Origin of the sequence: Streptomyces sp. NPDC087215 (genome assembly GCF_044744885.1) — a bacterium.
In the GTDB taxonomy this organism is placed as follows: Bacteria; Actinomycetota; Actinomycetes; order Streptomycetales; family Streptomycetaceae; genus Streptomyces.
The window spans coordinates 151,702-208,723 of the sequence record NZ_JBIUZD010000011.1 but is presented as its reverse complement, the minus strand read 5'-3'; the positions used below and the strand labels follow the sequence as shown (position 1 = coordinate 208,723).

The window sequence follows — 57,022 nt, the reverse complement described above, 5'->3', positions numbered from 1 at the left end:
ACGCTGTACCCGGACACGGAGATCCTGCTGATCGGTCTGAGCGAGCCGGAGGCGCAGATCCACGCGCCGAACGAGTCGGTCTCGCCGGAGGAGCTGGAGCGCCTCTCGGTGGCCGAGGCGCACTTCCTGGTCAACTACGCCCGTTCGAAGCAGGTCTGACGGGCGGCGGCCGGTTCAGCGTTCGGCGAAGCTCGCCGAGAGCGTAGAGCCATGGGGCGGACCCGCGCGGCCGCGTAGGTTCGCCCCATGGAACCGATTCGGGTCACTTCGCGGCTGCACCTCCTCGACCATTCCATCGGACAGTCCTACCTGTGGCGGGACGGGGACGAGCTGACTCTCGTCGACGCGGGCTGGGCCGGTACGGCGGACCGCACGGCGGAGGCGATACGGCGGGCGGGCGGCGACCCGGACCGGCTGCGGCGGATCGTGCTCACCCACTGCCACCGGGACCATGTGGGCGCGGCGGAGGAACTGGCGGACCGGTACGGCGCCGAGATCCTCGCCCACCGGCTCGACGCGCCGGTGGTCCGGGGCGAGGCCCCCGTACCGGAACCGGATCTGCTGGACTGGGAGGTCCCGTTGTTCCGGCACGGTCTGACCGTGCCGGAGGCGCCGCCGACCCGGGTCGACCGGGAGGTCGAGGACGGGGAGGAGCTGGGGTTCGGCGACGGGGCGGTGGTGGTCCACACGCCGGGGCACACACCCGGTTCGATCGCCGTCCATCTGCCCCGCCACGGTGTGCTGTTCACCGGGGACACGGTGGCGTCGGTGGAGGGGGTGATGTTCGGGGTGTTCCATGTGGACCGGGCGCTGGCCGTGGAGTCGATGCGGACCCTCGCCGGGCTGGAGCCCTCGGTCCTGTGCTGCGGCCACGGCGCTCCGGTGACGGAGGACACGGCCGCCCTGCTGAAGGCGGCCGTCAAGTAGCTCCCGGCGGGACGGTGGCCGGATGCGCCCCCGGTGGGGCGTGGTCCGGGCGGGGCGTGGCCCCCGGCCGGTCTGCCGGACGGCCGCGCGAACGCGGTGCGAGGCGGACGGCCGCGTGGACGGGGCGGGAACGGCGGCACCTCCGGCCGACCACGCTGACGAGGCAGGGGCTGCGGCCCCTCCGGCCGACCACGCTGACAGGGCGGGGAACGACGGCCCCTCGGACCGGCCGCTCAGCCGTCCTGGGGGGCGGGCGGTCAGCCGACGGGGACGCCCGCCTCCAGGTTGAGGACCGTGCCGCGTTCGCGGGCGCGCAGGGCCCAGTGGAGCCGGCGGTAGCGGACGGGCGGCAGGAGGTGGGCGGCCTCCTCCTCGGTGACGAAGCGCCAGTCGCGCAGTTCGGCGCCGGGGAGGCGGAGGCGCGCGGTGTCGGCCGGGCCGAGCCGTCCGCCGTCGAAGAGGAGGCGCAGCCCGCCGTGGCCCGGCGGCTCGGGCCGTTCCCAGTCGACGAGCAGCAGCCGGGGCACGGTGTCGAGTTCGATGCCTATCTCCTCGGCGACCTCGCGCACGCCCGCGCGTGCCGGTGCCTCGCCGGACTCGACGACGCCGCCGGGGAACTCCCAGCCGGGCTTGTACGTCGGGTCGACGAGCAGGAAGCGGTCCTGGTCGTCGAAGAGGAGGACCCCGGCGGCGAGGGTCTCCCGGGTGGGCTCGGGGGTCTGGACGATCCCGCAGGGGGCGGCGAGGCCGCTGCGGACGGCGTCGGCGACGGACCGGGCGGCCTCGGGCGGGGTCAGTTCCGAGGTGTCGACGGCGTGGGCGTCGGCGGCGAGCCAGCCGAGGGCCGCGCGGTGGGACGCGATACGGCCGTGGCACCAGGCACGGACGCGGGCGTCGGTGTCGGGGTCGCCGTAGTCGGCCCGCCCGTCGATCCGCGCCCGCAGGATCGTTTCCTCCGGGAAGAGGTGGATATGGCGCACATCGATGCGGCGGGCGGCGAGCCCGCCGAAGATCTCGTCCCGGTACTCCTGGCGCAGCAGGGTCATCGGCACGACCAGGACACCACCGGTCTCGGCGAGCAGGGCGGCGGCCGTGTCCACCACCAGGCGCCGCCAGATCGGCAGGTCCTGGTAGTCCTCGACCTCCGCGAGCCGTTTGGCCGACAGGAGGGCCCGCAGGCTCCCGCCGGTGGTCTCGGGGTCGTACAGCGTGCTGTTCGGGATCAGCTCGACCAGTTCGCGTGCGGTGGTGGTCTTTCCCGCGCCGAACGCGCCGTTGAGCCAGACGATCACGATTCCCCCTCTTCGACGGCCCCCTGTGGCTTGCCCGCAACACCCTGCCACGGAAACCCGCGAACACTTGTCCGGGGGCACGCCCGCGCGTGGTGAGGTGCCTCCGGTCGCTCACCGGGGCGGGTCGCCGACGCCCGGCGCTCACCCCCGCGAGGGGGATCGGTCCCGCCACGGTGTCCGCTCCCGCACCGACGCGGGCCGTCGGCCCCGGTGCTCACCGCCGGGCCGACGACGCTCCCACCCCGGCCGCCCGCCTTCCGGGCGCCCGCTTCCCGGGCGCCCGCTTCCGGGCCGCGGGGACTTCCGGGCCGCTCACCTCCAGACCGACGGGGTTCCCGCCCCCGGACCGCCGCTCGCGCTCCCCCCGGTGGCCGTCCCCGGCCCGTCGGCCCCCGTCCGGCCCGTGGCCGTCCCCGCTCCGGCGGCCGCCGCCGCGCCCAGCAGGCCCGCGTCGGTGCCGGTGACGGCGGGGACGACCGTCAGGTCCCGGACGAAGGACAGGGTGGCGTAGTCGGCGAGGCTGCGGCGGAGAGGGGCGAAGAGGACCTCGCCCGCGCGCGCGACCCCGCCCCCGACGACCGCGATGTCGATCTCGACGAGGGTGGCCGTGGCGGCGATGCCCGCCGCCAGGGCCTGGGCCGCCCGCGCGAAGGAGGCGACCGCGACCGGGTCACCGGCCCGCGCGGAGGCGGCCACCGCCGCCGCGGAGACATCGCCGTCCCGGCCCGGCCGCCAGCCGTTCTCCAGGGCCCGGCGGGCCAGGTGGGGGCCGCTGGCGACCCGCTCCACACAGCCGCGTCCTCCGCAGGCGCAGGGCTCGCCGTCCAGGTCCACCACGATGTGACCGATGTGACCGGCGTTGCCCGTGGGGCCGGGGTGGAGCCGTCCGCCGAGGACGAGACCGCCGCCGACGCCCGTGGAGACGACCAGGCACAGCGCGTTGTCGTGGCCCCGGGCCGCGCCGAGCCAGTGCTCGGCGGCGGTCATGGCCACGCCGTCCCCGACCAGGGTGACGGGCCGCCCGTCCGTCGCCCGCCGCACCCGGTCCACCAGCGGATAGTCCCGCCAGCCGGGCACGTTGACCGGACTGACCGTTCCCCGGTGCGCGTCCACGGGCCCCGCGCTGCCGATGCCGACGGCACCGGCGGAGTCCCACAGCGGCGAACCGGAGAGCTCCGTCAGCACCTCCTCGACCGCGCGCATCACCGTTCCCCCGTCCTCGCGCGCGGGCGTGGGCCGCCGCGCCCGGACCCGGATGCGGCCCTCGGTGTCGACCAGAGCACCGGCGATCTTGGTGCCGCCGATGTCGAGGGCGACGACGAGGCCGCCGGTGGAGCCCGTGACGGAATCGGTCTGCATGGGCGCGGGGTCTCCAGTCGACGGCGGACGGAAGCGGGACGCTCTTCCGTATCAGTCTCTCCCGCCGTGACAACGTTGTCCAGGTTCTATGCTTCGGTCGGAGACGGACAACTCGGAGAAACGACACGGGGAGATGACACGGGAGACGGCCTGGCGTCCCGCCCGGGAGGCCGCACGTCCCCGGCCCCCACGACGGAGGAATCGCGCACGTGGCCGACACCGCCCGCCGCCCCGACCACCGCTACGGCACCCGGCCCACGATGAAGGACGTCGCCGCGCGCGCGGGCGTCGGCCTGAAGACGGTGTCCCGGGTGGTGAACGGCGAACCGGGGGTGACCCAGGACACCGAGCGGCGGGTCCAGGAGGCCATCGAGATCCTCGGTTTCCGCCGCAACGACAGCGCGCGCGTCCTGCGCAAGGGCCGCACCGCGACCGTCGGCCTGGTCCTGGAGGATCTCGCCGACCCGTTCTACGGGCCGCTCAGCCGGGCGGTGGAGGAGGTCGCGCGGGCGCACGGGGCCCTGCTGATCAACGGGTCGAGCGCCGAGGACCCGGACCGGGAGCAGGAGTTGGCGCTCGCCCTGTGCGCGCGCCGGGTCGACGGCCTGATCGTGATCCCCGCCGGTGACGACCACCGCTATCTGGAACCGGAGATCAGGGCGGGCGTCGCCACCGTCTTCGTGGACCGTCCTGCGGGCCGCATCGACGCCGACGCCGTGCTCTCCGACAGCTTCGGCGGGGCCAGGGACGGCGTGGCGCATCTGATCGCCCACGGCCACCGCCGGATCGGCTTCATCGGGGACCGTCCCCGCATCCACACGGCGGCCGAGCGGCTGCGCGGCTACCGCGCGGCCATGGAGGACGCGGACCTCCCGGTCAGGGACACCTGGGTCGCGCCGGGATCCACCGACCCGGGACGGGTGCGTACGGCGGTACGGAAGATGCTGGCGGGGCCGGAGGCCGTGACGGCGGTGTTCACGGGGAACAACCGGGTCACGGTCACGGTCGTCCGGACCCTGGCCGAGCACCCCCGGCCGGTCGCCCTGGTCGGGTTCGACGACATCGAACTCGCCGATCTGCTCGGCATCACGGTCATCGCGCAGGACGCCGCCGCACTCGGCCGGACGGCGGCGGAGCGCCTGTTCCGGCGGCTGGAGGGGGCGGGCGGGACGCCGGAGCGGGTGGTCCTCGGCACGAGGCTGCTGGCCCGGGGCTCGGGCGAGATCCGGCCGCCGGACGCCTGAGGACCGGGCGGGGCCCCGGGTGGCCGAGCGGCCACCCGCCCGGCGGCGGAGCGCGTCCCCGGTACGGGTCCCCCGGGACCGGACCTCCCGGGGCGCGGGTACGTACGCGGGGCATGAGTGCGGGTACGGCTGCGCGGACCGCGCGTGAACTCGTTCAGGGTACGGGGCAGTTGGCCGGATCCTGATCATGCGCCGGATCCTGAACATGAATGGATCAGGCCGGGACGGCTTTTCGGCTACTCGGCGGAGGCGGTGAGATCGCCCCGGCGGGGTGCGGCGAAGCGGTCGAGCGCGGCGCGGTCCATGCCGGTGAGGGCGTCGACCTCGGCGGTGTCGAGGGCGCCGCAGTCGATGCCGCGCAGCAGGTAGGAGCTGAGGGCCTTGGCGGTGGCGGGCTCGTCCATGACGTCGCCGCCCGCGTGGTTGGCGTAGGCGGAGAGGCGCTCGGCTGCGGCCTCGAAGCCCTCGCGGTAGAAGGCGAAGACGGCGGCGTAGCGGGTGGGGATGTGCCCGGGGTGCATGTCCCAGCCCTGGTAGTAGGCGCGGGCGAGGGCGCGGCGGGTGAGGCCGTAGTGGAGCCGCCACGCCTCGTGGACGTGCTCGGTGCTGCCGACGGGCAGGACGTTGGTGGAGCCGTCGGAGACGCGGACGCCGGTGCCCGCGGCGGCGACCTGCATGACCGCCTTGGCGTGATCGGCGGCCGGGTGGTCGCTGGCCTGGTGGGCGGCGGAGACACCGAGGCAGGCGCTGTAGTCGAAGGTGCCGTAGTGGAGTCCGGTGGCGCGGCCCTCGGCGGCGCCGATCATACGGGCGACGGCGGCGGTGCCGTCGGCGGCGAGGATGGACTGGCTGGTCTCGATCTGGATCTCGAAGCCGAGGCGGCCCGCGTCGAGGCCGTGGGCCTTCTCGAAGGCCTCCAGGAGCCGGACGAAGGCGGAGACCTGCTCGGGGTAGGTCACCTTGGGGAGGGTGAGGACGAGGCCGTCGGGGAGGCCGCCGTGCTCCAGGAGGCCGGTGAGGAAGACGTCGGTGGTGCGGATGCCCCGGTCGCGTACGGCGGACTCCATGCACTTCATCCGGATGCCCATGTAGGGGGCGGCGGTGCCGTCGCGGTACGCCTCGGAGATCAGGCGGGCGGCGCGGGCGGCGTCCTGGTCCTCGTCGGTACCGGAGTAGCCGTCCTCGAAGTCGACGCGGAGGTCCTCGACGGGCTCGCGCCGGAGCTTGGCGACCACGCGCTCGTGGACGTCCCCGGCGAGGGCGTCGGGGAGGCCGAGGACCCGGGCGAAGGAGTCGGCGTCGGGGGCGTGCTCGTCGAGGGCGGCCAGGGCCCGGTCGCCCCAGGAGCGGACGGTCGCGGCGTCGAAGACGTCACCCGGTACGTACACGGTGTGGACGGGCTGTCGGGTGCCGGGGTCCCCGGGGTAGCGGCGGTCCAGCTCGGCGTCCACGGCGGCGAGGGAGGCGCTGATGCCCTCGCTGACCGCGCCCGCGAGGCTCGTCGACACCTTCTCCTGCTGACCCATCCCACATCCTCCTGTTTCCGCTGCACGGAATCAATAATCCGTATGGCGAAGTTAGTAGTCCGTCAGGACTCCCGTCAATGGGTGTCCGAAACGGCCGGGGGCCGCGCGGCGATGATCGCCACGCGGCCCCCGGACCGTACGGAACAGCAGGTCGGACCTGCGGAGCCGGGAAGATCAGCCCTTGCGGGCCTTGATCTCCTCGGTCAGCTGCGGGACGACGTCGAACAGGTCGCCGACGACTCCGTAGTCGACCAGCTCGAAGATCGGCGCCTCGGCGTCCTTGTTGATCGCGACGATCGTCTTCGAGGTCTGCATACCCGCGCGGTGCTGGATCGCGCCGGAGATGCCGGAGGCGATGTACAGCTGCGGCGAGACGGACTTGCCGGTCTGGCCGACCTGGCTGGAGTGCGGGTACCAGCCGGCGTCGACGGCGGCGCGGGAGGCGCCGACGGCGGCACCGAGCGAGTCGGCGAGCGCCTCGATGATCCCGAAGTTCTCGGCGCCGTTGACGCCTCGGCCGCCGGAGACCACGATCGCGGCCTCGGTCAGCTCGGGGCGGCCGGTGGACTCGCGCGGGGTGCGGGCGGTCACCTTGGTGCCGGTGGCGAGGGCGCCGAAGGAGACCGCGAGGGCCTCGACGGCACCGGCGGCCGGGGCGGCCTCGACGGGGGCCGAGTTCGGCTTGACCGTGATGACCGGGGTGCCCTTGGAGACACGGGACCTGGTGGTGAAGGAGGCGGCGAACGCGGACTGCGTCGCGACCGGGCCCTCGTCACCGGCCTCCAGGTCGATGGCGTCGGTGATGATGCCGGAGCCGATGCGGACCGCGAGGCGGGCCGCGATCTCCTTGCCCTCGGCGGAGGACGGGACGAGCACGGCGGCCGGGGAGACGGCCTCGTACGCGGCCTGGAGGGCGTCGACCTTCGGGACGACCAGGTAGTCGGCGAACTCGGGCGCGTCGGCGGTCAGGACCTTCACGGCGCCGTGCTCGGCGAGGACGGCGGCGGTGTCGGCGGCACCGGTGCCGAGGGCGACGGCGACCGGCTCGCCGATGCGGCGGGCGAGGGTCAGCAGCTCCAGGGTGGGCTTGCGGACGGCTCCGTCGACGTGGTCGACGTAGACGAGAATCTCAGCCATGGGACTTCAATCTCCTGCGAACGAAAAACGGGCGGTCTGAAGGGCTCGCACGGGCCGGGAGGGTGCCCCCGGCCCAGCTGACCGAGTCCTAGATGAACTTCTGCTCCGCGAGGAAGCCGGCGAGCTGCTTGCCGCCCTCGCCCTCGTTCTTGACGATCGTTCCGGCGGTGCGCGCCGGACGTTCGGCGGCGGAGTCGACCGCGGTCCAGGAGCCTTCCAGACCCACTTCCTCGGCCTCGATGCCGAGGTCGGACAGGTCCAGGGACTCGACCGGCTTCTTCTTGGCCGCCATGATGCCCTTGAAGGAGGGGTAGCGCGCCTCGCCGGACTGGTCGGTCACGGACACGACCGCCGGGAGGGAGGCCTCCAGTTGCTCGGAGGCGGTGTCGCCGTCACGGCGGCCGGTGACCTTGCCGTCCTCGATCCTGACCTCGGAGAGCAGGGTGACCTGCGGGACGCCCAGGCGCTCGGCGAGGACGGCCGGGAGGACGCCCATCGAGCCGTCGGTGGAGGCCATGCCCGCGATGACCACGTCGTAGCCGGTCTTCTCGATCGCCTTGGCCAGGACCAGCGAGGTGGCCATGACGTCGCTGCCGTGCAGGTCGTCGTCCTCGACGTGGACCGCCTTGTCGGCGCCCATCGAGAGCGCCTTGCGAAGCGCGTCCTTGGCGTCCTCGGGGCCGACCGTGAGCACGGTGACCTCGGCGTCGTCGGCCTCCTCGGCGATCTGCAGCGCCTGCTCGACGGCGTACTCGTCGAGCTCCGACAGCAGGCCGTCGACGTCCTCGCGGTCGACGGTCAGGTCATCGGCGAAGTGCCGGTCGCCGGTGGCGTCGGGCACGTACTTCACACAGACAACGATCCTCAAGCTCACGCCGGCTCTCCTACTGCAATCGTCACTAACTCGGCTGCCTTGTTGCTCGCAGCATAGGCGCCCGGAGGGCGGGGTCCCGGTCGGGGCGCCGGACGCCCCGACCAGAATATTACTCGCCAGTACACCCAGTTCGTGACCCATGAGCAAGCGCTCAGGCGTGTGATCTGCCCGACGCGCGGAGAGCGGCGCGCGCGGGAACTCTCAGTCGCGCAGCGCGTTGAAGCGCCCGTGGTGGTAGAGCAGCGGACGGCCCGCGCCCTCGGGGTCGCCCGCGACCGCCTGCGCGATCACGATCCGGTGGTCGCCCGCGGGCACCCGTGCCACGATCCGGCACACCAGCCAGGCGAGCACACCGTCGAGCACGGGCACGCCCTCGGGGCCGACGCTCCAGCGGGTGCCCCCGCCGAAGCGGTCCGCCCCGCTGCGCGCGAAGGTGGCGGCCAGTTCCTGTTGGTGCTCGCCGAGTATGTGCACGCCTATGTGCTCGGTCTCGGCCAGCACGGGCCAGCTGGAGGAGGAGGTGCCCACCCCGAAGGAGATCAGCGGGGGCTCGGCGGCGACGGAGTTGAGCGAGGTCGCGGTGAAACCGACCGGGCGTTCGCCGTGCGCGGTGACGACGGCGACGCCCGCCGCGTGCCTGCGGAAGACGGAACGGAGCAGATCGGGAGAGGCCGACCGGGGTGCGCCGACGGCGGGAACGGTACGGAGCTCGGGCGAAACCGTCATGGAATTGTCCTTCTGCGGGGGCGGCATGGGAGGTGTCCTGGGGTCGTCAGACACCCGGACAGCGCGCGCTCGCGTTGCGGGCCAGGTCCACATGGGTCCGGCCGTAGAGAAGGAGTTCTGGGGGCACTCCGCCAGGGTGACGATCGTTGCCGTGCGCAGTCAAGTGCGTACCGCGATGTGGGAGGAGTGTCACGGCGTCAGAGCGCCCGCCCGAGCGCGGCGATGACATCCGCCGTGCGCGGTTGTCCGGCGGCGCGCCGGACGACCCGGCCCGTCGCGTCGAGGACGAGGACGGTCGGGGTACGGGTGACCCCGAGCGCGCGGACGAGTGCCAGCCGCTCCTCGGCGTCGATCTCCACGTGTCCGACGCCGGGGACCATGGCGGCCACCTCGGCGAGGGTCTGCCGGGTGGCGCGGCACGGCTGACAGAAGGCCGTGGAGAACTGGACGAGGGTCGCCCGCTCCCCCAGGGGGGCGCCCAGCGCCTCCGGATCCAGGACCTCGGTCATCCCCTCCGCCTTCCTCTCGGTTCTCCGGCTTTCCCGCTTGCTCTCCGCTGCTCTCCGCGCGCGTACGGCCTCGCGCGGAGAGGGCCGAATGCCGGTACGGACGGCCCTCTCGCACGCGTGCGCACCCGCGCTCTCCCGTGCAGCGTCGCACGGGCCCGTTCGATTCCCGCCACGACCACCGCGAGTGACGAGAATCTCCCTGTACGAAGCCGCCTGGACTGGTCACGGCGGCCCACATGGGGCACGATCTGCCCAAAGCCGAAAACCTACGGCCGCGTAACTTCGCCGGGAGACCCTCCCCAGGCAAGACGAAGAAGAGGTTCCTCTCCGATGGCAGAACTCGTCTATCGACCGGTCGTCGGTGCCGCGCTCGCCCTGTTCAAAGCACTCGACCTGAAGATCGACATCCAGGGTTCCGAGCACATCCCGCGGACCGGCGGAGCGGTGCTGGTGAGCAACCACATCAGCTACCTCGACTTCATCTTCACGGGCCTCGCGGCCCTCCCGCAGAAGCGTCTGGTGCGCTTCATGGCGAAGGACTCCGTCTTCCGGCACAAGGTCTCGGGACCGCTGATGCGCGGCATGAAGCACATCCCGGTGGACCGGTCGCAGGGCGAGCACGCCTACCGGCACGCCCTGGAATCGCTGCGCGCCGGTGAGATCGTCGGCGTCTTCCCGGAGGCGACGATCTCCGAGTCGTTCACCCTGAAGAGCTTCAAGACGGGGGCGGCGCGCCTCGCGCAGGAGGCGGGCGTCCCGCTCGTCCCGATGGCCCTGTGGGGTACCCAGCGCGTCTGGACGAAGGGCCGCCCGAGGAACTTCCGGCGCAGCCACATCCCGGTGACGATCCGGGTCGGCGAGCCCTTGGAGGCGCCCGCCGACCAGTACGCGGGCGCCATCACCCGGCGGCTGCGCGAGCGCGTCCAGGAACTCCTGGAGGCGGCCCAGCGCGCCTACCCGGTCCGCCCGAAGGACGCGGACGACACCTGGTGGGTGCCCGCGCACCTCGGAGGTACGGCTCCGACGCCCGCGCAGGTCAAGGAAGCGGGCTGAGCCGACCGGAGCGGCCCCCGGTCACTCCGGGTCACCGACGGTGATCCGGGCGCCGGGGCTGAGCTTCTCCAGGGACTCCGCCAGTTCCCTGCCCGCCGCGACCAGTTCGTCCCGGGTCATGGGGGCCAGCGACTCCAGCAGGAAGAAGGCGTCGGTGGTGTCGTCGTCGATGCGGGTGCGGGGGCCCTGGCGCCAGTTCCAGCGGCGGCAGGTGACACCCTCCTCGTCGCGCCAGACGACCTCGCCGGGCTCGGGGTGCTCCACCGTCTCCACACCGCCCGCCACGGTGACGAAGGGCTCGTCGCCGGTGGCCCGCACCAGGCTCATGGCACCCCGGACCCGCCCCAGGTCCTCGCCGCCCACCGGGATCAGATGGGCCACGCTGACCGCGTTGTAGGCGTCGACCAGCCGGTTGATGCGGGGCAGTCCGCCGTCCGCGAGCGCGCGGCGGGCGAGCGCCTCCGCGGAGTTGCGGGTGCGGGAGGGCTTGGTGCCGAACGCGGTGTACGCGGCGCGCCAGGCGGCGACGTGCGGGTCCTGGTCGGGGCTCCGGCCGTCGAGGCGCTCGGCGAGCCGTCGCGCGGCCTCGTCGAGGAGCGCCGAACTGGCCTCGTCGCTGGGCCCGTTGACCAGTCCGCGGGCTTCGACGAGAAGATGGGTGAAGCCGGGCGCGAGGGTGCGCACCTCGTCGGAGACTGTGAGCGTGAGGGTCATGATCCGCCGTTCGCCGTGTCCGGGTGCGGGGCTCGGTGGGGAGCGTCCGCCAGAGGGGGCCGGTCGGGTGCGGCGCGCAGGACGTCGGGGCGACCGGATGCGGTTCAGTATAGAGGACCGTATGGTGCATCACGATGGACCGTCCTTGCGGTCCGTACGAGTCTCCCCCGGGACGTCCATCCCTGCGACGCGCCGCCCGCCGACGCGGTCAGAGCGATGCGAGCCAGGTCGCGGTGGCCTCGGGACGGCCGAAGCGGAGGGTGTCGAGAGGCGCGAAGCGGGGATCGCGGACGAGGCGCCCGATCTCCCGGTGGCGGGCTCCGTGCTGGGACCAGGACCACCGGGCGGGGTGCTCCGGGCTCAGCCAGTCCTTCCAGGTCTCCCTGTTGCCGCCGAAGAGGACCTCGCGGGTGAGGCTGCGCCGGAGGGACCGGCGCAGCACCCTCGGCATCACGACCCGCCGGGGGTAGTCGAGCCAGACCACGGTGTCGGCCCGGTCCCACAGCCGATCACGGACCTCGGGGCTCCCCAGCGAGTCGACGATCCAGCGGGGTCCGGCGGCCAGACCCGACACGGCCTCGGCCAGCCGGGGGTTGACGGCCCAGCCGGGGCCGTCGTAGTACAGGGCGTCCATCTCGTGATGGGGCAGGCCCAGCCGGGCGCCCAGGGTCCGGGCGAGGGTGGATTTGCCCGCGCCGGTGACGCCCACCACCAAGATCCGTTCCACGGGGCGCACCCTATCCCGTGGCCCGCACGGACCTCCGCCCCGACCGCGCGGCCCCCTCGCCGGACCCCTCACCACGCCTCCTCGCCGGGCTCCCCCGCCGGGCCCCTCGCCGAACCCAGGAGCCGGACCCAGGAGCCGAACTCAGGAGCCGGACTCAGGAGCCGGACGAGGGGCGGCGCGGGGGCGGGACCGTACCCAGCAGTTCCCACAGGGGCGTGGAACCGGCGGCCCACCGGGCGAGGAGATGACGGTCCACCAGGTGCAGCCGCTGGGAGCGGGCGAACTCGACGGCCCTGCCCGTGAAACGGCCGTTGGTGACCAGGACGACGACGTCACCGTGGTGGACGGGCCGTCCGGTCCCGTTGAGGACGTGCAGATCCGGTGTCCCGACCGCCGCACCGGCCAGTCCCGCCCTGCGGTGCTTGCACTGGATCACCCACAGACGGCCGAACGGGTCGGTCGCCTTCACATCGGCGCCGTTGTCACCGGCTCCGCCGACCCGGACCGCCCCGGGACAGCCGTCGCGGCGCATCAGGTCCCGTACGGCCTCCTCGAACTGCTGGTGGTGCAGGGCGTCGATCCGCGGCAGCTCGTAACGCAGTCCCCGCTCCCGCACCCGGTCCCGGCGGGCCGCCTCCCGCCGCCGGTGCAGCCACGCCCCACCGGCGGCGGCCAGGGCGAGGAGGAGCACTCCCGGCACCCAGGGATGCGCGGCAAGCCACCGCAGCGCTCCGGCGACCAGGCCCCACACGAGGGCCAGGGCCAGCAGGAACAGAACGGCCCGCTCCCCGCCCGACACCCCGCCCCGGCGCCGGGGCGCGGGACGGCGTCCGGACGCGGGCCGCCGACGGGGCGGACGGGCACGGGACCGGTGCGGCGCCGAGCGGCGCACGGCGGAGGACCGCCGGGGGCCCGGCCGGGCCCGGCCGCTCACGCGCCCGTCCCCGGTGCGCCCCGCGCCGGTCGACCGGTGTCCGGCACGTCGGTCGTCGTCATGGAGACCCTCTTCCCCTCGGCCCGCCCGGCCGGTCCGGGGCGGCCCCGGCCAGTGCAGCGGACCGCGCACCCCGGCCGCAGCGGGTCGGCGCACGATGGCGGAAATCCCGCCGACGCTGTCCGGTTGCCGCCCGTTCGCACAGGTCGGAGCCGTCCACGGGGTCGGAAAGGCTCCGGTCCGCGCGGTCCGGCCGCCGCGCGCCGCGCGAGGGCAGGCCGCCCGCCGCGCCGACGGCCCCGGAACGCGGAGCCGACCGAACGATCGGGCGTTACCTCATCGTAATCATTCTGTACCTAGCGGTAACAAGTCGGCGCATGGCACCTTTCCGATGCCACCGGCGCCGGAGGCACCCCCCACTTTCCGTGCCACGCACCGCAGTCGCCGTCGCGCGTCGTCGGCCGCTCCGGCGTGGCCGACCGCAGGAGTTCCGCGTGATCGGATTCCGCAAGGCAGGCAACGACAGGGCCGTCCACGGCCGGGTGCGAAGGACCGCCGGCGCCGCGACGGCGGTGATGCTCGCCGTGGGCGGGCTGCTCTCGGCGGGCGCCGGGACCTCGGCGGCCGGTCCGGGCACCGGACCCACCGCCGTGGTGTCCATGGGCGACAGCTACGTCTCCGGCGAGGCCGGACGCTGGAAGGGCAACAGCCTGACCGACAGCGGCAGCAGGAACGGCACCGACCGCGCGTGGGTCAGCGGCAGCTCGTACGACCCCGCCAAGGTGTACGGGGCGAGCGCGGGCGGCTGCGACCGCTCGGACTCGGCCGAGGTGCTCAGCGCGGGCCCCCTCGCCGACACGGCCGTGAACCTGGCCTGCTCCGGCGCGACGTCGGAGAACGTCTTCCGCGCCGCGAACGGGGGCGTGCCCCTCAAGGGCGAGGCCCCGCAGGCCGACCAGCTCGCCGCCGTCGCCGCGAGCCGCGACGTCAGGGTGATCGTGCTGTCGATCGGCGGCAACGACCTGGGCTTCGCCGACATCATCGAGGAGTGCGCCTACGACTTCGTCCTCTGGGGCTCCTACTGCTACGACGACCAGCAGTACGCCGTGGACGGGAAGATCGACGCCGTGGTCGCGGGCATCGGCAAGTCCGTCGACGAGATCCGGGCCGTGATGCGCGGGGCCGGTTACGCCGACTCCTCGTACCGGGTCGTGCTCCAGTCCTACCCCTCACCGATCCCCCGGGGCGCGGAGAACCGGTACACGCAGAGCGACTGGAGCCGGCTGAACACCGGCGGCTGTCCCTTCTGGAACCGTGACTCCGACTGGGCGAGGGACTCGCTCGTGCCGCAGCTGGCGAACCGGATCAAGGCGGTCGCCGCGGCCAAGGGCGCCCAGTTCCTGGACCTGCGCGACATGCTCCAGGGGCGCGAGGTCTGCGCGAAGTCCAGCAAGCTGGTGAGCTCCTCCGTCCCCGCCTCGGCGAGGACGAGCGAATGGGCGCGCTGGATCGACACCAACGAGACCCAGGGCCCGGTCCAGGAGTCGATGCACCCGAACCACTACGGCCAGCTCGCCCTCGGCCGCTGTCTGGCGCTGGCCGTGGCACAGCCCGCGGCCTCCGGGGTGAGCTGCCGGAACACCCCGGGGGCCGACCACACCGGCATGTACCTGACGCCGGTCCCGTAGAACGACGGGGGCGGACCGCCGCTTCGCTCCGGCGGTCCGCCCTTCTCCCCGCCGTTCGCGTGCCGGGGGTCAGCGGGCGAGTTCTTCCTTCAGCGCCTGGAGGAAGGCGTCCACGTCGTCCTCGGTGGTGTCGAAGGCGCACATCCAGCGCACGTCCCCGGCGGCCTCGTCCCAGAAGTAGAAGCGGAACCGCTCCTGGAGCCGTCGGCTCACCTCGTGCGGCAGCCGGGCGAAGACCGCGTTGGCCTGCACCGGGTAGAGGATCTCCACCCCGTCGACCTCGCGGACCCCGGCGGCGAGCCGCCGCGCCATCGCGTTGGAGTGACGGGCGTTGCGCAGCCACAGGTCCTTCGCGAGGAGGGCCTCCAGCTGGACGGAGACGAAGCGCATCTTGGACGCGAGCTGCATGGACAGCTTGCGCAGGTGCTTCATGTGGCTGACCGCGTCGGGGTTGAGGACGACGACGGCCTCGCCGAAGAGCATCCCGTTCTTCGTGCCGCCGTACGACAGGACGTCGACGCCCACCGCGTTGGTGAAGGCGCGCATCGGGACGTCGAGGGAGGCGGCGGCGTTGGCTATCCGGGCCCCGTCGAGGTGCACCTTCATGCCCTTGCCGTGGGCGTGCTCGACGATGGCGCGGATCTCGTCCACCGTGTAGACGGTGCCCAGCTCGGTGTTCTGGGTGAGGGAGACGACCTGCGGCATCGCCCGGTGCTCGTCGTCCCAGCCCCAGGCCTGCCGGTCGATCAGCTCGGGGGTGAGCTTGCCGTCCGGGGTGGGGACGGTGAGCAGCTTGAGGCCGCCCATCCGCTCCGGCGCGCCGCCCTCGTCCACGTTGATGTGGGCGGACTCGGCGCAGATGACCGCGCCCCAGCGGTCGGTGAGCGCCTGGAGGGCGGTCACGTTGGCCCCGGTGCCGTTGAAGACCGGGAAGGCCTCGGCGGTGGGGCCGAAGTGGCTGTGCATGATCCGCTGGAGGTGCTCGGTGTACTGGTCCTCGCCGTAGGCGACCTGGTGGCCGTCGTTGGCGAGGGCGATGGCGGCGAGGACCTCGGGGTGGGCACCGGCGTAGTTGTCGCTGGCGAAGCCCCGGACCGACGGGTCGTGGCGACGACGTGCGTCGGTCCTGGGGCCGAGGGCCGCGGTCACGGCTTGGGGGTCAACCACAGACGCTGTCCGTTCACTTCCTGGGCGGGCCTGTCCCACAGGCCGACGATCTCGTCGGCGAGGTCACCGACGTCGGTGAAGCCCGCGAACTTCGCGTTGGGGCGTTCGGCGCGCATGGCCTCGTGCACCAATGCCTTGATCACCAGGATCGCAGCCGCCGCCTGCGGGCCGTCGTCGCCCCCGAGCTTGCGGAAGGAGTCGGCCATGGCGAGGGTCCAGGCCTCGGCCGCCGCCTTGCCCGCGTTGTACGCGGCGTTGTTGGCCAGCGGCTTGTGCGCGCCGACCTGGCTGATCAGGGCGTAGCGGCCGCGGCCGCCGCTGCGCAGCAGTCCGTCGTGGAAGGCGAGGGAGGTGTGCTGGACGGTGCGGATGAGGAGCTTCTCCAGGAAGTCCCAGTCGGCGAGGTCCGTCTCGGTGAAGGAGGGGCTGCCGCGCCAGCCGCCGACGAGGTGGACCAGGCCGTCGACGCGGCCGAACTCCTTCTCGGTCTTGGCGGCCCAGTCGCGGGTGGCGGCCAGGTCGAGGAGGTCGACGGTGTCGCCGACGACCTTGGCTCCGCCGTGGGCGTAGCCGGCGGCGTCGACGGCCTCCGCGAGGCGCTCCGGGTCGGCGTCGGACGCGACCACCGTGGCGCCCGCCTCGGCGAGGCGCAGCAGGGTGGCGCGGCCCGCCGGGCCTGCCGCTCCGGCGACCGCGATGACGGCACCGTCGAGCGGTCCGCCGTTTCCGTCGGTGTTCATGGTCGACGTCTCCTCCGTGTTCTCGGTGCGCGCGCTCACGCGGCGGCCCGCTCGTGCCGCGGGACGTCGGCGGCGGTGATCCCCTTGGTCTCGGCGATCACGCCCTTCAGTTTCTTGGCGAGGGCCTCGAAGAACATGCTGAGCGGAAACTCGTCGGGAAGCACCTCGTCGACGAGCTTGCGCGGCGGGAGGGAGAGGTCCAGGGCGTCGGGGCCCTTGGCCCAGGTGGAGCCCGGGTGCGGGGAGAGGTAGGTGGAGACCAGCTCGTACGCCTTGAACCAGTGGACGAGCTTCGGGCGGTCGATGCCGTCGCGGTAGAGCGTCTCGATCTCGGCGCAGAGTCGGTTGGTGACCTCGGGGGCCCGCTGCCAGTCGATCTTGAGGGTGTTGTCCGTCCAGCGCACCACGTCGTTCTTGTGGAGGTACGCGAAGAGGAGCTGGCCGCCCAGACCGTCGTAGTTGCGGTTGCGGTCGCCGGAGAGCGGGAAGCGGAACATGCGGTCGAAGAGGACCGCGTACTGCACGTCACGGCCGTGCGCGTTGCCCTCGGCCTCCAGCTTCACGGCCTCCTTGAAGGCGGTGAGGTCGCAGCGGAGCTCTTCGAGGCCGTACATCCAGAACGGCTGGCGCTGCTTGATCATGAAGGGGTCGAAGGGCAGGTCGCCGTGGCTGTGGGTGCGGTCGTGGACCATGTCCCAGAGGACGAACGCCTGCTCGCAGCGGGTCTGGTCGTCGATCATCGCGGCGATGTCGGCGGGCAGCTCGATGCCGAGGATGTCGACGGCTGCTTCGGTGACCTTGCGGAAGCGGGCGGCCTCGCGGTCGCAGAAGATGCCGCCCCAGGTGAAGCGCTCGGGGGCCTCGCGGACGGCGATGGTCTCCGGGAAGAGGACGGCCGAGTTGGTGTCGTACCCGGAGGTGAAGTCCTCGAAGGTGATGCCGCAGAAGAGCGGGTTGTCGTAGCGGGTGCGCTCCAGCTCGGAGAGCCACTCGGGCCAGACCATGCGGAGCACGACGGCTTCGAGGTTGCGGTCCGGGTTGCCGTTCTGCGTGTACATCGGGAAGAGCACGAGGTGCTGGAGCCCGTCGGCGCGGTCGGCGGCCGGGTGGAAGGCGAGCAGCGAGTCCAGGAAGTCCGGGACGGTGAAGCCGCTCTCGCCCCACTTGCGCAGGTCGGCGACGAGGGCCAGGTGGTAGGCGCCGTCGTGCGGGACGAGCGGGGAGAGCCGTTCGACCGCGGTGGTGACGCGGTCGAGGGTCAGCTCGGCGAGCGCGCGGGCGGGTGCGCCCTCGCGCTCGAAGTCGATGGAACCGTCCGCGCTCTGCCAGGTGCGGATCTCCTCCACGGCATTCTTGAGCTCGGGCCAGGCGGGGTGGTCGACCACCCGGGCTGCGGTGGCTATCCCTCCACCGGTCACGTCCTGCACAAGAATTTCCGTCATGCCACTTCCTCCACAGGAGAACCTCGCGTTAAGACACCGTAACCATCGGCGGTTCTTCACCACAAGGGGGCCAAGAGAAATTATCCTGCGTGACCCCCCTGTCGGCAGAAGTTTTTCCTGTCTCGAAGGGTTGAAGCCACCCTTCCGTCGAGTGGATCAGATCAGCGTCAGATCAGCGGCTTCACCAGGAGCTCGAACTCCAGATCGTCGCGCTGGGGCACTCCGAAGCGCTCGTCGCCGTACGGGAACGGGGTCATCCGCCCGGTGCGCCGGTAGCCGCGGCGCTCGTACCAGGCGACCAGTTCCTCCCGCACGGAGATCACCGTCATGTGCATCTCCCGCACGTCCCACAGCTCGCGGACCCGGCGCTCGGCCTCCGCGATGATCAGCTTGCCCAGACCCGCGCCCTGCAGTTCCGGGCGGACGGCGAACATGCCGAAGTACGCGGCCTCGTCCCGGTGCTCCAGCTGGCAGCAGGCGACGATCTCGCCGTCGCGCTCGACGACCAGGAGCCTGCTGCCGGGCGTGGTGATCACGGCGGCCACCCCCGCCGGGTCGGTGCGCTGCCCCTGGAGGAGGTCCGCCTCCGTGGTCCAGCCGCCCCGGCTGGCGTCGCCCCGGTAGGCCGACTCGACGAGCGGGACGAGGGCCGGGACGTCGTCCACGACCGCCTCCCGGTAGGTGATCCGGCCGGTCTCCTGCGACGTGGCGGTGTCCATGTGTGCGGGGCTCCCCTCGGGCGCTGACGATCGCGGTGCGCGACCGGCCCGAGCCTAACGCGCCCCCTCCTCCCCCTTTCCGTACGCCTGTGCGCGTCCGTGCGCCCGCGTGTGTGCGGACGGCGGCGGGCATCCCTACCGGGGAGCGGGCCCGAGCCGAGGGAGGTGCGCCGTGCACGGAGCGGCCCTGTCCGGGTGGCTGATGGTCGCCCTGTGCACGGCCACGGGGGTGTACTGCCTGCTGCGGACGCGGGTGTGCGTCGGCGCGGCCCGGCGGGCGGCGGGCGGCGAGGCCGTGATGGGCTTCGGCATGGCCTCCATGGCGCTGCCCGCGGCGGTGCTCACCCGGCCGGAGTGGGGCTGGGCGGTGTACGCGGCGGTGTTCGGCGCGGCGGCCCTACACGGGCTGTCCGGACTGCTCGGGGGGCGGCACGGCGGCCACCACGCGCACCATCTGGTGGGCTCGCTCGCCATGGTCTACATGGCGCTGGCGATGGCGTCGGCAGGTCCCGGAGCGCACACGGGCCACCCGGCGGCCACGGCGGGGGGCGTCCCCCTGCTCACCGGCACCCTGCTCCTCTACTACGGGGTGTACGTGCTCCACACGGGCACCCGGCTCGTCCCGGTGGCGGCACCGGCCGACGCGGGCGTCGGCACCGGGGGCACGGGAGCCGCGACCATGGGAGCCGGGGGCGGCTGGGTCACCCGCCCGGAGCTGGCGCTGGCGTGCAGGCTCTCGATGGCGCTCGTGACGGTCGCGATGCTGCTGACGCTCTGATCGGGCCGGACCGGCGCGAGCCCGTCGAAGTACACCGAATCCCGCCGAAGTCGACCGGCGACCGCTCCGTGGCCCCACCGGCGGCGGCCCACCGGCAGCCCCCGAGCACTCCCCGACGACTCTCCGACGACTCTCCGACGACTCTCCGACGACAACGAAACCGTGGTGTACGTCACTTGGTGCCCGAGGCCGTACCCCCGACCCGTATCCCGCTCATAGGGTGACGCCCATGTGGGTCTCCCTCGTGCTGCTCCTGCTCGGCCTCCTCACCGCGCTCACCGCCCCCCGGCTCCTCGCGCGGGCCCACTGGGCCGAGCGAGAACCCGTGGTGGCCCTCTGGGTCTGGCAGTGCGTGGTCGCCGCCGTGCTGCTGAGCTTCGCGCTCTCCATGACGTTCAGCGCCTCCGCCACCTGGCAGGCCGTCCGGGGCCAGGTCTTCGCACCCGCCCCGCGCGCGGTGATCGACGCCTACGAACTCGGCACGACCGGCCCCTGGTCCGCCGTCCTCGCGGTGGGCCTGGCGGCGGGCGGGCTCTGGTCCGGGGCGATGCTCGGCCGCGAGATCGGTCACGCCCGCGCCCGGCGTCGTCGGCGCCGCTGCGAGCTGCTGGTCCGGGCGCCCCTGCTCCCGGGCGAACGGCCCGGGGCCGAGCGGCTCGTCGTCCTGGAGGGCGAGCGGGCCGACGCCTGGTGGCTGCCCGGGACGACGCCCCGGCTCGTCGTCACCACGGCGGCGCTGCGACGGCTCAAGGGCCGTCAGCTCGACGCCCTCCTGGCGCACGAGCAGGGACACGCGCGGGCCCGGCACGACTGGCTGCTGCACTGCTCGGGGGCGCTGGCCGCCGGATTCCCCGGCGTCCCCGTCTTCGCCGCCTTCCGCGAGGAGATGCACCGGCTGGTGGAACTCGCCGCCGACGACGTGGCCTCGCGCCGCTTCGGGCGCCTCACGATCGCCCTGGCCCTGGTCGAACTCAACGAGGACCGGGGGGTGTTCGGGCCGGTGCCGACCTCCGGCGCGAGCCTCCCGCAGCGGGTGAACCGACTGCTCACGGCAACGCCCCGGCTCACCGCGGGCCATCGCCTGCGGCTGACGGCCGCCGCCGCCCTGGTGCCGGTGGTCCCGGTGCTCGTGGCCTTCGTCCCGGCCCTCCGCACCCTGGGGTAGCGGCCGATGACGGCGCCCGGCCGTGCCGGGACACGCTCCACGGACCGCTCGGCGGCGCGCGGGGACCCCCCGGACGATCATCCGGAACGGAAGGTCGGGCAGGATCGGTCCATGCGTACCTCCGCCGTGGTCTCCGGAGTCCTGGCCGTCCTGCTGCTCGTGCTCGTCGCCGCGGGCTGGTCCCCGCTGCTCTCCTTCGACCGTTCGGTCGCCGACACCCTCCACCAGCACGCCGTCACCCACCCGGGGTTCACCCATCTCAACCGGATCCTCAGCGACTGGGTGTGGGACACCTGGACGATGCGCGCCCTGGCCGCCGCGACCGCCCTGTTCCTCTGGTGGCGGCGGGAGCGGCGCACGGCCCTGTGGGTGGTGGGCACGAGCCTGCTGGCCATGGGGCTCCAGCAGGGACTGAAGGCGCTGGTGGGGCGGGAGCGGCCGCAGTGGGTCGATCCGGTCGACTCGGCGCACTTCGCCGCCTTCCCGTCCGGGCACGTCATGACGGCGACGGTGACCTGCGGGCTGCTGCTCTGGGTGCTCGCGCTGTACTGGCGGGACGGGTGGCGCGGCTGGGGCACCGCCGCGGGCGTCGCCGTGGTCTCGGTCCTCGGGGTGGGGTGGACCCGGGTCTATCTGGGCGTGCACTGGCCGACGGACGTGCTGGGCGGCTGGCTGTTCGGCTGGTGCTGCGTGGCCGTGGCGATCCTGGCGTACCGCCGGGTCGAGCGGCGCGAAGGGCACCCGGGCGCCGGGGGCGGGAGGAGCACCATGGAAGGGGAGAAGTGAAGCCGCCTGTTCTGGACGATCCCCCGTGTCGCCCAGAACAGACGGCGGCTCCGTCGGCCTGTCACACGGACATGCCGACGGAATGCGCCGAGTACATTGGCCGACAGCCAGTCAACGCAGGAGTCCAGCATGTCCCCGCGTAGCCCATCGGTCAATGAAGAGCTGCGCCGCAGGTCGCGGGAGCGCATTCTCCAGGCCACGGTGGAGCTGGTGGACAGACGTGGTTACGAGGCCACGACGCTCGGCGACATCGCGGAGCGGGCCGGTATCGCGCGGGGACTGATCTCGTACTACTTCCCCGGCAAGCGCCAGTTGCTCCAGGCGGCCGTGCACCGGCTGATGCACCTCACGCTGGAGGAGGCGCTGGAGCGCGAGCCGCGCACGGAGGACGGCGAGGAGCGGATGGCCCGCGCGATCGACGCGGTCCTGGGCCTCGCGGCGGAGCGCCCGACCCTGATGCGGACCCATATGGCGGGCATCCTGCAGGCCGAGGGGTTCGTGCGGTGCGAGGAGCAGCAGCGGCTGGCGTTCCTGCTGCGGGACACCGTGACGCGGTACGGCTCGCGGGACGTGGAGACGGACTATCCGATGCTGCGCGCCCTGCTGATGGGCGCGGTGGTGGCGGTGCTGCTCCCGGGCGCGGGGATGCCCCTCGCGCGGCTGCGGTCGGAGCTGTTCCACCGCTACGGGCTCGACTGGGAGGCGGGTGTGGCGCCCGGGGGGGGGGCGCCCCGCGGCCCCCCCCCCGGGCGGGCGGGCCCCCGCCCCCCCCGGCCGGGGCGGGCCGCCCCCCCCCCCGGGCCCCCCGGGGCGGCGGGGGGGGGGGGGGCCCCCCGGCGGGGGGGGGGGGGGGGGGGGGGGGGGGGGGGGGGGGGGGGCCCCCCCGGCCCCCCCACCGCCGTTCAGTCCGTCAGCCGGCCCTCACGGGCCGGAGCGGCCGTCCCCGGCCACGGGTTCCACGGGGACGGCGGGGCCGACGGGGACGGCCGGGGAGCCGGGGTCGGCTCAGTCGTCGTAGTCGAAGTAGTCCGGCTGCGTCTGGACGTTGAGCTCGTCCATCCGGATGCGCTTCGCGGGGTCGGTACGACGGTCGGAGAGCTTCAGCACGTCGAAGCCCTTGGCGATGTCGTTGGAGTAGATGTAGCCGTTGTAGTAGTACGCGGACCACGAGCCGCCCGTCGCCATGGTGGTGGCGGAGACGGGGCCGCGCTCGAAGTAGCCGATCTCCTTCGGCCGGGACGAGTCGGTGAAGTCCCAGACGGAGACGCCGCCCTGGTACCAGGACTGGACCATGAGGTCCTTGCCCTTGACCGGGATCAGGGAGCCGTTGTGGGCGACGCAGTTCTCGGTGTCGGCCTGGTGGCGCGGGATCTTGAAGTAGCTGCGGAAGACGAGCTTGCTCTTCTTGCCCTTGCCGACGATGTCGTAGATGCCGTTGGCGCCCCGGTTCGGGCCGACCTGGGCGTTGCAGGTGGCCGCGCCGCCGCCGCCCAGCTCGTCGGTGAAGACGATCTTGTTCGCCTTCAGGTTGAAGGTCGCGGAGTGCCAGAACGCGAAGTTGACGTTGTCCTGGACCTGGTCGATCACCTTCGGACGCTCGGGGTCCTTGATGTCGAAGAGGATGCCGTCACCCATGCAGGCACCGGCGGCGAGGTCCTCCTCCGGCAGCACGGTGATGTCGTGGCAGCCGGTGGTCTTGGAGACGCCCGGGTTGGTCGGCCCGCCCGGGTTGCCGCCGCCGTCCGGGCCCGTGCCCGGGAAGAGGACGGGGAAGCTGACGATCGCGGCCTTCTGGGGGGCCTTGCGGGGCACCTTGATCACGGAGATGCCGTCGTGCGGGGGCTGGCAGTCCGGGAAGGCGGCGTTGGGCGAGTAGGAGGAGACGTAGACGTAGACGTCCTTCTTCTTCGGCACCAGCGTGTGGGTGTGCGAACCGCACGCCGTCTCGACGGCGGAGACGTACTTCGGGTTGCGGACGTCGCTGATGTCGAAGATCTTCATGCCCTCCCAGGACTCCTTCACCGACGCGGGCTGCGTGGTGCTGGAGCAGGAGTTGTCGCTCCGGGAGGAGTCCGTCGAGAGGAACAGCAGGTTCCCGGAGACGGAGATGTCGTTCTGGGAGCCGGGGCACAGGACCTGGGCGACGGTCTTCGGGGCCTTCGGGTTGCTGATGTCGAAGATCCGGAAGCCGTCGTAGTTGCCCGCGAAGGCGTACTTGCCCTGGAACGCGAGGTCCGTGTTGAGGCTCTGCAGCGCGTCCTTGGGGACGTTCGCGAGGTGCTCGATGTTGGAGCTGTGGACTATCTCGTCCACGCCGGGTATCTCGCCGCTCTGGATGGCGGCGCGGGCCTCCGCCCTCTGCTGCGAGGAGACCGTTCCCTCGACGAGGGCGTCTCCGGGGTCCGGGATGGCGGCCGCGGGCCCGGCCGTGAGCAGTGTGGCCAGCAGTCCGACCGCGGCGGATGCCACGCCCAGTCGTCTGATCCGTGCACGCGGATCACGCGTGATGGATGAGGTGCGCGGGGTTCGCAACGAAGTCACTCCGTCCTCCCTGATGCCCGTTCACTGTTGAACGGGTGTTTGACCCCGGCAGTATCTTCCCTACCATGCACATCTCAACAGATGGCAACACAGACGTAATGAAGGTTTTTGATCGGTACCCCTGAGAAAGTGCTAGGAACGGCACAGTCCCGTAAGCAGACCTGGAGGTCGTGTTGTTGATCCGCCGTCAGCGTGCCGTCGTCGCCGTGGCCCTGTCCGCCGTCGCCGTACTCGCTCTGACCGCCTGTGAGTCGGATCCCGGGAAGGGTGCGCCGCAGGCGGCTTCGTCGGACGGGAACACGGTGGTGGCGCCGGGGAAGCCCGGTGAACCGGCCCGGCGGATATCCCCGGAGGAGGCGGCGAGCCTGCTCCCGGACGAGAGCCCCAACGGCGCCGACTTCCGCTACACGCAGATGATGATCGTGCACCACCAGCAGGCCCTGACCATGACGGCGCTGGCCCCGGAGCGGGCGGCTTCGATCAAGGTGAAGAAGGTGGCCGAGCGGATCGGGGCGGCGCAGAAGCCGGAGATCGGCGCGATGGAAGCCTGGCTGAAGAACAACGGCGGTCCTCGCGAACAGGCGGGTCACGACCACGGCTCGATGCCGGGGATGGCGACCGGGGCCCAGCTGGAGAAGCTGAAGAACGCCCGGGGCAAGGCCTTCGACGAACTGTTCCTGAAGCTGATGATCACCCACCACGAGGGGGCGGTGACGATGGCGGCCGAGGTGCTGGGCCAGGGCAACAACGTCCTCGTCGAGGAGATGGCCAACGACGTGATCGCCCAGCAGAGTTCGGAGATCAACCGGATGCGGTCGATGTAGTCGTGTCGCCCGGTGTGACCGCGCGTACGGGGAGGAGAGGGCCGCGCGTCAGCCGCCGAGCAGTGTCCTGGCGGTGCGGTAGAGCACCCGGGGGCCGGTGAGCGCCCTGGGCCGTTCCAGCATGTGGAGCACCCTCATATAGGTCTCGTTGACCTCGGGGTCCGTCACGGACGCTTCGGTGATCCCGTCCGCGACCCGCCTGAGGACCGTGTAGCCGCGCGGGTAGGGCCCCGTGACGTGCGGCTGGGCGAGGTCGGCGGTCGTGGACAGTTCCCAGGCCGCGTCGACGAACACTCCGGCCGTGCGGAAGTAGCGCAGGGCGGGTTCGCCGCCGCCCGTCCCCGACCGCAGGTGCGCGTGGAGCGAGGCGGCCTGGAGCGTGGCCAGGGTGAGCCCCTGCCCGTAGACGGGGTTCACGGTGGCCAGCGCGTCGCCGATGACGACCAGACCGGCCGGGAAGCGGGTCAGGTCGCCGTACCGTCGGCGCCTGCTCTCCGCGAAGGTGAACGGTGCCGCGTCACCGAGCGGTTCGCACACCTCGGCGAGCTCGCGGAACGGGGCGACGCACCGCTTCATCCGGGCCAGGAACTCCGCCGGGTCCTTGCCGGGCTTGTGGGCGGCGTACCCGGCGAGCAGGACGGACCAGGTGTCCCCCTCGACCGCCGCCAGCGCGCCGGGCTCGATCACGGTGGGCAGGTATCCGCTCCTCGGGCCCGGCATGGAGTGGGCGATCACCGTGCCCGGAAGTTCTCCGCCACGGGCGAACCGGGCGGTGGCGTAGCCGAGGTCCACCCGCATCCGGTCCACCGGTGCGGCCTGCCAGCCCGCGCCGGTCAGCCACGCCCCGAGGCGGCTGGAGCGTCCCATGGCGTCGACGACGAGGTCGGCCGTCAGCTCCGTCTCCGGCTCGCCGTGCGCCGCGATCCGCGCGCCGAGGACACGGCGGGGCCCGAAGAGGAGCCCCCGGGCCGTGGCGCGTTCCACCCTGACGTTCCCCAGGGCGGTGACCCGGCGCCGGACGTGCCGCTCGATGAACGGGCGGGTCGCGCCGAGCATCCGGATGCCGGGGACGGGCACCTTGAGCCGGCCGTCCACGTAGAACCGGATCGCGTCGCCCTGTCCGAGGTGCGCCCCGCCGTCGGTCAGCTCCCGGGTGATGCCGGGGAACAACTTCTCCAGCTGGGCGTGCCCCATGCCGAGGAAGGCGTGCAACTGGCCCCGGTGCGGCGCGCCGGGGCCCGTGCCGTCCTCGTCGAGCGGATCGGGTTCGACGAGGACGACCTCGTCGGCGTACTCGCTCAGGACCCGGGCGGCGAGCAGTCCCGCGAAGCTTCCGCCCAGCACCACGGCACTCCGCACGTCGCTCCCCCGTCCGGGCCGGTCACGCGGCCCCGTTCGACCGGACCACGCCTCCGCGTCGGTCCGCGCCTCAGGACGGTACCGCGCGCGGGCGGCCCGGCACCGCGGATCGACCTGGATTCACCCGCGGACCACGGTGAGGACGTCGGTGATCCGCCGCATCACCGGGAGCGGGAGCGCGGGGTTGCGGATCGCGTCCCCTGCGGTCTCCGGGGCGGACAGCAGCCGGAGGAGGACGTCCCCGGGAAGGGCGGGGTGCCGGGCCGCCAGGGCGCGGACGGTGGAGTCGGGGTCCTCGGCGAGCCGGGCGGCGGCGGCCGGGAGGAGTCTCGGGTCCCGGGCCGTGTCCTGCCGGACCTCCTCGGACGGGTCGTGGCTGAACTCCTCGACGAGCGCCCCGGTGGCCTCGGGGTCGCGGAGGGCGAGCCGCCGCAGCCGGGGGTTCGGGTCCGTGGCGAAGCGGAGCAGTCCGGCGCGGGGGAAGCGGGGGTGGCTGCGGGGCCGGTCGGGGTGGGTGAGGCTGCCGGTCCACCAGTGCCAGACCTCCAGGAGCATCTCGGCGGGCGCGTCCTCGCAGGACTCAGCGAGGAACAGCCGCACGGCCCGGTGCTCGTCGCGGGCGAGCCGGGCGACGGCGTCCGGGGGGAGGCGCCGGGCGCGGGCGACGCTGCCGCGGACGTACGGGTGGGAGGAGGCGGCGAGGCGGCTCATGGCCCCGGGGTCGTCGTGCAGGGCGGCCACCCAGGGCAGGGCGTGGGGCCACCTGCCGGTGGTGTCGAGGTCGACGCGGACGGCCGCGCGCCGCTCCTCGGTGAGGTCGGGGCGCAGGGCGATCCGGTGCCGGACGTACGGGTCGGGGTCCTCGGCGAGCAGGGCGGTCCCGGCCGGGGGCAGATCGGGGTGGTCGGCGATCCGGCCGCGTACCTCCGGGTCCTCGTGGGCGGCGAGCCGCAGCGCGAGCGAGGGGTGGAGTCGGCAGCGGTCGAGGCCGGGGAAGGCGGGGCCGCCGAGGAGTCCGAGGGTGTGCTCGTCGAGGGGTTCGTCGTGGTGGCGGCGGACCAGCGCGGCGGTGCGGACCTTCCCGGCGGGGTCGGTCAGCAGGGCCTCACGGGCGGCGGGGCAGAGGTGGTCCCAGGCGGGGGCGCAGGCGGCGGCCCGTACGGCGGGGTCGGGGTCGGCGGCGAGGACGCGCAGGAGCCCGGCGCCGAGTCCGGGCAGCGGGGCGGTCTCGGCGCGGACGAGCGCCGAGGGGTCTGCGGTGAGCCGGGCCAGGGTCTCCGGGGCGAGCACCGCCCGGGAGCGGACGGCGTCCTCGACGAAGTACGACCGTACGGCGGCGGAGGGTTCGGCGCGCAGGTGGCGGTCCCACTGGGCGGGGGTGAGGGCGTGCCGGGCGTCGGAGAGGGCGTCGCGCACGCGCCGCTCGGGGTGGCCCGCGGCGGCTTCGACGACGGCCGACGGCAGATCGGCGCGCAGGAGGAAGCTCGCGTTGAAGGGGAGGAGGCGGATCAACAGGTCCTCCGGGACGGCCCGGTTGAGGCCGAGCCACTCCCAGCCGTGCACGAACGTCCCGAACTCCTCGTACACGTCCTGTTCCACCTGTTCCACGCGTCCCCCGTCCTTCCGCCGTACCGCCGTACCGCCGTACCGCCGTACCGCCGTACCGCCGTACCGCCGTACCGCCGTACCGCCGTACCGCCGTACCGCCGTACGCCATTGTGCCGTTCACGCGGGCGTCGGGCCGGGCGGGGGCGGGCCCCCGGCCATCGGGCACGGGAGGTCGGGGTCCTGACCGTGGGACAGGGACGGCTCGGGCCCCCGGCCGTCAGGCCGTGTCGTTCTCGCGGGTGGCCTGGGCCTCGGCGGCCGTCAGTACGGCGTCGAGGAGGCCGGGGAACAGGGCGTCGAGGTCCTCCCCGCGCAGGGCGTTGAGCTTGGCCGTGCCCCGGTACGTCTGCCGGATGACCCCGCCCTCGCGCAGGACCCGGAAGTGGTGGGTGGTCGTGGACTTGGTCACCGGGAGGTCGAAGTACGAGCAGCTCAGTTCGGCGGCCTCGCGTGCCATCTCGCGCACGATCCGCAGTCGCACCGGGTCCGAGAGGGCGTGCAGCACGGCTTCCAGGCGGATCTCGTCCCGCTCGGGGTGGTCGAGGGCGCGGGCGCTGGCGGCGGTCGTCATGGCGGCGGCTCCACTTCATCCGGGTACCCCCATGGTACGAGAACTCTCGTAGTTTGACAGATCTCGTACTACGATGGGTACCGTACTAGCGTCCGCAAGGCACCCCGAAACGGAGTCCGTCATGAGCGTCGCCCTGTTCGAGCCCTACACCCTGCGCTCCCTCACCGTGCCCAACCGGGTCTGGATGGCGCCCATGTGCCAGTACCTCGCCGCGACGACCGGACCCGGCACGGGGGTCGCCACGGACTGGCACTTCGCCCACTACGCCGCCCGCGCCACCGGCGGCACCGGGCTCGTTCTCGTCGAGGCGACCGCCGTCTCCCCCGAGGGCCGGATCACCCCGGCGGACCTCGGCCTGTGGAACGACGCCCAGACCGAGGGCCTGCGCCGGATCGCCTCCTTCCTCAAGGAACAGGGCACGGTCGCCGGGATCCAGATCGGACACGCGGGCCGCAAGGCGTCCACGGAACGCCCCTGGGAGGGCCGCGGACCGGTCCCCGAGGGCGGCGACGGCTGGCAGGCCGTCGCCCCCAGCCCCGTCCCGTACGCCGAGAGCCACCCCGTGCCGGCCGAACTGACCACCGCGCGCGTCCGGGAGATCACCGGACAGTTCGCGGACGCGGCCCGCCGCGCCCTCGACGCGGGCTTCCAGGTCGTCGAGGTGCACGGCGCCCACGGCTACCTCATCGGCGAGTTCCTCTCCCCGCACAGCAACCACCGCACCGACGAGTACGGCGGCTCCTTCGAGAACCGGACCCGGTTCGCCCTGGAGGTCGTCGACGCCGTCCGCGCGGTCTGGCCCGAGGAACTCCCGCTGTTCTTCCGGATCTCGGCCACCGACTGGCTGGACGAGCACGGCTGGACGGCCGACGACACCGTACGGTTCGCCGCGCTGCTCCGCGCCCACGGCGTGGACCTCCTGGACGTCTCCAGCGGCGGCAACGGCGGACCCGCCCGCATCCCCACCGGCCCCGGCTACCAGGTGCCCTTCGCCGCCCGCGTCAAGGCGGAGACCGGGCTGCCGGTGGCCGCAGTCGGCCTCATCACCGAGAGCGAGCAGGCCGAGAAGATCCTCATGAACGGCGAGGCCGACGCGGTCCTCCTCGGCCGCGAGCTGCTCCGTGACGCCTCCTGGGCCCGTCGCGCCGCCCGCGAACTCGGCGCGCAGGCCCCGGCCGCCCCACCGTCGTACGCCTGGGCGATCTGAGCGGGGAGAGGCCCTTCGCCACTGGTGGGAGGGGTGGACCGGGGTGTCCGGGGGGCCGTTGTCGGTGGCCGGGTGCAGACTGGCCGGTATCCGCGACAACGGCGTCCTGGAGGTGGCAGCCATGCCCGACGTACTCCTCACCGTGGGCACCCGCAAGGGGCTCTTCATCGGCCGCAGACACGACGGCCGCTGGGAGTTCGACGATCCGGCCTTCCCCGCGCAGGCCGTGTACTCCGTCGCCGTCGACACCCGGGGCCGCGTCCCGCGCCTCCTCGTCGGCGGGGACAGCGCCCACTGGGGCCCGTCCGTCTTCCACTCCGACGACCTCGGCCGGACCTGGACCGAACCGGCCAGACCCGCCGTCAGATTCCCCGAGGACACCGGCGCGTCCCTGGAACGGGTCTGGCAGCTCCACCCGGCACCCGCGCACTCCCCGCGCGTGGTGTACGCCGGGACGGAACCGGCCGCCCTCTTCCGGTCGGCGGACGGCGGCGAGTCCTTCGACCTGGTCCGCCCCCTCTGGGAGCACCCGACCAGGTCCCGCTGGGTGCCTGGCGGTGGCGGCGAGGCCGTGCACACCGTGGTGACCGACCCCCGCGACCCGGCGGCACTGACGGTCGCCGTGTCCACCGCCGGGGTGTTCCGCTCACGGGACGGCGGGGCCGACTGGGACCCCTCGAACGACGGGGTGTCCGCCGTGTTCCTGCCGGACCCGCACCCCGAGTTCGGCCAGTGCGTCCACAAGATCGCCCAGGACGCGGCCGACCCGGACCGGCTCTACCTGCAGAACCACTGGGGCGTCTTCCGCAGCGACGACGGCGGCGCCCACTGGTCCGACATCGGCTCCGGACTCCCCTCCGACTTCGGCTTCGCGGTCGCCGCCCACCCGCACCGCCGGGACACCGCGTACGTCTTCCCCATCACCGCCGACTCCGACCGGGTCCCGGCCGGCCGCCGGTGCCGGGTCTACCGGACCACCGACGCCGGGGCGAGCTGGCAGCCGCTCACCGAGGGGCTGCCCGGGGGCGACCACTACGGCACGGTGCTGCGGGACGCGCTGTGCACGGACGACGCGGACCCGGCGGGCGTGTACTTCGGCAACCGCAACGGCGAGGTGTACGCCAGCGCCGACGACGGCGACACCTGGCGGCTGCTCGCCGAGCACCTGCCGGACGTCCTCTGCGTCCGGGCGGCGGTCGTCTGAGCACGGAGCCCGTCCGAGCACGGGCCGGGGAACTCCGGGGCGGGCGCGCCCCGGACGGGTGGAACCTCAGGACGAGCGGAGTTCAGGACGGGCGGAGACTCAAGGCAGGCGCCAGTCCACCGGCTGCGCGCCCAGCCCCAGCAGCAGCTCGTTGGCGCGGCTGAACGGGCGGGAGCCGAAGAAGCCCCGGTCCGCCGACATCGGCGAGGGGTGCGCCGACTCGATCGCGGGCAGGTTCCCGAGGAGCGGGCGCGCGTTCCGCGCGTCACGGCCCCACAGGATCGACACCATCGGCTTGCCCCGGGCGGCGAGGGCGCGGATCGCCTGCTCGGTCACCTCTTCCCAGCCCTTGCCCCGGTGGGCGGCGGGCTTGCGCGGGGCCGTGGTCAGTGCCCTGTTGAGCAGCAGGACGCCCTGCCGGGTCCACGGGGTCAGATCGCCGTTGGACGGCCGGGGCAGTCCCAGATCCGTGTGCATCTCCCGGAAGATGTTCTCCAGGCTGCCCGGCAGGGAGCGGACCTCGGGGGCGACCGCGAAGCTCAGCCCGATGGCCATCCCCGGTGTCGGATAGGGGTCCTGACCCACGATCAGGACCCGGACGTCGTCGAAGGGCTGCTGGAAGGCCCGGAGCACGTTCTGCCCCGACGGCAGGTACGTCCGGCCCGCCGCGATCTCCCCCCTGAGGAAATCGCCCATCTCCGCCACTCGCCCCGCGACGGGGCTCAAGGCCTCCGCCCAGCCGGGCTCCACCAGTTCGTTCAAGGGTCGCGCTGCCACGGTCCGTCACTCTACCGGCCTACAGTGACACCGTGAACGAGCCCGCCGCCCCGCCGCGGCCCGCCGAAGCCCCCGGGACCACCACGCCGTTCCCGCCCTCCGCTCCCTCCGCTCCCTCCGCTCCCTCCGTTACCGCCGCGCCGGGCCCGCGTCCCGGGCCCGGCGGAGCCCCCGCGCGGCCCGGCGGTCTGGTCGTCGGGATCGACTCCGGCGGCTCCGGACTCCGTGTCGCGCTGGCCGAGGCGGCGAGCGGCACCGTCCTCGGCACCCGGGCCACCCGGGAACCGGTGCGGACCGGCCCCGGCGGGATCTCCGCCCGGCACTTCCTGGACCAGGTCCTGCCCGCCGTCGCCGCCCTCACCGAGCCCCACGGCTCCCGCCCGCTCGTCGCGGTGGCCGTCGGCGCCGCCGGGATGGCCACCCTCGGCGACGAACTGCGGGCCGCGCTGCCCGGCGCGCTCGCGGCCGCCTGGGGCGTCCGGCGGCTCGCGCTCGCGGCCGACGCGGTCACCGCGTACGCCGGAGCGCTCGGCCAGCGGCCGGGCGCGGTCGTCGCGGGCGGCACCGGCATGATCGCCCTCGGCACGGACCTGGTCACCTGGCGGCGGGCGGACGGCTGGGGACACCTGCTCGGCGACAGCGGCAGCGGCGCGTGGATCGGCCGGGCCGGTCTCGACGCGGCGATGCGCGCGTACGACGGGCGGCGGGGCGGCTCGGCCGCCCTCCTGGCCCGCGCCGAGCAGTTGTTCGGTCCGGTCGCGGGGCTGCCGGGGGCGCTCTACCCCCGGACGGACCGGCCCGCCGTGCTCGCCTCCTTCGCCCCCGAGGTGGGCCGGTGCGCCGACGACGACCCGGTGGCGGCGGACGTCCTCGCGCGGGCCGCCGGGCACATCGCCGAGGCGGCGGAGGCCGTCTGCCCCGCCGGACCGGGGGCCCTGGTCGCGCTGACGGGCGGACTGTTCAGGATGGGCGACCCGCTGCTCGTACCCCTGCGAACGGCTCTGCGGGAGCGCCTCCCGCACGCCCGGACCACGGACCCGGCCGGTGACCCGCTCGCCGGGGCGGTGACGCTCGCCACCGCGCTCGCCACCGGGGCACTGCGGCTGCCGGAGGACGGGACGCTGCTGCGCCTCTCCGGCGAGGGCACGGACTGACCGGGACGCCGCCGACGGCGCCGCGACACGCCGTCCCGACGCTGCCGATCAGGTCAGGGCGCGGGGCATTTTCGCAGGTCGGAGGCGGTGTAGCGAACTCACGTCAAGGACAGGTGGGGACATAGGGGGGCAGAAGGCGCGGGACCGTACCTCAGCCGACGGCGCACCGGGCGAAACCAGTAACATGCGGCGCCATGAGCTCCCCCAATGGGCCTGCTTCGGGCCTGCCTGTACGAATGCCTCGACCCCGTCAGTCCGGGCGGCACCGTCGCCCCGAACCCGCGGCGGCGCCCGAGGGCGCTCCCGCGCTGGTTCTCGCCGTACCCGGCGCTCCGTCCGCCGCCATACGCTCACTGGCCGAGGAGGTCGTGAGCATCGCCCGTTCCGAGCTGCCCGGCCTGGAGGCCCTGATCGGCTTCCTGGAGGGCGACGACACGGAGTACGCCTCGCTCCCGGGCGCCCTCGCGGCGGCCGAGTCGCTGCGCGTCCAGCGGTACGAGCTGGCCGTGGCCGCGGGCCGTGAGGTCACCGCCCCGACGGGTCCGGCCGCGGTGGTCGTCCCGCTGCTCGCGGGTCCGGACAGCGCGCAGACGCGGCTGGTGCGCCAGGCCGTCATGGACGCGGGCAACACCGCCGAGCTGACCGACGTCCTCGGCCCGCACCCGCTGCTGGCCGAGGCGCTGCACGTGCGTCTCTCCGAGGCGGGGCTCGCCCGCGCCGACCGTGCCCGGCTCTTCACGGTCGCCACGGCCGCCGACGGCATCATCCTCGCCACCGTGGGCGGCGAGGAGGCCGTGCAGGCCGCCGGGATCACCGGGATGCTGCTCGCCGCGCGGCTCGCCGTCCCGGTGATGGCCGCCGCGCTCGACCAGGAGGGTTCGATCGCCTCGGTCGCCGACCAGCTGCGGGCCTCCGGTTCCTCTCAGCTGGCGCTGGCCCCGTACCTGATCGGCCCGGAGCTGGCCGACGGTCTGCTGGACGAGGCCTCGAAGGAGGCCGGTTGCGCCTCCGCCGAGGCGCTGGGCGCCTACCCGGCGATCGGCAAGCTGGTGCTCTCGCAGTACTCGGCCACGCTGGGCATCCCGCCGCAGCAGCCGCAGGGGGCCGCCGCCCACTGAGGCGCGGTACGTGAAGGGGCCCGCACCGGGCGTCGTCCGGTGCGGGCCCCTTCGCGTACGCCCGCCGGGGCCCGGCCGCCTCCGCGCGGGCCGAGGGGCTCCCGGCCCTCCTCGTGAGCCGTCAGCCGAGGACGACGCAGGAGGCCGCCGGGGCCTCGATCGAGCCCGCCCGCGCGGGGACGCCCGTCTCGGGGTCGAGGGTGAACCAGGTGACGTCGCCGGAGCGCTCGTTCGCCGCGTACAGGCGCCGTCCGGTCGGGTCGAGCGTCAGGTCGCGGGGCCAGGTGCCGCCGCAGGGCACGGAGGCGACCAGCCGGGCGCGGGCGCCGTCCTCGTCGAGGGCGAGCACGGCGAGGGTGTCGTCGCCGCGCACCGCCGCCCAGAGGAAGCGCCCGCCGGGGTCGGCGACGACCTCGGACGGGTAGCTGGGCCCGGTGGCGTCCTCGGGCACGACCGGGATCTCCACGAGCGGTTCGAGGCGGCCCGCCGGGGCGTCCCAGCGGCAGACGGTGAGGGTGGGCTCCAGCTCGTTCAGGACGTACGCGTACCCGCCGCCCGGGTGGAAGACCAGATGGCGCGGTCCGGTGCCGGGGCGCAGGGCGGTCTCGCCGTGCGGGGTGAGCGCCCCGGTCGTGGCGTCGAGGGCGCAGACCCGTACGGAGTCGGTGCCGAGGTCCACGCTGACGATCCACCGGCCGCTGGGGTCGGGGAGCACCTGGTGGGCGTGCGGGGCGGCCTGGCGGGCGGTGACGGGGCCGCTGCCCTCGTGCCGGAGGACCGCGGTGGCGGGGCGGGCGGTGCCGTCCTCGGCCAGGGGCAGCACGGTGACGCTGCCGGAGGTGTAGTTGGCGGTGACGAGGTGTCCGGCGGCGAGCGCCAGGTGGGTGGGGGCGGCGCCGTCGACGGGGACGGGGCCGCCGAGCGGGCGGGGGGCCGGGCCCGTGACGTCGAACGCGGCCACGGCCCCCTCCCCGGTCTCGGACACGGCGTACAGCACGGGGCCCGCGAGGGCGAGGAACGAGGGGTCGGCGACGGCGTCGCTGCCGCCGGTGACGGTCAGGGCGCCGGTCGCGTCGTCGACGTCGGCGGCGAGGACGCCGAGACCGCCCGCCGAGGTGAAGGAGCCGATGTACGCCCGTACGGCGTTCCGGTCGCGATCCGTCCCTGTGCCGCTCATGACGTGTCCCCTGTCCCCGGGGCCGGTCGTGGTCGGCCGGCCTGCCATGGCCGGCGGCCCGGCCGGCGGCCCGTCGGGCCGGGGCGGCGGGGCCGTGACCGGCCTTCGTGCGGCAGACGGTAGCAGGCGGTCTAGACCAGCTGGGGGAGGTGGGGTGCGCGGGCCCGGCACCCGGCGGTCAGGAGCGTACGAGCAGCGAGCCGGGCGGGGTCCGCAGCGGCTCGTCGAGGGCTGCGAGGAGCTTCTCCAGGCCGCTGACGTGCCCGAGCGCGGCCTGCCCGTGGGCGGCGGCGGCCCCGTGGGCCGCGGGGGCCGTCCGCCCGGTCCCGGGGCCGTCGCCGGGGGTGGTGAGCCGTTCGACGGCGGCCTCGACGCGCCAGCAGGCCGCCGCGAGCCGGGCGTCGTGGCTCGCGGCGGGGTCGGCAGCGACCGCCGTGAGGCCGCGCACCTCGTCCGCGCACTCGTCGAGGAGGGCGAGGACCCGCCGGGCGCGGGCCTTCCGGCCGGGGAACGGGCTCAGCGGGTGCACCAGCGGTGCCAGCGAGAGCCGTACCCGGCCGAGGAGCAGTTCCAGCTCGGCGGCGTGCGGCGCCGGGTCGGCGTCCGGATCTCCGGAGAGGCGGCGCAGGGAGGCGGAGGTGGCGGCGCGGACGCCGTTGAGTGCGCGCTGGATCCACGCGTCGTTGACCGCGTGGGTGGTGACGGGGAGGATCAGCAGCACGGCGAGCGCGGCGGCCGCCGCGCCGACGGCGGTCTCCTCCACGCGCAGCACCAGGAGGGCCGGGTCGAGGACGCCGAGGAGCCCGTAGAGCAGGCCCGCCATCACGGTCACGGCCAGCATCATCCAGCTGTACGACACGGCGGCCGTGTAGAAGATCCCGAAGACGCAGAGCGCGACCAGGGCGGCCGTGGGCGCCGGTGCCCCGTGGAGCGGGATGGCGACGACCATGCCGACGGCGACGCCGATGACCGTGCCGAGGACCCGGCGGAAGCCGCGTACCAGCGTCTCGCCCCGCGACACGGTGTTCACGAAGATCCACCAGGTGGTGCCGACGGCCCAGTACCAGCGGTCCTCGGAGAGCGTCTGGCCGATGCCCAGGGCCACCGCGCACGCGGCGGTCGCCTGGATCGCCTGCCGGGTGGTCACCCGGGCGAGACCGGTGCCGGGCAGCGGGGCGGGCGCGGCGGCGGGCGGGACGCGGCGCTCCAGCGGCCAGAGGACGAAGCGGACCGTGCCCGCGGCGGCCAGCGCGATGCCCACGGCCGCGTACAGCTCGGGGAGCTGCGAGGGGACGGCGTGCAGGAACTGGGTGGCGAAGAAGTTCATGAAGGCGAAGATGCCGAGCGCGTGCCCCCGGGGGCCCCAGCGCCGGGCGTAGACCCCGCAGAGGACCACCGCGAGGAAGGCGGCGTCCCGCAGCGGCGTGAGGTCGTGCAGCACGGTGGCGAGGGCGAGGACGGGGAAGCCCGCGACCGGGAGGAGCAGGGTCGTGAGGCGCTGCGCGGGGACGGTGGCGTCCATGACGGTGAACAGCGCGAGCAGCGCGGCCAGACCGCCGGTGATCGAGGCGGTGAGCGAGAGTCCGGCGAGTTCCGCCAGGGCGACGGCGAGCGCGATGCCCGCGACGGCCCGCAGCGCGGTCCTGAATCTGACGAGCCCGGGATCGGGCGCCACGAAAATCTTCCTCACGGCGGTCCGCCGCCCCCTTGTCTCGCACTCGCCCGTCCTGGCGTCCCGGGGTGGTGGGCGCTCGCGGACACGACGAAGGCGCCGCGGTCCGGACCGGCCTCGTCGCCGGACCGGCGCTGCGCGGCGCCGAAAGTACCTGGATGTGCCAAGGAGAACATCCGGGGGGCTGTTGGCTCAACTCGATGCCGGTCCACTGGGCCATTGGCCCGGTGGATACGTCTGGGGCTGATCCAGGGGGAAGCCAACGGACCACTCGGCCGACCCGTGATGCTCCCCTTCCCTCGGGCGGGTACGTGCCCGGTTCCCCGCGCCCTTCGTCGGCGGGGCGGCCGTCAGCGGGGCAGGAGGGCGTTGAGGCGGGCCGCCCGGCGGGTCAGATGGTCGCGTTCGGCGAGGTTGGACGCCTTGCGGGCGGCTTCGGCGTAGAGCCGGGCGGCGGTCGCCGGATCGCCCGCGCGCTCGTGGAGGTACGCCGCCGCGGCGGTGTGCCGGGGCAGCCCCTCGTCCAGCTCCGCGAGCGCCGCGAGACCTGCGCGCGGCCCGTCGGCCTCCCCGACGGCCACCGCGCGGTTGAGCCGGACGACCGGGCTGTCGGTCAGCCGGGCGAGTTCGTCGTACCACTCGACGATCTGCGTCCAGTCGGTCTCCTCTGCGGTGGGCGCGTCGGCGTGCAGCGCCGCGACCGCCGCCTGCGCCTGGAACTGGCCCAGCCGGTCGCGCGCGAGGGCCGCCTGGAGGATCTCCACGCCCTCCGTGATCGCCTCCGTGTCCCACCGGCTCCGGTCCTGCTCGGCGAGGGGTACGAGGCTGCCGTCGGGCGCGGTCCGCCCGGCGCGCCGGGCGTGGTGCAGCAGCATCAGGGCGAGCAGCCCGGCCACCTCGGGGTGGTCGACCGAGGCGGCGAGCCGCCGGGTGAGCCGGACGGCCTCGGCGGCGAGGTCGACCTCGCCGGAGTAGCCCTCGTTGAACACCAGGTAGAGAACGCGCAGCACGGTGGAGAGGTCCCCGGGCCGGTCGAGGCGCACTCCGGCGACGGTCCGTTTGGCCCGGCTGATGCGCTGCGCCATGGTCGCCTCGGGAACCAGGTAGGCGCGGGCGATCTGCCGGGTGGTGAGCCCGCCGACCGCGCGCAGGGTGAGCGCGACCGCCGACGACGGTGTCAGGGAGGGGTGGGCGCAGAGGAAGTACAGCCGGAGCGTGTCGTCGGACCCCGGTACGGGGCCGGGCTCCGGTTCCTCCTCGACGAGGTCCTCCCTGCGGCGGCGGGCGGTGTCCGCCCGCGCCGCGTCGAGGAACCGGCGCCAGGCCACCGTCACCAGCCAGCCCTTCGGGTCGCGCGGTGCCCCGGCGGGCCAGACGCGCAGGGCCTCGACCAGGGCGTCCTGGACGGCGTCCTCGGCCGCCGCGAAGTCGGCTCCGCGGCGGACGAGGACGGCGATGACGCCCGGAGTGAGGTCCCGCAGGAGGTTCTCGTCCACCGGTGGCGGCCCTCCGGGCGATCCCTGCCCTCCGGCCTGTCCGTGCCCTCCGGCCGGGCGGTGGCGGCCGGGCGGGGCGGGGTCCGGGGCCGGGGCGCCCTGCGGCGCGGGGGCCGGGTGGGACGCCGGATGCCGGCGAGATGCCGGGTCCTGGTGGGACACGGGATCCTGGTGGGATGCCGGGTCCGGGTGGGACGTCGACTCCTCAGGCGGGGTCATGCGGGCTCCGTTCCCGGGGTTCGGACGGTCGCTCGGGGGTCCGGACGGCCGCGCCCGGCCGCCCGGCCGCCCGGTCACTCGGTCACTCGGTCACTCGGTCACTCGGTCACGGTGGGCGGCTCGGTGAGGAAGGGGCGCAGTTCGAGCCATTCGTGGATGGGGCGCCCGCCCGCTCCGGGGGCCGCGGACAGTTCCCCGGCCAGCTCGACGGCCCGCTCGTAGCTGTCGACGTCGATCACCATCCAGCCCGCGATCAGGTCCTTGGTCTCGGCGAAGGGGCCGTCGGTGACCGGCGGGCGCCCCTCACCGTCGTAACGGACGAAGGTGCCCTCGGGTGCCAGCGCCTGTCCGTCGACGAACTCGCCGGTCCCCTCAAGACGGTCCGCGAAGTCCCTCATGTACTGCACGTGGGCCGTGATCTCCTCCGGCGTCCACCGCTCCATGGGCACGTCGTTGACCGCGGCCGGGGCGCCTCGGTAGTGCTTCAGCAGCAGGTACTTGGCCATGGTGTCGCTCCTCGGTGCTGTGCGGTCCGTTGTGAGCCGCTCTCACTCCTGGGACGGAGCGGGAGGCGGGTTCTCGACATCGCCGGGAAAAATTCTTCCGCTCCCGACCCGTACCAGAATGGGGCCGTCCGGAACGTGAAGGAGGACGACACGACATGACGGTGGACGCACTCGACACCCGCATCCTGCGGCTGCTGATCGAGCAGCCCCGGACCAGCGTGCGCGAGTACGCGCGGATCCTGGGCGTGGCGCGGGGCACCGTGCAGGCCAGGATCGACCGGCTGGAACGGGACGGGGTGATCACCGCGACCGGCCCGGTGCTCTCCCCCGCCGCCCTGGGGCATCCGGTCCTCGCCTTCGTGCACGTCGAGGTGACCCAGGGACACCTGGACGAGGTCGGTGACGCGCTCGCGGGCGTGCCGGAGATCGTCGAGGCCTTCTCCATCACCGGCGGCGGCGACCTGCTGACCCGGGTGGTGGCCCGGGACGCGGGACATCTGGAGGATGTCATCCAGCGGCTCATCCAGCTGCCGGGCGTGGTCCGCACCCGCACGGAGATCGCCCTGCGCGAGCGGGTGGCCCACCGGCTGCTGCCGCTGGTGGAGGCGGTGGGACGGGGACGGGGGGCCGAGGGCGGAGGCAGCGGCGAGTGAGCGGGGCGCGGGGCCGGGCGACAGACGGCAGACGGCAGACGGCAGACGGCAGACGGCAGACGGCAGACGGCAGACGAGGGCACGGCAGACGGCAGAAGGGGTCACGCAGGGGCCCGGGGCGCGCGGAGGCCCTGGGGAACGCGCGGGCCGGGGGTTTCCGGCCACCCCCTAGGCTGGCGCCATGCAGTCCTACACCATCGGGCAGGCGTCGCGTCTGCTGGGCGTGAGCCCCGACACCGTACGCCGCTGGGCCGACGCCGGGCGGGTTCCCACCCGGCGCGACGACAACGGGCGGCGCCTCATCGAGGGCCGTGACCTGGCGGCCTTCGCCGTCGAGGTCGGCCAGGGCGCCCAGGGCGAGGAGGACGCGTCGTACACCTCGGCGCGGAACGCGTTCCCCGGGATCGTGACCGCCGTGAAGCTGGGCGACATCGCGGCCCAGGTCGAGATCCAGGCGGGGCCGCACCGGCTGGTGTCGCTCCTGACCCGCGAGGCGGTCGAGGAACTGGGCCTGGAGGTCGGGATGCAGGCCACCGCCCGTGTGAAGTCGACGAGCGTGCACATCGACCGGACGTGAGGGGACGGACCCGCTCCCTCACCGGTTCGCGGGACCGCCAGGAGCGCACGGTCGTCCCCCCGCCCGTGACGCCCGTAATTCGGGGGCGGGGGCGGCGGGGCCCGTGGCACAGTGCGACGGCCCTGTCCCCCGTACGATCCGGAGCGTCCGATGGCGGTACCCGCCCGACTCCTGCCCCTCCTCCAGCAGTTCGACTTCGCGCGGAAGCGGCTGGTCGACCGGATGACGGGCCCGGTGGTGGACAGCGGCGACGGCACGGACGTGGCGGTGGGGCCGATGACCGACGAGGAGTACCGGTGGGAGCCGGTGCCGGGCTGCTGGTCCGTACGACGGCACGGTGACGGCCCCGGACCGGGCGCCACCCTGCTCGTCGGCGCGGGCGACTGGGGCCGGGACACCGCTCCCCCGCCGCATCCGGTGCCGCCGCCGTTCACGACGATCGCCTGGCGGCTGAGCCACCTCGGCGAGATGCTCGCGCTGCGCGCCGACCACACGAACGGCGGCCATGCGCTGACCCGTGAGGTCCACGAGACCGGCGGGACGGCGGTGAGCGGCGTGACCGCCTTCGAGACGGCGGCGGACGCCTGGCGTTCGGCACTGCTGTCCGCCGACGACACGGCGCTCGACACGATCGGCTTCAGCACCTACCCGTACGGCAGCGACCCGGAGGACCCCTTCCTGGAAACCGTCTGGTGGGTGAACCAGGAACTCCTCCACCACGGCGCGGAGATCGCCCTGCTGCGCGACCTGTACCGGCTGCGGAACTGAGCGACACCACCCGCCCGCGTCGGCGCACCCGTGTCGTTCAGGCGCCGCCCCAGCGCCAGTACAGCTCCGGGCGGCGTTCCGTGCCGCAGGGGGTGAGGGTCGGGCGGGGGTTCCGGTGGTCGGGGGAGTCCCAGGCGGAGGGGAGTTCGTGGTCGTCCTGGAACAGGCAGCGGTCGCCCTCGCCGACGATCCGCCAGGCCTCCCGTCTCCAGGTGTCGCTCCGCCACGGTTCGCGCTTCCACCGCTGCCCTCCGGCGCCGTCCGCGCAGGGTCCGAGGCCGACGGAGGGGGCGCGCGCGGTCAGGCAGAGGGTGTTGTCGAGCCGGGGGCGGACCGTACCGTCGTTCCTCATGTCCCATCGCTGCGCGGCGGATCCGTCGCACGCGCGCAGGCCGACCGGTTCGGGGGCTCCCGGCTCGGTGGTCGCGTGGAGGCACCGGGACGGGTCCCGCCCGGTGAAGTACGTCGTACGGCCGATGTCGCCGAGGAGTTCACCCGTCCGCGGCGCCCGCTGGATCCGCTGGTACTCGCGGTGGATCCACAGCCTCCAGTCCCTCTGGAGCGGCCCCGGATAGGCGGAGACGTTCGCGCAGGTGCCGGAGGCACGGCATCTGCGGTGGGCCAGGTACCAGCGCGCCACCTCGTCCTTCTCGGCGACGTCCGCGGCGGTGAGGTTCGGCCGGAGGGGTGACATCGTGTAGCCGAGGTAGGCGGTGACGGGGACCCCGAGCGCGTAGCCCACCCGGCGGAAGTACCTGGCCCCGATGCCGTGGTCGGCGTGGTCGACGCGTCCGCCGAGCCCGTAGGCGAAGGACGCGTTGTCGTGGTCCATGACGAGCAGCCGCTCCGCCCCGCTCAGCCGGACCAGGGCCGACAGCACGGCGAGCAGATGCTTCTCCGTCCACCGCGCGGTGTTCTGGAACGGCTCGATGCTCTGCCGCCGTCCGCTGAACAGGTTGAGCAGGCTGTCGGGCTCCTGGCCGTACGGGAGCCCGTCGTGCAGGTCGAGGAAGGTCAGCCGTACGTCGGCGGTCCTGGCGTCGTCCGCGAGCCGGTACGACCGGACGCGCGCGCCGTCCGCGTCCACGTCCACCCGCTCCCAGTGACCGGCCGCGCCCGCCATGTCCGCGTAGGCCGCCCGTACCCCGTACTCCCTGCGGTCCACGTACTCCATCGCCCCGACGCGTTCGCGCTCGCCCGCGTCGCCCGCGGTCAGATAGACCGTGTCCACCCCGCACCCGGCGCGGAGGGTGCGCAGGATCTCCGGGTTGAAGAAGAACAGGTCGTCGTCGGGGTGGGCCACGCCGACCACCGTGCGACGGCACTGCGGCTGGCCCGCCGGGCGGGAGGCCGAGGCCGAGGTGCCCGGGTCGGCGGCACTGTCCGGTACGGCGGAGCACGCGGAGGCGAGCAGGGCCCACAGGCCCAGCAGCGCCACCACGGCAGGGGGGCGGGGCGAACCTCCGGTACGACGACGCCCTCGACCGCGCGTCCACGCCCTCTTCCGTCCGCTTCCGTCCATGCCGTCCGTCTTCCTGGCCCGTCTGCCGTGCACCGGTCCACCGACCGCCGTTCGCCGCCTGCCGCCCTCACGTCTTCGGACTCCGGCCGCCTTCCGCCCGTCGCCGGACCGCCGTCCGCGTCCTGGCACAGGATCTTCCCGGCCGGGAGAGCCGGGTCGGCCGACACACCGGGACCGGCCCCGAAACCCCGGGCCGGCCCTGTCCTCCCGTGGACTCAGCGGGCGAGACGGCCCATCAGGGCGGAGGCGCAGACGATCCCGGCGAGCGCCGCGAAGCACAGCACGCCGAAGTCGAGCAGCAGGTGCGAGGGGGTGCCGATGAGCAGGCCGCGCAGGGCGTCGACCTCGTAACTCAGCGGGTTGGCCCGGCTGACGACCTGGAGCCAGCCCGGCATGAGCGCGACCGGGTAGAGGGCGTTGGACGCGAAGAACAGCGGCATGGTGATCGCCTGGCCGATGCCCATCAGCCGGTCCCGGGTGAGCACGACGCCCGCGATGCTGATCGACAGGCAGGCGAAGAACGCCGATCCCAGCACCACCACCACGGCCACTCCCGCGAGTCGCAGCGGGTTCCAGGTGAGCGCCACCCCCAGAGCGGCGGCGATCAGGATCACGACCACGGCCTGGATCAGTGCCTTCACCCCGGCCGCGAACGCCTTGCCGGTGACCAGGGCGGCCCGGGGCGTCGGGGTGACGAGCAGTTTGCTGAGGACGCCCGCGTCCCGCTCCCAGATGATCTGGATGCCGTAGAAGATGGCGATGAACATGGCGGACTGGGCGATGATCCCCGGGGCGAGGAAGTCGAGGTAGGGCACGTTCCCGGTGGGGATCGCATGGATCCTGGTGAAGGTCTCGCCGAAGATCAGCAGCCAGAGCGCGGGCTGGATCGCCCTGGTGTACAGCTCGGTCCGGTCGTGGCGGAGCTTCTGGAGTTCCACCGCGCACATCGCGGCCACCCGGGAGGGCAGCACGGCCCAGCCGGTGCGCACCCGGGCGGGCGCGGGAAGGTCCTTCTCAGCCGAGACGGGACGCCGTACGGCGGGTGCTGCGCACATCGCGGAATTCGCCTCCCGCGTGGTCGTCGTCGAGGCCGCTGCCCGCGTAGTGGCGGAAGACGTCCTCCAGGGTGGCCGGGTGGGCCGCCGCCGGACGCAGCCGGTCCAGTTCGTTCCTGAGCCCGGCCGGGGTGCCGAGCGCCCGGATCTTCCCGTGGTGCATGAGGGCGAGCCGGTCGCAGTAGCGGTCGGCCTCCTCCATGGCGTGGGTGGTGACCAGGACGGTCATGCCGGTGGCCGTACGCACCTCGTCGAGCCGTTCCCAGACGGTGGTGCGGGCGATCGGGTCCAGCCCGATGGTGGGTTCGTCGAGGATCAGCAGCCGGGGCGAGCTGACCAGGGCCTGGGCGAGTTCCAGCCGTCGGACCATGCCTCCGGAGTACGTGCCCGCCAGTCGGTCGGCGGCCTGTCCGAGGCCGACGGAGTCGAGGGCCCCGGCGACGCTCCGGGCCCGTTCGCGGCGCGGTACGTCGTACACGCGGGCGAAGAGGGTGACGTTCTCGCGGCCGGTGAGGGCCGCGTCGGCGGAGAGCTGCTGGGGCAGGTAGCCGAGCAGTCTGCGGACGGGCATCTTCTCCCTGGCCGCGTCGTGGCCGAAGACGCTGATCATTCCGGGGGCGACGGGGAGCAGGGTGGTGATCGCCCTGATGGTGGTGGTCTTCCCGGCGCCGTTGGGGCCGAGCAGTCCGAAGACCTCGCCTTCGGCGACCGAGAAGTCCACTCCGTCCACCGCGCGGGTGCTGCCGAAGCGGTAGACGAGTCCGGTGCACGCGATGGCGCTGCCGGTCATGTGCGTTCACTTCCCTCCACGGGGGTTGCCCGGGGTGTGCGCGTCTCCTCGTGGAGGCGGGCGGCGAGCCTGCGCAGCGCGGGTACGGCGGCGGCCAGCGCGGCCCGGTCCTCGGCGGGGAGCAGTTCCCACTGCTCCCGGTAGAGGGCGGTGCGCCGGTCGTCCCAGTGCCGCAGTCGCTCGGCGGCCGGGGGCGTGACGCGCAGCAGGGCGGCGCGGGCGTCGCTCGGGTCGGGTTCGCGGAGCATCAGGCCCCGCTCGGTCAGTTGTCCGACCAGGGTGGACACGGAGTTTCCGGCCAGGCGCAGTTCCCGGGCCGCTTCCGAGACGCGGATGCCGGGCCTCGTCCGTACCAGTCGCAGCAGTTCGACCTGGGCGACGGGTATCGGCGGGCCCGGCAGCGCCGCCCGCAGTCGGCGCCTGACGAGCCGGTTGACGTCGGCCGACAGGTCGCTCCACTCTCTCGCGAGCTCCATATCGGACATATTTCGATAATAACTCTTACTCAGAGATAACAACCGGGAAGGATGAAAGGATCAGATGCCTTTTACGGGGTATTTTGGACAGCGGCAGGGAAGTTCCGGGACCGAGCGGTCGGGCCGTTCCGGGGCGTGGTCTCCCGGAGGAAGAAGGTGCGGCCCCATGGACGCGGAACGTGCCACTCGCTTGACGGCGGCCCTCCGTGGGCGCCGGGTGATGGCCCACGTCGTCGAGGCGGGGGTGTACGAATTCGGTGTCCGGGTGGTGCTCGACGAGGGGGTCGAGGCGCTCTGGGACGTCGACGGAGCCGCCGGGCTCGACGCGGAGATCGTCGGCGACGGGGTGTTGATCGGTTTCGTCCCCCATGTCCCCGGCTCCGAGGACTTCACCGAGGAGCAGCTCGTCGACACCATCGCGAGAACGGTCTACTCGCCGGAAGGGCTCCATCCGCCGGAGGACGGCCCGGCCGCCGGGCCCGCCGCGCGGACCCCGGAACCGCCCGGAGCCGACGACCACCGCGCGGACCCCGGCCCCGGCCGGGATCCCGGCCCGGCCGCCGCAGCACCTCCCGTCGCCCGGTACCAGCGGCGTGCGCACTGGATCCGGCGGAACCACCGGGGGTGACCGCCCGCCCGCGTACGGGTCGCGGACGGACTCCGGTGCGGACTCCGGTGCGGACTACTGGACTCCGGTACTGACTCCCGTACGGGCTGACGGACTACAGGTGGAACGGCACCGTGGTGATCACGATCTTCGGCAGGGGGCGGAGGGCGCGGCGCAGCCGGGTGGCCGTACGGCTGTGCAGGAACTGGTGACGCCTGCGCCTGGTGACGATCTCGGGGAGGATCACCGTCACGGTGAGGTCGGGGTGCTGCCGGTGCAGCGCCTCGATGTAGTGGACGAGGGGGGCGACGACGGCCCGGTAGGGCGAGACGACGACCTCCAGGGGCAGATGGTCGCCCCACAGGGTCCAGTAGTCGCGGAAGCGTCTGCCCTCCTCCTCCGTGAGGCCGATGTGGACGGCGAGCACGGGCTGTTGGAGCGAGGCCGCGTAGGCGAGGGTGCGCATACCCGCGAGGTCGAGGGCGGCGAGCGCGACGACCGAGAGGTGCCGGATCTCCTCCGGAAGCTCCTCGTCCTCACCGCCCGGTTCCGGGGCTCCGGCACCCCCTTCCGGTGCTCCCTCTTCCCGCTCCGGCGTCGGGCTGTGCCCGGTGGCGGGCGTCATGGGTGGCACCGGCAGCGGGCCGCACGGGCCCGCCGTGGGGAGTTCGACGAGGTGCGGGTGCAGCCGCAGGGCCGCGCGGGCGGCGTCGTAGTGACGCCGGATCCAGGTGGTGACCAGGAGGAACAGGACGACGGCGACGACGGCGACCCACGCGCCGGAGGTGAACTTGCTGATGCCCGCGGTGATGAAGACGACCGCCGAGAGCAGCCCGCCGGTGGCGTTGAAGAACAGGCTCTTGCGCCAGTGCCGGTCCCGCAGCCGCCACCAGTGGACGACCATCCCCGTCTGCGACAGCGTGAAGGCGAGGAAGACCCCGACGGCGTACAGCGGGATCAGCGCCCCGGTCAGCCCGCCGAACGCCACGAACACGAGCGCGGCGGCCAGGGACAGCAGGATGATCCCGTTGCTGTAGGCCAGCCGGTCGCCCAGACGCATGAAGACCCGGGGCGCGTAACCGTCGCGGGCGAGCAGGGACAGGACCCGGGGGAAGTCGTTGTACGCGGTGTTCGCGGCGAGCAGCAGGACGGCGGCGGTCGCCGCCTGGACGACGACGTACATCCATCCCGTGCCGAAGCTCAGCCGGGCGAGCTGGGAGAGCATGGTCTCCTGCTCCCTGGGCACCACACCGGTCAGATGGATGAGGACCACGATCCCCGCGAACATGACGACGAGGAGCGTCACCATCCAGGTCAGGGTCGTCCGGGCATTGCGCCACTCGACGGGCTTGAACGCCGGGACCGCGTTGGAGATCGCCTCGATGCCGGTCATGGCCGTGGCGCCCGAGGAGAAGGCCCGCATGACGAGCAGCAGTCCCACGGTCTCGGTGACGCCCGGCACCGGGGTGGGAACCGGTGCGAAGTCCCGGCCCGCGGCGTCGGCCAGACCGTAGGCGATCAGCGCGAACATGGCGGCGACGAAGACGTAGGTGGGGGCGGCGAACAGCGCCCCGGCCTGCCGGATCCCCCGGAGGTTCCCCGCGAGGAGCAGCACGATCACCCCGACGCCCAGGGGTACCGTCGCGGGCGTCAGCGAGGGGAGCGCGGAGGTGATCGCCGCGATCCCGGAGGCGATCGACACGGCCACGGTGAGGATGTAGTCGGTCATCAGGCCCGCCGCCGCGACCAGACCGGGCATCCTGCCCAGATTGTCGCTCGCGACGATGTACGAGCCGCCGCCGTGCGGATACGCCCGGATCGTCTGACGGTACGACAGTCCGACCGCGAGCATGAGGAACACGATGGCCCCGGCGACCGGGAAGGCGTACGCGAGGCCCGCCGTACCGGCCAGGACGAGGACCCCGAGCATCGCCTCCGGGCCGTACGCGACCGACGAGAGCGCGTCGGCGGACAGCACGGGCAGCGCCAGCAGCTTGCGCATCCGCTCCGTGACGACGGCGGAACTCTTCAGGGGCGCGCCCAGCAGCACGCGGCGCGCCCGCGCCGCCGCCCGCCCCAGCCGTCCCCTCGCGGGTTCCTCGGTGTCCACCCGCTCCCCCGCCGTGTCCGCCCCGAGTTCGGGGACCCGGACCAGCCTCCCGAACCGGGCGGGCCGGATCTGCGCCAGGGGCGGGAACCGGCCCAGGTCGGGGTCGACCGGCAGGGCCCGGCGCCACACGTCCGGCGCGGCCGACACCCGGCCCCACTCGCGCCCCACGCTCCGCAGCGCCCGCAGTTGCTCCGCCGCCAGCACGGTCGACTCGGCGGCCGGCCCCGGAGGCCCCGCCGAGGCCTCCGCACCACTCCTTCGCACATCCGTCACACCACGCAGTGTGACCGAGGGCGGGGTGGCCGGGCGGTTCCGACATGGGGTGCGTACGGAGGGGGAGAGCGCGGTGAGGGACAACGGCCCCTACGGGGAAGGTCGAACCCCGGGGAGGTCCACAGCCCTTACGGGGGCGGCGGCCCGCAGGGGCCGGGTAGCCGCGGTATGGGGCCGGTGGCCGGTGCGGGGCGGCGGCGCCCCCGCGAGGACAGCGGCCGACGCCGGAAGGACCGTACTCCCCGGCGGCGCCCCTGAGGGATCGGTGTCCGTACGGGATTCAGCGTGCCGTCCGGGCCAGCAGTATCGCCACGTCGTCCTGGGCCGGTGCGGCCAGCAGCTGGCTCAGGATGTCGTCGCACAGCGCGTCCAGGGGGCGGTCCGGGTGCCGGAGCGCCCGGCCGAGCTGCCGCATCCCCTCGTCGAGGTCACGGTCGCGGGCCTCGATCAGACCGTCGGTGTAGAGCACGAGCAGCCCTCCGGGCGGAAGCCCCACCGTCTCCGCGCCGAAGTCGTGCGCTCCGGTGCCCAGCGGGGTGCCCGGCGGTCCGTCGAGGAAGGTGACGACGCCGTCCGGGGTGACCACGGCGGGCGGCGGATGGCCCGCGCGGGCGATGGTCCAGCCGCCGTCCGCCGGATCGTGGACCGCGTACACACAGGTCGCCATCGTGTCCTCGCCGAGGTCGGCGACGACCGCGTCGAGCGAGCTGAGCATCCGGACGGGCGGGATGTCGTGCCGGGCCAAGGTCCTCACAGCCGTGCGCAGTTGGCCCATGACGGCCGCCGCGTGGATACCGTGCCCCATGACGTCCCCGATGACCAGACCGGTCCTGCCGCCGGGCAGCGCGATGGCGTCGAACCAGTCTCCGCCGACGTCATGGGCGCTCGCGGGCAGATAACGGCCGGTGAGTTCCAGCCCGTCGACATCGGGCAGCGCGCTGTTGGTGAGGCTGCGCTGGAGGGTGAGGGCGGCCTCGCGCTGGTTGGTGTAGAGCCGGGCGTTGTCGATGTTGAGGGCGGCTCGGGCGACGACCTCGTCGATGAGGACGCGGTCCTCGGCGTCGAACGCCTCCCGGGTCCGCAGCCGGGTCACGGTGACCGCCCCCAGCACCTTGCCCCGGGCCACCAGGGGCACGAGCCGCGCGGAACCCGTACGGGCGGCGAAGTAGGTGCGGAGCGCCTCCCCGCCCGGACCGTCGAAGAGCGCCGGGAGGTCGGACGGGTAGAGGCTGGTGGGCAGCCCCCGGGCGACGACCTGCTCGTACGCGGAGTCCAGCGGGAGCTGGAAGGTCTGCCCCGGCGTGAGGACGGACGTGGGGGCCGTCGGGTCGGGGAACCGGGCCGCGAGCCTGCGCAGCACCCCGCGCGTGGAGGCGGCCGAGTCGTCCGGCGTGAGGAAGGACTCCAGCATCTGCACGTCCGCCGAGTCGGCGAGCTGCGGGACGAGGAAGCGGACCACCTCCTCGGCCGTCAGCCCCAGGTCCAGGGTCGTGCCGATCCTGGCGCCCGCCTCGGCGAGCAGTGCGAACCGGTGCCGGGCGCGCTCGACCTCGCTGTGCGCCTCCTGGCTCTCGGTGATGTCGACGAGGGAGGCGATGATCCCCAGGGACCGCCGCTCGGCGCGGTCCACCAGCGGGGCGTACGAGCAGGACCAGATGTGGTCGTGGTCGGGGTCGGCGGGGGTGCGGCCGACCCGGCGGGCGTCGACGACCGCGTGCCCGCTCTCCAGGACCTGGCGCATCAGGGCTTCGAGCGAGTCGGCGTTCACCCCTGGCGCGACCTCGGTGAGACGGTGGCCCACGTGCCCGGCGGCCGTCACCCCGTTCATCCGCGCCAGGGCGTCGTTGACGCGCAGGAACCGCAGGTCGGGGCCGAGCAGCGCGAGACCGATCGGCGACTGGGTGAACAGGCTCTCCATCGCCGCCAGGTTCTCCCGCATCCGCAGGACCTCGGAGGTCTCCACGGCGATGAGCATCGCGCCCGGCCGTCCGTCCGGGTCGGTGGCCGGGACGATCCACATCTCCATGGCGATGACGTGCCCGTCGCGGTGCCGGACCGGGAGCGTGCCGACCATCGTCTCGCCCGCCTGGACGCGGTCGGTGAGCCGGTCGGCGAGTTCGCGGTTGGCGTCGGGGACGAGCAGCGGGGTGGCGAGCCGCCCCAGGACGTGCTCCGGCCGGTGCCCCAGCAGGTCCTGCGCGGCGAGCGACCACTCGACGATCCGGCCGTCCGCGTCCTCCCGCCAGAGGGCGATCGGCAGCAGTTCCCGGAGCACACCGGCGTCCCCCATGGCCGCCCGGGGCGGCTGCGGGACCCCGCTCGACGACTGGTGAGTCTCCAACGCATCCGACCTACGCATCCGACCTACGCATCGGTCCCGCCCCGGAGGGCGCCTACCGGATCACCGTAGCCGAGGACCCGGCGACGGGCCCTGCGCAGTGCCGCCGATCGGCTTGCGAAGGGGCACGGAGCCGGGCCGGTGCGGCGGAGGGGACGGGTGGGACGGGCGCTGGCGTCGGCGGAAGGGGAAGCGGGGGCGGAGGCCGGGGAAGCGAGGTGAGGTACGGGAGCGGGGCAGGGAGCAAGGGAAGGGGCAAGGGTGGGTGGGGCGCGGGAGGCATGGAGGGCCGGGGAGCGGGGAGCACGCGAAGCGGGGAGGGGCCGGGGACGGAGCGGCGGACGTCCGGGCTCGGAGTGGCCGGTTCCGAGGGTTCCGTATTTCTACGGATGTGCGGGCGGCCCCGGACTGCGACAGTCGGTCCGACCTCTGCGTTCGTCCCTTCCCCACCCGCCGGAGCACCGCACATGAGCAGCCGCTCACCCGACGCTTTCCCGCGTTCTGAGCATCCGTACGGCCCGGGGCCCGGCGGCCCCGGCGAACCGGAGGATCCGCACGAACTGCTCCACCGGGCCCGGCGCCTCACCGCCGACGCCCACCCCGGGGCCGCCGACGCCTGGGAGCGGGCCGCGACCGCCCTGCGCCGCACGGACGGCGTCCTCGCTCCCGGGGACCACGCCGACGCCCTGGACGCGGCCGCGCTGGACCGCCTGGGCCCGGTGCGGTCGATCGCGGGACCGCTCTTCACCCGCGCCGCCGACCTGCACGAACAGGCCGGTCAGCGCGGCAAGGCACTCATCTCCCGGGCCCGCGCGCTGCTCGCGGGACCCGAGCCGGGCGGAACGGCGCGGGCCGCGCTCGACGAACTCCACGAGCGGGCCGCCGTCCTGCACGCGACCGGCCGCGCCTCCGTCGCCGAGGCCGTCACGGTGCGCCTCTCGCGTGACCGGGCCGTCGCCGATCTGCTGGACACCGCTCCCGACCCGGACGTCGAGGCGGCGGTGCTCCGCGCGGAACTCACCCGGCTCGTCGCCTTCGCCGCCCCGCACGCGGCGGAACCCGCCGTCTCACGGGTCCTCGCCGACACGCGCGCCTTGCTGGGCCGGATCACGGCGCCGGACGATCCGCCCGCCGCCCTCCCCCTGCTGAGGGCCGCCGTGGCGGGCCACCGGTTCGGGGGACGGCCCTGGTGCGCCGCCGAGCACGAGCCGCTGCTCGCCGCCGTACTACGGGCCACCGGCGCCCACGGGGAGGCGGCTGCGCTGCTCCGTGCGGCGCTCGCCGCCGATGAGCCCACGGCACCGCTCCGGCCGGACGACCGCGTACGGCTCCTCCTCTCCCTCGCGCGGACGCTCGCGTCGCGGCGGGAACGGGAGGAGGGCGGGAAGACCACCGGGGACGAACCGGGTGCGTTCCCGCCGGGCGAACCCGGCGGGAGCCCGGAGCCGGGAGGGGCCACGGCAGCGGAAGAAGCCACGGCCCCGGCCGGGGGCCCGGCTTCGCTCGGCCCCACCGTCCCGGGCGAGGTCACCGTCCCGGACGGCGGCGCCACCCCGGGCGAGGTCACCACCCCGGTCGAAGCTCCGTACCCGGACGGCCCCACCGTCCGGCCCGAGGTCACGAGCCCGGACGGCCCCACCGCCCCGGCCCGGAACACCTCACCGGCCGAGACCGCCGGAAGGGAGAACGGCGCCCCGCCGCCCGTCCAGGACAGCCCGCCGGAGGAGTCCGCCCCGGCGGCCGACGCGGCGGACGAGGAGCTGGCTCTGCTCGTGGAGGCCGTCCGGCTCGCCGACGGAGCCGGTTCCGACCCCCGGCTTGAGGCCTGCGCACAACTCGGGCTCGGGCGCGCTTACATGGAGCGCGGGCGCGCCCGCGAGGCCGTCGCGTTCCTTGAGCGGGCGGTGGCCGGGTCGGCCGGGGACGACGACTCGGCGGAGCGCGTACGTGCCGGGGCTCTGCTCGCGTGCTGCGTCCTGCTGCTCGGTGAGCCCCACCGGGCTGCCATGGAGTACGAGAGCGCCGCCGAAACGGCCCTGAACTGGGACGATCCACGGCCCGCCGCCGCCCTGCACCGACGGGCCGGGCAGGCCTTCGGGGCGGCCGGGGCACCGGAGGAGGCGGCTCGGTCCTACCGGCGGGCGGACGAGCTGTACCGGACGCACGGGGAGCACGACGCGGCCGTCTCGCACGGTAGTACGGTCGGGGGCGGCAACGGGCCGGGCCCCGGGACCGGGAGCGCGGACGAAGAGACCGCCGGGGGCGGTCTCCCGCCGGGACCGCGAGATCTTCCCGGGACCGACGCGCCCGCGGGGCGCTACCGGATGAACGTGTACGGCGAAGTGGGCGGGGTCGGGCCGAGGGCCGCCGTCGCCCCGGGGACCCGACGGGGGTGCGTGTGAGCAGAGTGATCGACGGCCGCTTCGAGCTGGTGGAACGGCTGGGCGGTGGCGGGATGGGAACGGTCTGGCGGGCCCGCGACCTGGCCCTCCACCGTGATGTGGCGCTCAAGGAGGTGCGTCCGCCGGACCCGGCGATGGCCGAGCACGACGTCGAGGGCGCCCGGACCCTGCGCGCCCGTGTCCTGCGCGAGGCCCGCGCCCTGGCCCGGATCGACCACCCCAACGTGGTGACGATCCACCACATCGTGGACGCCGGTGAGGGAACGTACCCGTGGCTCGTGATGGAACTGGTCACCGGCGGGTCCCTCCAGGACCGGCTGGACCGGGGGCCCCTCGCCCCCGCCGAGGCCGCCGCGCTCGGCCGTGAGCTGCTCTCCGCCCTGCGGGCCGCCCACGAACGGGACATCGAACACCGTGACGTGAAGCCCGCGAACGTCCTCCTGCGGCCGGACGGGCGGCCCGTCCTCACCGACTTCGGCATCGCGGCGATCCGCGAGTCCACCGTCCTGACCGCCTCCGGCTCCATCATCGGCTCCCCCGACTACATGGCCCCCGAACGCATCCGGGGCAACGCCGGCAGCGGTCCCGCCGCCGACCTGTGGTCGCTCGGGATGCTCCTGTACGTGGCGGTCGAGGGCACCCATCCGCTGCGCCGCGAGAACACCCTGGCGACGCTCGCGGCGGTCCTCTCCGACGACGTGCCGCCGCCGCGCCGGGCCGGTGCGCTGGCGGGGGTCCTGACCGGTCTCCTCGTACGGGACCCGGCCGCCCGCCCGGACGCGGCGGAACTCGACCGGGCGCTCGCCGAAGTGGCCCTGACGAGCGGCGGCGCCGGGGGCCCGAGCCCCCGGGAGGCCGCGCCCCCGGCGCCCGCCGGGACCACGGGCGGCCCGGGTGCCTCCGGCGGGGCCACCTCCTTCCGGCTGGCTCCTCCCCCGGGTCGGCTGCCTTCGGCGCCGGACCCGTCCGGCCCGGCCCCGGCGACCGGGTCCTCCGCTGTCGGACCCCCGGCTCCGGCGACCACCCCGGCGGCCGTCTCGTCCTCCCGTACCGGCGAGGGGCGACGGGGGCGCGCCGGGCGGGTGTTGCGCGCCGCCGCCGTCGTGGCGCTGGCCGTCGGCATCCCCGTCGGGGCGATGGCCTGGCAGTGGCAGCCGGCCGATCCCGGCAGCGGGCCGGGCGGGGCGGCTTCGCAGCCGGGCCCGACGGCCCAGCGGCCCTCGGCGCCGAAGGCGCCCACGGGGACGAGGACGGCGGGGACGGACGAGGCGGAGAAGCCGAACCTTCTGACGCCCGCCGGGGTCCGCGCCGCCATCGCCGCCGTGAAGGCGGCCTCGGGCGGGACCAAGGTCACCGGATTCGTCGTCTACCAGGAGTACGCGGTCGCCGAGTCCCTGGTCAAGGGCAGCACCAAGCGGTACGACCGGTACGTCTACCGGGGCGAGGACGTCGCCGTCCGTCAGGGTTCGGGCACGGCCTTCCCCGGCGCGGTCCCGGCGGACCCCGACGCCGTCGACTGGGACGCCCTGCCCGCGCTCCTGAAGCGCGCCGACAGGGAACTGGGTGTGGACAAGCCGACGAGCCGGTACGTCGTCCTCGTCCCGGCCTCGACGCTCGTCGGCAACTCGCTGGGGCTCAGCGTGTACCTGTCCGACTCGTACGGCTCCGCCTATCTGAACGCCGACTCCAAGGGGCGGGTGAACTCCACCTACCCCCGCAAGGACTGATCCCTCTCGGCCACGCTGTCCGCCCGGTCCCTGGCGACGAGCGACGCGAGGCCCGCCCGGGTCTCCACACCCGTCTTCCGGTAGACCCGGGCGACATGGCTCTCGACCGTGCGGGGGCTCAGGCAGAGCCGTTCGGCCACGGCCTGGTTGGTCAGCCCCTCCGCCACCAGGGCGGATATCTCGCGCTCGCGCGGGGTGAGCGCGGCGAGTCTGGAGCCCGCGGTGCCGTCCGGCGCGTCCGGTCGGGTCCGGTCGGCCAGGTCCACCAGGAGGCGGGCGCCGCCCTCCGCGGCCAGCCGACGGCCCCGGCGCCAGAGGGCCGCCGCGTGCGGGCCGTCCCCTGCGGCCCGGACCCTGGGCGCGGCGAGCAGCAGGCCGTGCGCCTCCCGGAGCGTCGCCCCGGACCGGGCGCCCTCCCGGACCGCCCCGGCGAACGCCGTCGCCGCGGCGCTCCGCTCGCCGCGCCGGGCGAGGACCCTGCCCCAGGCCTGTCCGGCGGCGGCGCTCTGCGTCGGCAGGCCCAGCGTGGCCGCCTCCTCAAGGGCCCGGCGGGCGGCGCGCTCGGCCTCCGCGAGGTCTCCCACCACGAGGGACGCCTCCACGAGGAGTTCGAAGTAGGCGGGGCGCAGCGAGGGCTGGAGCCCTGTGAGGTCCGGGCCTCCGCCCGCGTCCAGCAGGACCTCTCGGACCCGGTGCGGGTCCCGTGCCGTCGCCACGGAGTAGGCGAGGAGCGCGCGGGCCTGGGTGGCCCACCAGCCCCGCGCGGTGCCCACCGTGGCGGCGGCCTCCTCGGCCGCGGCCAGCGGTTCGGGGTCGCCGAGCGGGCGGGCGTGCAGCAGGACGACGGCTCGGATCGCCCGGGTGAAGCCGAGGAGTTCGAAGCCGCCCGGGGCGCGGGCGGCGGCGAGGGACTCCTCGGCGAGGGCCAGGGCCCGGCCCACCCTGCCGGTCAGGAGGTGGACGTAGGCGGAGCAGAGCAGGAGCTGGGAGAGCACGAGGGGCCGTCCGGTCCGGCGGGCCAGCGCGGCGCCCCGGTCCGTGTGGCGCTCGGCCGCCGGGTAGCGCTCGAGGAAGGCCTCGGCCCAGGCGAGCCGGATCAACGGTTCCGCGTGGACCGCCAGTTCGCCGTCGGTGAGGGTGTCGGTGAGGGCGGCCGCCTCCCGGACGTGGGTACGAGCGGCGGCCGTCGCCCCCTCGTACGCCTCCCCGAGGGCCGCCAGGGTGAGGGCCTCCGCCGTACCCGTCTCGTCGTGCCGTCGCCGGACCTCTTCCAGGGTCCGGGTGACGGCCGGACGGGCCTCGGGGTAGCGGGCGGCGGAGAGGGCCCGGCAGCCCCACTCCACGACCAGCCGGTTCCGCGGTCCGGGGAGGGGCCCGGGGGGCCGTTCCAGTTCCCGGCGGAGCAGCGCGTCCGCCTCGGCGTGGTGGCCGAGGCGGCGTTCCACGGAGGCGCGGAGCAGGACGGCGGCGATCCGCAGCTCTGCCGCGTCCTGCCCGTCGGTGCCGTCGCCGGGGCCGGGGGCGTCGACGAGGTGGAGGAGGTCCCGCGCCTCCGTCGTCCGGCCCGCCGAGGCGAGGGACCGCGCCCGGCGGAACGTCAGGTCCCGCCGGGCCGCCCGGTGCCCGGGAGCGTCGGGCAGCAGCGCGAGGACGGTGGCCAGCCAGTCGGCGGCGCGCGCCGGGTCGGCCGGGTCGATCAGCTCGGCGGCGTCGACGAGTTGGGCGGCGGCCTCCGGGTCCCAGGTCGTGGTGGCACGGACGAGGTGCGGGGCCCGTACGGTCACCGGCGCCCCGGCCCCCGCCAGGGCACGGGCCGCCCGCCGGTGCAGTTCCCCGCGGTGCCAGGGGTCGATCGCGGCCCGGACGATCTCGGGGAGCGCGGGGTGGCGCAGGACGAGGGCCCGCCCGTCCTCGGCGGCACGGACGAGGTCCCTGCGGGCCAGGGCCCGCAGGACGTCGTCGAGACCGGGGGCGGCCGGGCGGGGGACGGCCCGCCCCGGGACCTGGTCGTCGGTGTCCCCCACCGGCTCCCGGTAGGGGTCCGTGGGCCGGTCCTCGTACGGTCCGGCCGCCCCGTACGCGTGCGTGGGCCGGTCGGCGAGTGGGGCCGTGTTCCGGTCGGCCGGGGTCTCGGCGGGCCCGTACCGGTCCGGCGACGGGTGCGGGCGCCCGTCCCCCGTCGAGGCAGTCGGCATCCGCAGGAGTGCCGGTAGGTCCGGTGCCGGGCGGTCCGGGTACCGGTCTCCCGGCCGCTCGACCCGGCGGTCCGCCGGGGCGTGCGTCGGCCGCGTGTCCCCGCGGGGGGTGGCCGACGCGGGCGTCGGGGTGGCGGCGAGGCCGGTCATCGTGGCCAGCAGTTCCGTGGTCACGGGCCCGTCGAATACGGCGAGGGCGTCCACGACGGCCCGTTCGGGCGGGGTGAGCGCGGTCAGTTCGTCGAGGAGCGCCACCGCCGGGCCGGTGCCGGGCGTCTCGTCCGGGCGGAGGCGGAGGTGTGCGAGGGCCCGGTGGTGGAGCGGGTTCCCGAGGCTCGTGGCGTGGAGTTCACGGGCGGCTCCCGACGGCAGACCGGGGGCGAGCGCCTCGATCCCGTCGTGCGCCGCCAGCGGCCGGAGCGGGAGCCGGGCCAGGGAGCCGCTGTCGGTCCCCCGGGCGAGGACCGCGGCGAGCGCGGGCGCGGTCTGGCGCTCGCGCCGGACCAGCACGAGCAGGACAGGCGCCCGGAGCGGGTGCCGGAGCAGATGGTCCACGAGCGCGACGGTGGCGGTGTCGGCATGGTGCAGG

General features: G+C 74.2%; 49 protein-coding genes and 1 pseudogene (2 of these 50 running past the window's edge). 20 read left to right on the top strand and 30 right to left on the bottom strand.

Going from position 1 to position 57,022, the window contains the following annotated elements; translation table 11 throughout:
- Window positions 1-159: the end of a dipeptidase gene (locus tag ACIO92_RS25785; RefSeq protein WP_402282904.1), read on the top strand. 1,206 nt of this gene lie to the left of the window's left edge; 159 of the gene's 1,365 nt are visible here — the last part of the coding sequence; its start codon lies beyond the left edge, outside the window; the stop codon is at window positions 157-159.
- Between the two features lie 87 nt (window positions 160-246).
- Window positions 247-927 carry an MBL fold metallo-hydrolase gene (locus tag ACIO92_RS25780; protein WP_366442560.1) on the top strand — a complete coding sequence of 227 codons (681 nt, stop codon included), beginning with the start codon at window positions 247-249 and terminating at the stop codon, window positions 925-927.
- 257 nt (window positions 928-1,184) lie between these two features.
- Here the strand turns inward: ACIO92_RS25780 and ACIO92_RS25775 are convergent, their stop codons facing one another.
- Together ACIO92_RS25775 and ACIO92_RS25770 are read right to left on the bottom strand one after the other, a co-directional pair.
- Window positions 1,185-2,219, bottom strand: coding sequence for an NUDIX domain-containing protein (locus tag ACIO92_RS25775; RefSeq protein ID WP_366442561.1), 1,035 nt, complete (start codon window positions 2,217-2,219; stop codon window positions 1,185-1,187).
- 312 nt (window positions 2,220-2,531) lie between these two features.
- Complete coding sequence (locus ACIO92_RS25770; protein WP_402282906.1) at window positions 2,532-3,578, bottom strand: ROK family protein; 1,047 nt, start codon at window positions 3,576-3,578, stop codon at window positions 2,532-2,534.
- A 209-nt stretch (window positions 3,579-3,787) separates the two neighbouring features.
- Between ACIO92_RS25770 and ACIO92_RS25765 the strand changes: the two genes are divergently transcribed.
- Window positions 3,788-4,822: a LacI family DNA-binding transcriptional regulator gene (locus tag ACIO92_RS25765; RefSeq protein WP_366442563.1), complete on the top strand. Its 1,035-nt coding sequence runs from the start codon at window positions 3,788-3,790 to the stop codon at window positions 4,820-4,822.
- Between the two features lie 236 nt (window positions 4,823-5,058).
- Here the strand turns inward: ACIO92_RS25765 and ACIO92_RS25760 are convergent, their stop codons facing one another.
- The 5 genes from ACIO92_RS25760 to ACIO92_RS25740 form a co-directional block, all read right to left on the bottom strand.
- Window positions 5,059-6,348 (bottom strand): DUF6986 family protein, encoded by a 1,290-nt coding sequence (locus ACIO92_RS25760; protein ID WP_366442564.1) that lies wholly within the window; start codon window positions 6,346-6,348, stop codon window positions 5,059-5,061.
- Window positions 6,349-6,522: 174 nt separating this feature from the next.
- Window positions 6,523-7,485 (bottom strand): electron transfer flavoprotein subunit alpha/FixB family protein, encoded by a 963-nt coding sequence (locus ACIO92_RS25755; protein ID WP_366442565.1) that lies wholly within the window; start codon window positions 7,483-7,485, stop codon window positions 6,523-6,525.
- A gap of 88 nt (window positions 7,486-7,573) precedes the next feature.
- Window positions 7,574-8,359, bottom strand: coding sequence for an electron transfer flavoprotein subunit beta/FixA family protein (locus tag ACIO92_RS25750; RefSeq protein WP_366442566.1), 786 nt, complete (start codon window positions 8,357-8,359; stop codon window positions 7,574-7,576).
- 201 nt (window positions 8,360-8,560) lie between these two features.
- The gene (locus ACIO92_RS25745) at window positions 8,561-9,085 is read right to left on the bottom strand and encodes a flavin reductase family protein (RefSeq protein WP_402282909.1); all 525 of its coding nucleotides are present in this window, start codon (window positions 9,083-9,085) and stop codon (window positions 8,561-8,563) included.
- 197 nt (window positions 9,086-9,282) lie between these two features.
- On the bottom strand, window positions 9,283-9,594 hold the full coding sequence (locus ACIO92_RS25740; RefSeq protein ID WP_402058962.1) for a TlpA family protein disulfide reductase: 312 nt from the start codon (window positions 9,592-9,594) through the stop codon (window positions 9,283-9,285).
- A gap of 330 nt (window positions 9,595-9,924) precedes the next feature.
- Here ACIO92_RS25740 and ACIO92_RS25735 point away from each other — a divergent pair, with 330 nt between their 5' ends.
- Window positions 9,925-10,647, top strand: coding sequence for a lysophospholipid acyltransferase family protein (locus tag ACIO92_RS25735; RefSeq protein ID WP_402282911.1), 723 nt, complete (start codon window positions 9,925-9,927; stop codon window positions 10,645-10,647).
- A gap of 21 nt (window positions 10,648-10,668) precedes the next feature.
- Here the strand turns inward: ACIO92_RS25735 and ACIO92_RS25730 are convergent, their stop codons facing one another.
- The 3 genes from ACIO92_RS25730 to ACIO92_RS25720 form a co-directional block, all read right to left on the bottom strand.
- Window positions 10,669-11,361, bottom strand: a complete 693-nt coding sequence (locus ACIO92_RS25730) for a phenylalanine--tRNA ligase beta subunit-related protein (RefSeq protein WP_366442570.1) — start codon at window positions 11,359-11,361, stop codon at window positions 10,669-10,671.
- A 208-nt stretch (window positions 11,362-11,569) separates the two neighbouring features.
- Window positions 11,570-12,088, bottom strand: coding sequence for an adenylate kinase (locus ACIO92_RS25725; RefSeq protein WP_366442571.1), 519 nt, complete (start codon window positions 12,086-12,088; stop codon window positions 11,570-11,572).
- A 154-nt stretch (window positions 12,089-12,242) separates the two neighbouring features.
- Entirely contained in the window at window positions 12,243-12,887 is a 645-nt protein-coding gene (locus ACIO92_RS25720) for a restriction endonuclease (RefSeq protein WP_366442572.1), read from the bottom strand.
- Between the two features lie 629 nt (window positions 12,888-13,516).
- Here ACIO92_RS25720 and ACIO92_RS25715 point away from each other — a divergent pair.
- Window positions 13,517-14,710, top strand: coding sequence for a GDSL-type esterase/lipase family protein (locus ACIO92_RS25715; protein WP_366442573.1), 1,194 nt, complete (start codon window positions 13,517-13,519; stop codon window positions 14,708-14,710).
- 69 nt (window positions 14,711-14,779) lie between these two features.
- Here ACIO92_RS25715 and ACIO92_RS25710 read toward each other — a convergent pair whose 3' ends face one another.
- The 4 genes from ACIO92_RS25710 to ACIO92_RS25695 form a co-directional block, all read right to left on the bottom strand.
- A complete protein-coding gene (locus tag ACIO92_RS25710; protein WP_366442574.1) occupies window positions 14,780-15,859 on the bottom strand; it encodes a low specificity L-threonine aldolase in 1,080 nt (359 codons plus the stop codon).
- Window positions 15,856-16,617, bottom strand: coding sequence for an SDR family NAD(P)-dependent oxidoreductase (locus ACIO92_RS25705; RefSeq protein ID WP_384859363.1), 762 nt, complete (start codon window positions 16,615-16,617; stop codon window positions 15,856-15,858). The genes ACIO92_RS25710 and ACIO92_RS25705 overlap by 4 nt, the downstream gene beginning before the upstream one ends.
- A gap of 35 nt (window positions 16,618-16,652) precedes the next feature.
- Complete coding sequence (locus ACIO92_RS25700) at window positions 16,653-18,059, bottom strand: DUF6421 family protein (protein WP_366442576.1); 1,407 nt, start codon at window positions 18,057-18,059, stop codon at window positions 16,653-16,655.
- Between the two features lie 167 nt (window positions 18,060-18,226).
- Window positions 18,227-18,778, bottom strand: coding sequence for a GNAT family N-acetyltransferase (locus tag ACIO92_RS25695; RefSeq protein WP_366442577.1), 552 nt, complete (start codon window positions 18,776-18,778; stop codon window positions 18,227-18,229).
- Window positions 18,779-18,950: 172 nt separating this feature from the next.
- Between ACIO92_RS25695 and ACIO92_RS25690 the strand changes: the two genes are divergently transcribed.
- From ACIO92_RS25690 to ACIO92_RS25675, 4 genes and pseudogenes are all read left to right on the top strand, one after another.
- Window positions 18,951-19,556: a DUF5134 domain-containing protein gene (locus tag ACIO92_RS25690; RefSeq protein WP_366442578.1), complete on the top strand. Its 606-nt coding sequence runs from the start codon at window positions 18,951-18,953 to the stop codon at window positions 19,554-19,556.
- Window positions 19,557-19,785: 229 nt separating this feature from the next.
- Window positions 19,786-20,721, top strand: coding sequence for a M56 family metallopeptidase (locus ACIO92_RS25685; protein ID WP_366442579.1), 936 nt, complete (start codon window positions 19,786-19,788; stop codon window positions 20,719-20,721).
- A gap of 111 nt (window positions 20,722-20,832) precedes the next feature.
- Complete coding sequence (locus ACIO92_RS25680; RefSeq protein ID WP_366442580.1) at window positions 20,833-21,507, top strand: phosphatase PAP2 family protein; 675 nt, start codon at window positions 20,833-20,835, stop codon at window positions 21,505-21,507.
- A gap of 129 nt (window positions 21,508-21,636) precedes the next feature.
- Window positions 21,637-22,275 (top strand): annotated as a pseudogene (locus ACIO92_RS25675) (TetR/AcrR family transcriptional regulator); the annotation flags it as partial.
- Between the two features lie 237 nt (window positions 22,276-22,512).
- Here the strand turns inward: ACIO92_RS25675 and ACIO92_RS25670 are convergent.
- Window positions 22,513-24,048: a hypothetical protein gene (locus tag ACIO92_RS25670; protein WP_366442582.1), complete on the bottom strand. Its 1,536-nt coding sequence runs from the start codon at window positions 24,046-24,048 to the stop codon at window positions 22,513-22,515.
- A gap of 173 nt (window positions 24,049-24,221) precedes the next feature.
- Between ACIO92_RS25670 and ACIO92_RS25665 the strand changes: the two genes are divergently transcribed.
- Window positions 24,222-24,872, top strand: coding sequence for a DUF305 domain-containing protein (locus tag ACIO92_RS25665; RefSeq protein WP_366442724.1), 651 nt, complete (start codon window positions 24,222-24,224; stop codon window positions 24,870-24,872).
- A 48-nt stretch (window positions 24,873-24,920) separates the two neighbouring features.
- On the opposite strand, the gene ACIO92_RS25660 is transcribed toward ACIO92_RS25665, so the two are convergent.
- The 3 genes from ACIO92_RS25660 to ACIO92_RS25650 form a co-directional block, all read right to left on the bottom strand.
- Entirely contained in the window at window positions 24,921-26,231 is a 1,311-nt protein-coding gene (locus ACIO92_RS25660) for a hypothetical protein (protein ID WP_366442583.1), read from the bottom strand.
- A gap of 120 nt (window positions 26,232-26,351) precedes the next feature.
- Window positions 26,352-27,839: a PE-PGRS family protein gene (locus ACIO92_RS25655; RefSeq protein WP_402282917.1), complete on the bottom strand. Its 1,488-nt coding sequence runs from the start codon at window positions 27,837-27,839 to the stop codon at window positions 26,352-26,354.
- Between the two features lie 217 nt (window positions 27,840-28,056).
- Entirely contained in the window at window positions 28,057-28,410 is a 354-nt protein-coding gene (locus tag ACIO92_RS25650; RefSeq protein ID WP_366442585.1) for a helix-turn-helix domain-containing protein, read from the bottom strand.
- 121 nt (window positions 28,411-28,531) lie between these two features.
- Between ACIO92_RS25650 and ACIO92_RS25645 the strand changes: the two genes are divergently transcribed.
- Both ACIO92_RS25645 and ACIO92_RS25640 read left to right on the top strand, forming a co-directional pair.
- Entirely contained in the window at window positions 28,532-29,617 is a 1,086-nt protein-coding gene (locus ACIO92_RS25645) for an NADH:flavin oxidoreductase/NADH oxidase (protein WP_402282919.1), read from the top strand.
- A 121-nt stretch (window positions 29,618-29,738) separates the two neighbouring features.
- A complete protein-coding gene (locus ACIO92_RS25640; RefSeq protein ID WP_401238897.1) occupies window positions 29,739-30,821 on the top strand; it encodes a WD40/YVTN/BNR-like repeat-containing protein in 1,083 nt (360 codons plus the stop codon).
- Between the two features lie 99 nt (window positions 30,822-30,920).
- Here the strand turns inward: ACIO92_RS25640 and ACIO92_RS25635 are convergent, their stop codons facing one another.
- The gene (locus ACIO92_RS25635; protein WP_366442588.1) at window positions 30,921-31,598 is read right to left on the bottom strand and encodes a uracil-DNA glycosylase; all 678 of its coding nucleotides are present in this window, start codon (window positions 31,596-31,598) and stop codon (window positions 30,921-30,923) included.
- Between the two features lie 188 nt (window positions 31,599-31,786).
- Between ACIO92_RS25635 and ACIO92_RS25630 the strand changes: the two genes are divergently transcribed.
- Both ACIO92_RS25630 and ACIO92_RS25625 read left to right on the top strand, forming a co-directional pair.
- Window positions 31,787-32,752, top strand: coding sequence for a BadF/BadG/BcrA/BcrD ATPase family protein (locus ACIO92_RS25630; protein WP_366442725.1), 966 nt, complete (start codon window positions 31,787-31,789; stop codon window positions 32,750-32,752).
- A gap of 194 nt (window positions 32,753-32,946) precedes the next feature.
- Window positions 32,947-33,870, top strand: coding sequence for a hypothetical protein (locus ACIO92_RS25625; RefSeq protein WP_366442589.1), 924 nt, complete (start codon window positions 32,947-32,949; stop codon window positions 33,868-33,870).
- Window positions 33,871-33,991: 121 nt separating this feature from the next.
- On the opposite strand, the gene ACIO92_RS25620 is transcribed toward ACIO92_RS25625, so the two are convergent.
- From ACIO92_RS25620 to ACIO92_RS25605, 4 genes are all read right to left on the bottom strand, one after another.
- Window positions 33,992-35,047 (bottom strand): lactonase family protein, encoded by a 1,056-nt coding sequence (locus tag ACIO92_RS25620; RefSeq protein WP_402282922.1) that lies wholly within the window; start codon window positions 35,045-35,047, stop codon window positions 33,992-33,994.
- A gap of 178 nt (window positions 35,048-35,225) precedes the next feature.
- Window positions 35,226-36,728, bottom strand: coding sequence for an FUSC family protein (locus ACIO92_RS25615; RefSeq protein ID WP_402283011.1), 1,503 nt, complete (start codon window positions 36,726-36,728; stop codon window positions 35,226-35,228).
- Between the two features lie 341 nt (window positions 36,729-37,069).
- Window positions 37,070-38,215, bottom strand: coding sequence for an RNA polymerase sigma factor (locus ACIO92_RS25610; protein WP_402282924.1), 1,146 nt, complete (start codon window positions 38,213-38,215; stop codon window positions 37,070-37,072).
- Between the two features lie 317 nt (window positions 38,216-38,532).
- Complete coding sequence (locus tag ACIO92_RS25605) at window positions 38,533-38,940, bottom strand: YciI family protein (protein ID WP_366442592.1); 408 nt, start codon at window positions 38,938-38,940, stop codon at window positions 38,533-38,535.
- A gap of 155 nt (window positions 38,941-39,095) precedes the next feature.
- On the opposite strand from ACIO92_RS25605, the gene ACIO92_RS25600 reads away from it, so the two are divergent.
- The 3 genes from ACIO92_RS25600 to ACIO92_RS25590 all read left to right on the top strand — a co-directional run bounded on the left by ACIO92_RS25600 (window position 39,096) and on the right by ACIO92_RS25590 (window position 40,938).
- Window positions 39,096-39,593 (top strand): Lrp/AsnC family transcriptional regulator, encoded by a 498-nt coding sequence (locus ACIO92_RS25600; protein WP_402282926.1) that lies wholly within the window; start codon window positions 39,096-39,098, stop codon window positions 39,591-39,593.
- Between the two features lie 181 nt (window positions 39,594-39,774).
- Entirely contained in the window at window positions 39,775-40,170 is a 396-nt protein-coding gene (locus ACIO92_RS25595) for a helix-turn-helix transcriptional regulator (protein ID WP_366442593.1), read from the top strand.
- A 150-nt stretch (window positions 40,171-40,320) separates the two neighbouring features.
- Window positions 40,321-40,938 carry a DinB family protein gene (locus tag ACIO92_RS25590; protein ID WP_402058945.1) on the top strand — a complete coding sequence of 206 codons (618 nt, stop codon included), beginning with the start codon at window positions 40,321-40,323 and terminating at the stop codon, window positions 40,936-40,938.
- Between the two features lie 37 nt (window positions 40,939-40,975).
- Here ACIO92_RS25590 and ACIO92_RS25585 read toward each other — a convergent pair whose 3' ends face one another.
- From ACIO92_RS25585 to ACIO92_RS25570, 4 genes are all read right to left on the bottom strand, one after another.
- The gene (locus tag ACIO92_RS25585; protein WP_401238880.1) at window positions 40,976-42,376 is read right to left on the bottom strand and encodes a ricin-type beta-trefoil lectin domain protein; all 1,401 of its coding nucleotides are present in this window, start codon (window positions 42,374-42,376) and stop codon (window positions 40,976-40,978) included.
- A gap of 299 nt (window positions 42,377-42,675) precedes the next feature.
- Window positions 42,676-43,515, bottom strand: a complete 840-nt coding sequence (locus ACIO92_RS25580) for an ABC transporter permease (RefSeq protein ID WP_366442596.1) — start codon at window positions 43,513-43,515, stop codon at window positions 42,676-42,678.
- Complete coding sequence (locus tag ACIO92_RS25575) at window positions 43,475-44,305, bottom strand: ATP-binding cassette domain-containing protein (RefSeq protein ID WP_366442597.1); 831 nt, start codon at window positions 44,303-44,305, stop codon at window positions 43,475-43,477. The genes ACIO92_RS25580 and ACIO92_RS25575 overlap by 41 nt, the downstream gene beginning before the upstream one ends.
- Window positions 44,302-44,790: a MarR family transcriptional regulator gene (locus ACIO92_RS25570; RefSeq protein ID WP_366442598.1), complete on the bottom strand. Its 489-nt coding sequence runs from the start codon at window positions 44,788-44,790 to the stop codon at window positions 44,302-44,304. The genes ACIO92_RS25575 and ACIO92_RS25570 overlap by 4 nt, the downstream gene beginning before the upstream one ends.
- Window positions 44,791-44,947: 157 nt before the next feature.
- Between ACIO92_RS25570 and ACIO92_RS25565 the strand changes: the two genes are divergently transcribed.
- Window positions 44,948-45,409, top strand: a complete 462-nt coding sequence (locus ACIO92_RS25565) for a hypothetical protein (protein WP_402282930.1) — start codon at window positions 44,948-44,950, stop codon at window positions 45,407-45,409.
- 94 nt (window positions 45,410-45,503) lie between these two features.
- On the opposite strand, the gene ACIO92_RS25560 is transcribed toward ACIO92_RS25565, so the two are convergent.
- On the bottom strand, window positions 45,504-47,390 hold the full coding sequence (locus ACIO92_RS25560; protein ID WP_402283013.1) for an APC family permease: 1,887 nt from the start codon (window positions 47,388-47,390) through the stop codon (window positions 45,504-45,506).
- A gap of 661 nt (window positions 47,391-48,051) precedes the next feature.
- A complete protein-coding gene (locus ACIO92_RS25555; RefSeq protein WP_401238869.1) occupies window positions 48,052-50,112 on the bottom strand; it encodes a SpoIIE family protein phosphatase in 2,061 nt (686 codons plus the stop codon).
- Between the two features lie 464 nt (window positions 50,113-50,576).
- Between ACIO92_RS25555 and ACIO92_RS25550 the strand changes: the two genes are divergently transcribed.
- Both ACIO92_RS25550 and ACIO92_RS25545 read left to right on the top strand, forming a co-directional pair.
- Window positions 50,577-52,511, top strand: a complete 1,935-nt coding sequence (locus ACIO92_RS25550) for a hypothetical protein (protein WP_402282932.1) — start codon at window positions 50,577-50,579, stop codon at window positions 52,509-52,511.
- The gene (locus tag ACIO92_RS25545; protein ID WP_402282934.1) at window positions 52,508-54,238 is read left to right on the top strand and encodes a serine/threonine-protein kinase; all 1,731 of its coding nucleotides are present in this window, start codon (window positions 52,508-52,510) and stop codon (window positions 54,236-54,238) included. Before ACIO92_RS25550 ends, ACIO92_RS25545 begins: the two co-directional genes overlap by 4 nt.
- Here ACIO92_RS25545 and ACIO92_RS25540 read toward each other — a convergent pair.
- Window positions 54,220-57,022, bottom strand: partial view of an AAA family ATPase gene (locus tag ACIO92_RS25540; RefSeq protein ID WP_402282936.1) — the 3' portion only. The gene runs 542 nt beyond the window's last position; only the last 2,803 of its 3,345 coding nucleotides appear in the window; its start codon lies beyond the right edge, outside the window; its stop codon occupies window positions 54,220-54,222. The two genes, ACIO92_RS25545 and ACIO92_RS25540, sit on opposite strands and share 19 nt — an antisense overlap.

Coding starts and splice junctions, on each gene's coding strand:
- ACIO92_RS25780 (WP_366442560.1), top strand. CDS start 247: ATGGAACCGATTCGGGTCACTTCGCGGCTGCACCTCCTCGACCATTCC.
- ACIO92_RS25770 (WP_402282906.1), bottom strand. CDS start 3,578: ATGCAGACCGATTCCGTCACGGGCTCCACCGGCGGCCTCGTCGTCGCC.
- ACIO92_RS25760 (WP_366442564.1), bottom strand. CDS start 6,348: ATGGGTCAGCAGGAGAAGGTGTCGACGAGCCTCGCGGGCGCGGTCAGC.
- ACIO92_RS25755 (WP_366442565.1), bottom strand. CDS start 7,485: ATGGCTGAGATTCTCGTCTACGTCGACCACGTCGACGGAGCCGTCCGC.
- ACIO92_RS25745 (WP_402282909.1), bottom strand. CDS start 9,085: ATGACGGTTTCGCCCGAGCTCCGTACCGTTCCCGCCGTCGGCGCACCC.
- ACIO92_RS25740 (WP_402058962.1), bottom strand. CDS start 9,594: ATGACCGAGGTCCTGGATCCGGAGGCGCTGGGCGCCCCCCTGGGGGAG.
- ACIO92_RS25735 (WP_402282911.1), top strand. CDS start 9,925: ATGGCAGAACTCGTCTATCGACCGGTCGTCGGTGCCGCGCTCGCCCTG.
- ACIO92_RS25730 (WP_366442570.1), bottom strand. CDS start 11,361: ATGACCCTCACGCTCACAGTCTCCGACGAGGTGCGCACCCTCGCGCCC.
- ACIO92_RS25705 (WP_384859363.1), bottom strand. CDS start 16,617: ATGAACACCGACGGAAACGGCGGACCGCTCGACGGTGCCGTCATCGCG.
- ACIO92_RS25700 (WP_366442576.1), bottom strand. CDS start 18,059: ATGACGGAAATTCTTGTGCAGGACGTGACCGGTGGAGGGATAGCCACC.
- ACIO92_RS25695 (WP_366442577.1), bottom strand. CDS start 18,778: ATGGACACCGCCACGTCGCAGGAGACCGGCCGGATCACCTACCGGGAG.
- ACIO92_RS25685 (WP_366442579.1), top strand. CDS start 19,786: ATGTGGGTCTCCCTCGTGCTGCTCCTGCTCGGCCTCCTCACCGCGCTC.
- ACIO92_RS25680 (WP_366442580.1), top strand. CDS start 20,833: ATGCGTACCTCCGCCGTGGTCTCCGGAGTCCTGGCCGTCCTGCTGCTC.
- ACIO92_RS25650 (WP_366442585.1), bottom strand. CDS start 28,410: ATGACGACCGCCGCCAGCGCCCGCGCCCTCGACCACCCCGAGCGGGAC.
- ACIO92_RS25645 (WP_402282919.1), top strand. CDS start 28,532: ATGAGCGTCGCCCTGTTCGAGCCCTACACCCTGCGCTCCCTCACCGTG.
- ACIO92_RS25640 (WP_401238897.1), top strand. CDS start 29,739: ATGCCCGACGTACTCCTCACCGTGGGCACCCGCAAGGGGCTCTTCATC.
- ACIO92_RS25625 (WP_366442589.1), top strand. CDS start 32,947: ATGAGCTCCCCCAATGGGCCTGCTTCGGGCCTGCCTGTACGAATGCCT.
- ACIO92_RS25620 (WP_402282922.1), bottom strand. CDS start 35,047: ATGAGCGGCACAGGGACGGATCGCGACCGGAACGCCGTACGGGCGTAC.
- ACIO92_RS25605 (WP_366442592.1), bottom strand. CDS start 38,940: ATGGCCAAGTACCTGCTGCTGAAGCACTACCGAGGCGCCCCGGCCGCG.
- ACIO92_RS25600 (WP_402282926.1), top strand. CDS start 39,096: ATGACGGTGGACGCACTCGACACCCGCATCCTGCGGCTGCTGATCGAG.
- ACIO92_RS25595 (WP_366442593.1), top strand. CDS start 39,775: ATGCAGTCCTACACCATCGGGCAGGCGTCGCGTCTGCTGGGCGTGAGC.
- ACIO92_RS25590 (WP_402058945.1), top strand. CDS start 40,321: ATGGCGGTACCCGCCCGACTCCTGCCCCTCCTCCAGCAGTTCGACTTC.
- ACIO92_RS25580 (WP_366442596.1), bottom strand. CDS start 43,515: ATGTGCGCAGCACCCGCCGTACGGCGTCCCGTCTCGGCTGAGAAGGAC.
- ACIO92_RS25575 (WP_366442597.1), bottom strand. CDS start 44,305: ATGACCGGCAGCGCCATCGCGTGCACCGGACTCGTCTACCGCTTCGGC.
- ACIO92_RS25570 (WP_366442598.1), bottom strand. CDS start 44,790: ATGTCCGATATGGAGCTCGCGAGAGAGTGGAGCGACCTGTCGGCCGAC.
- ACIO92_RS25565 (WP_402282930.1), top strand. CDS start 44,948: ATGGACGCGGAACGTGCCACTCGCTTGACGGCGGCCCTCCGTGGGCGC.
- ACIO92_RS25560 (WP_402283013.1), bottom strand. CDS start 47,390: ATGCGCAAGCTGCTGGCGCTGCCCGTGCTGTCCGCCGACGCGCTCTCG.
- ACIO92_RS25550 (WP_402282932.1), top strand. CDS start 50,577: ATGAGCAGCCGCTCACCCGACGCTTTCCCGCGTTCTGAGCATCCGTAC.